We start from the raw sequence: 56,640 nt of genomic DNA, 5'->3' as shown, positions 1-56,640 counted from the left end.
GAAGACTCGCGAGTAGAGATCATCTACCGGCGGAGAAAAGGGCAGGGCGACAAGAGTTTGCGGTGAGGCGAAGCTGTTCATGGCCTGTCTCCGGTTTCAATAGGTTTCAACTGCCGAGGTTGTCGTCCGGGATATTCAATTCGATGCCCATCCGCTTTCCTTCGCGAAGGATATGGCGGCGCATCTCGGCACTGGCCTGGGCGCTGTTCTTGCTGCGAATCGCGCGCACCACGGCTTCGTTCTCTTCCAGGCGCTCAGCCAGATGCTCGGGGGAATTGCGCAGCACCTCGGCGCTTTGCTTGAGGGCATTGCTCGTCTGCTGCACCACGCTCTGGAAAATCGGGTTCGAGGTCAGGGTGAACAGCTCTTCGTGGAAGGCGATGTAGGCGTTCACGCCGGCCTCGCTGTCGTTCGCCTCCAGGGCTTCGCGCATGTCCATGAGGGTCAGGCGCAATTGCCCGACTTCCTTGCTGCTGATGGATTGCGCCACCAGGCCGACGATAAACGGTTCAAGGGTGTAGCGCAGTTGCAGAACGTCTTCCAGGCTCGCGCCGGCCACCGCGCTGTCATGGCTTTGGCTGTCGCTGAGATTGGCGTCCAGCACCACCACGCCTTTGCCCGGCATCGAGCGCACCAGGCCGAGGGTCTCCAGCACGATCACCGCTTCGCGCAGGCTCGGGCGGCTGATGCCCAGTTGCTCGGCCAGTTCACGCTGGCCCGGCAACATTTCGCCGGAGCGCCACTGACCGCGGGCCAAGGCGGCCCGGAGTTTTTCTACCACTGAATTGACGACGGTTGACGAGGTAATCACTGTTCGCTCCAAGTCGCGATAAATGTGCCTGCCCGCAGGCAGGCACACGTTGTTTAAAATTCCTGCTGATGCGCCGGGGCAACCGGTTTTCTCGGCTGGAAGGTATAACCGACCTGGCCCGAAAGCACTTTATTTGCCCGTTGGATATCGATGTCTTTTTCCCAGCGTGCGATGGCCACGGTGGCAACGCAGTTGCCGATCAGGTTGGTCAGCGCGCGGCCGATGCCCATGAACCAGTCCACCGCCAGCACCAGCACCAGACCGACCACCGGAATCGCCGGAATGGCTGTCAGCGTCGCCGCCAGAATCACCAGCGCCGAGCCGGGAATCCCGTGGGCGCCTTTGGACGTGATCAATGACACCAGCAGAATCGTGAGCAGATCGGTCATGGCCAGCGGCGTACCGGTGGCATTGGCGATGAAGACGATGGCGAGGGTCAGGTAGATCGAAAAGCCGTCGAGGTTGAACGAGTACCCGGTTGGAATCACCAGGCCGACCGTCGAACTGCCGATGCCCAGATGCTCAAGCTTGCGCATGATTTGCGGCAGTACGGCGTCGGACGACGCGGTGCCCATGACGATCAGCAATTCTTCGCGCAGGTATTTGAGCAGTGGCCACATCCGCAGGCCGGACAGGCGCATCACCAGACCGAGAATCAATGCCACAAACGCCACACAGGTCAGGTAAAACAGGCCGACCAGACTGCCCAGGTGTTGCAGCGAGTCCAGGCCATATTTGCTGGTAGTGAAGGCAATCGCGCCGAACACACCGATCGGCGCCAGGCGCACGATCATGCCCATGATGCGGAAAATCACGTGGCTGAGCTCGTTGATCAACCGGGAAATGCCCGATGCCGCTTCGCCCACCAGGTTCAGCGCGCTGCCGAACAGCACCGAAAACAGCAGCACTTGCAGAATGTTGTTCTCCGCGAAGGCGCCGATGACCGAGGTCGGGATCAGGTTCATCAGGAACTGGGAGGTGGTTTGCATGTGCTGACCGCGCTGGGCGATGTCGCCCATGTCGGCGGCAGACAACTGCTCCAGATGAATGTTCGCGCCGCTGCCGATGCCGGTGGTGAACGCGAGCACCAAGCCAATCACCAGGGCAATGGTGGTCAGCACTTCGAAGTAAATCACCGATTTCAGGCCGATGCGTCCGACCTTCTTCAGGTCGCCGGCACCGCTGATGCCGCTGACCACCACGCAGAACACAATCAGACCAATGAGCATCTTGATCAGCTTGATGAAGCCGTCACCGAGGGGTTTGAGCTGGGCGGAATATTCGGGAAGGGTCAGCCCGCAGACGATGCCGAGCACCAGTCCGAGAACCACTTGAAGGAAGATTGAACGCGAGCACCATCTGAGCATGGGAGGAATCCTGGTCGGTGTCCTGGCTGCCGTGCGCGAGGCGCATCAGATTCAGGACTTAATTATTGTGGTCTTACCGGTATGTCCAGTGCAGGCGCAGTCTAGGCGCTAATTTTGGGTTGTCGCAAGTAGAAACTGTGAAATTGGCATGACCGGTCTGACCAGTGGTGCGGCTTCTGCAAATCGCAGACGAAAAAAAACCGGCCATCACTGGCCGGTTTTTTCTGACTGCGGTTTAACGGGCTGATTAAGCGCCGTACACCGGCAGCTTCTTGCAGATGGCCTTGACCTTCTCACGAACGGCGTCGATCACCGCTTCGTTGTTCAGGTCAGCCAGGATGTCGCAGATCCAGCCGGCCAGCTCTTTGCACTCTGCTTCCTTGAAGCCGCGAGTGGTCACAGCCGGAGTACCGAAGCGCAGGCCGGAGGTGACGAACGGGGAGCGTGGATCGTTTGGCACGGAGTTCTTGTTAACGGTGATGAACGCTTTGCCCAGAGCGGCGTCAGCGTCTTTACCGGAGATTTCCTGCTTGATCAGCGACAGCAGGAACAGGTGGTTTTCAGTACCGCCGGACACCACATCGAAGCCGCGCTCGATGAATACGCTGGCCATGGCCTGGGCGTTTTTCACCACTTGTTGCTGGTAAACCTTGAACTCAGGTTGCAGCGCTTCTTTGAAGCAGATCGCTTTGGCGGCGATCACGTGCTCCAGCGGGCCACCCTGGGCGCCCGGGAATACCGCGGAGTTCAGCTTCTTCTCGATGTCGGCGTTGGCGCGAGCCAGGATCAGGCCGCCACGTGGACCGCGCAGGGTCTTGTGCGTGGTGGTGGTCACGACGTCAGCGAATGGCACCGGGTTCGGGTAGACGCCAGCGGCGACCAGACCGGCCACGTGGGCCATGTCGACGAACAGGTAAGCGCCAACCTTGTCGGCGATTTCACGGAAGCGCGGGAAGTCGAGGATCTGCGAGTACGCAGAGAAACCGGCCACGATCATCTTCGGCTTGTGCTCAACGGCCAGACGCTCGACTTCGTCGTAGTCGATCAGGCCATTGGCGTCGATGCCGTACTGAACGGCGTTGTACAGCTTGCCGGAGGAGGAAACGCTGGCACCGTGGGTCAGGTGACCACCGTGAGCCAGGCTCATGCCCAGGATGGTGTCGCCCGCTTGCAGCAGGGCCAGGTAAACGGCGCTGTTGGCTTGCGAACCGGCGTGCGGCTGAACGTTGGCGTAATCGGCGCCGAACAGTTCCTTGGCGCGGTCGATGGCCAGTTGCTCAACAACGTCGACGAACTCGCAACCACCGTAGTAGCGCTTGCCCGGGTAGCCTTCGGCGTACTTGTTGGTCAGTACCGAGCCTTGAGCTTCCATCACCGCAGGGCTGGTGTAGTTTTCCGAAGCGATCAGCTCAATGTGCTCTTCCTGGCGCTGAGCTTCTTGCTCCATGGCGGCAAAGAGATCGGCGTCGTACTTGGCAATAGTCAAATCACGGCTGAACATGGCGGTCCTCAAGGATCGGGGCAGAAAAGGGGGGCATTCTAACCCAATGGGTTTTAGATGGCATATGAAAGGACGTCATGTCGCAGACAAGTGGGCTTCATGACGGGATCAGCGGTGATCATGCCGGCCCAATCGCCAGCAGGCTGGCTCCCACAGTAATTGCGATAGCCTGCAAACTCCCTGACCGACCATAAATTCTTGTGGGAGCCAGCCTGCTGGCGATGGCCTCCCTGCAAAATCTCAGTCGAACATGAACAACGCTTCATTACTGAACTGCGCTTCGAATCGGCCCGCCGGCATCGGCCGCCCGAACAGGTACCCCTGAACCTCATCGCAGCCATGCTCACGCAGGAAGTCCAGCTGCTCATGGGTTTCCACGCCTTCGGCGATTACCGCCAGATTGAGGCTGTGGGCCATGGCGATGATTGCCCGGGCGATCTGCGCATCCTGTTCACCCGACGGCAAGCCATCGACGAACGTGCGGTCGATTTTCAGCACGTCGATCGGGAACTGCTTGAGGTAGTTCAGCGATGAATAGCCGGTGCCGAAGTCATCGACCGCAATGCTCAGCCCGAGGTTTTTCAGCCCGGCCAGAATCTGCATCGCCTCGCTGACTTCGCGCATCAGGATACTTTCGGTCAGTTCCAGCTCCAGGCACGCCGGCGGCAGGCCGGTTTCCTTGAGGATGGTGGCGATCCGCGTGCCGAGCTGGCCGTCGGAGAACTGCCGGGCGGAGATGTTCACCGAGACCTTCGGCACCCGCACCTTGGCCTGATGCCACGCCTTGAGTTGACGACAGGCCTCGCTGATCACCCAATCGCCAACGTCCACCACCAGGCCGAGTTCTTCGAGCACCGGAATGAAATCTCCCGGCGGCACCAGGCCACGGCGTGGATGACGCCAGCGAAGCAATGCTTCGGTGCCGGTCAGGCGTTTGCCGTCGCCGCTGAACTGCGGCTGGTAGTACAGAACGAATTCGTTTTGCTCCAGGGCATGGCGCAAGTCGCTTTCCAGTTCCAGGCGCTCGAGGGCGCTGGCGTTCATGTCGGCCTGATAGAACTGGAAGTTGTTTTTGCCGCGCTCCTTGGCGTGGTACATCGCGGTGTCGGCGTTCTTCATCAACTGACTGAGTTCGTTACCATCCTGCGGGCTCAGGGCGATGCCGATACTGGCGGTGACGAAAAACTCGCGGCCTTCGAGCACGAACGGTTTCACCAGGCTGGCGAGGATCTGCTCCGCCACGTGAATCGCCCGGTTCAGAGCGATTTCCCGGTTGATGCGCGGTTGCAGGAGCAAGGTGAATTCGTCGCCGCCCATGCGTGCCACGGTGTCGTCGTCATCGACGCAACCGAGCAGGCGCGTGGCCATTTCCTTGAGCATGCGATCGCCGGCGGCGTGGCCCAGGGAGTCGTTGATCGGCTTGAAACGGTCGAGGTCGAGGAACATCAGCACCACCCAGGACTTCTGCCGTTCCGCCGATTGCAACGCGGTGTGCAGGCGGTCCTGGAACAGTGTGCGGTTGGGCAGGTGCGTCAGGGCGTCGTAATAGGCGAGGCGGTGAATCCGTTGTTCACTGGCCTTGCGCTCGCTGATGTCGCTGAAGAAGCACACGTAACTGGCCAGATCGCCTTCGTCGTCGAGCACCGCCGTGATGCCGACCCACGCCGGGTAATGCTCGCCGTTACGACGCTTGAGCCAGACTTCGCCTTCCCAGGTGCTGTGCTGATTCAATTGCTTGAGCACATAGCGCAGGTGCGCTTCCTGCTGCTCGTCGACGGTCAGCATGTTTGGCAACTGGTCGAGCACTTGCTCCACCGCATAACCGCTTACGCGACTGAACGCTTCGTTGGCCTGGACGATGTAGCCCGCCGGGTCGGTGATCAGGATCGCCGAGGTCGAGTGTTCGAATACCGTGGCCGCCATGCGCAGGTCTTTCTCGGCGCGGCGTTGCTGGCTGATGTCGCGACCGACACCGAGCACGCCTTCGAAGGCGCCGTGTTCGTCCCAGACCAGCACCAGACGCAACTCGATCGGGATCTTGCGCCCGTCGGCGCGCAGGCAGTCGAACAGGAACAGTTGGGTCTGCACCTGACTGCGCAATAGCGCCAGTTGCTCGGGTTTGCCCAGTGCTTTGCTGACGCGGTCCATCAGGTTGTAGATGCCGGTCAATTGTTGCGGGTTGGCAATGGTCGATTGCCAGCCATTCTGGAAAATCCAGTCGGTGTCGTAGCCCAGCACGGCTTGCACCGACGGGCTGACGTAGTTGAGCGAGAGCTTGCTGTCCGTGGAGAAAATCACGTCGCTGATGCTTTCGGCGAGCATCCGGTAGCGCTGCTCGCTGTCGCGCAGGGACTCACTGGCCTCGATCTGCTCGGTGATGTCCTTGGCCACGCCGATGATCCGTGTGACCTGGTCGTGTTTGTCCCGCGCCAACGCCTGTTCACGAATATCGAAACGCCGCCATTTGCCGTTGCGGTGACGGAAGCGCAGTTGGCATTGCAGCAATTGCGTATAGCCCGCGTGGCGCTGGGTCTGGCGCGAGCGGTGGTAGTGGTCGGCATCTTCAGGGTGCAGCAGGATTTCCCAGAAGTACTCGCCCATCTGGTGCAGTTCGGTGCGGTTGTAACCGAGTGTCTGGCCCAGATGATGGTTGCTGAAGATCATGCGCTGGCTGATCACGTCCTGGACGTACAAATGATCCGGCACGGTGCGCACCACGTCGGACCAGAACCCTTCACGCTCGAGCAGCGACAGTTCGACGAGCTTGCGACTGGTGATGTCGCTGATGCTCAGGATCACGGCTTTATAGTCGTCCTGGTTTTCCGGCAAGCGCAGCACCAGCCACAGGTGCTGATCGCGGCCATTGGCGTCTTGCAGTTTTATTTCCAGCTCAAACTGTTTCTGCTGGTTGAGCACCGCGTCGAGCACTTGATTGCCGATGGCGGTGCCATCCAGCGGATTGCCGTCGATCAGCAACTTCCAGGCTTGCTCGCAGGAATTGACGTTGAGCAGTTGCAGGGCAACCTGGTTGACCTCGGTAATGCGCAGTTCCTGCAGCAGTTGCTGGCGCTGTTCCGGAGTTTCCAGCCAGGCTTGCAGTTGTTCGGTGATGTGCAACTGGGCTTTGTCGAAGACGCTCTTGAGGCCAGACACATCGAGTACACACAGGGCGACGCCGGTGCCTTCGAAGATATCCTGATAGCGCCGGCGACCTTCAGTCACCTGGCGTTGACGGCGGCGCATGTTCAGCAGGGCGATCAGCGGCAGCAGAGAGAGCGCCAGCCCCAACAGGCATTTGCCGATAAACGCCGGCAGCAGTTCTTCGATCACACGTTGCCGGTCGAACAACCCGCGCAGTTGCCAGTCGCTGCCGGTCAGGGGAACCGTCAGCACGCTGTTGGCCACATCGTCCGCGGTCAGCTCGCTCGGTTTGGCCAAGGGCAGTGAATCATCGCGGCTGATGACCTGGTGATTGAAGCGGTTTTCCACCAGCCACATTGGGCGGATACCGGCCTCGCTGGGTTTGGTCAGTGACGAGAAAAAGCTTGGCGCCAGGCGCAGGACCCAATAACCCCGGGAGCTGCCGCTGGCCTGATGCAGCAGCAGATGCACCACCGAACCGTTGTCGGCGTTGCTGAAATAGTGCACCTGGGCACGGCTGCGGCGTACCAGCTCGACGAGGTAGTCGGCGTCGTCGCTGTCGGCGGCGCTGTCGCTGATGACTTTTCCCGAGGGGCTCAACAGCGCGAGGCTGCGCAGGTCGGGCAAGGACTTTTGCAGCTTGCGCAGCAGCTCCTGCTGTTCGTCGGCGCTTTGCGGCTGTTCGACGATGGGTAGCAGGTTGAGGGCGATCTGCGCATTCAGCGACATGTTCAGACTGACTTGGGCAGCCAGATCGGCGCTGTAGTCGATAGTGTATTGGCGCTGGTTTTTCTGGGTTTCGCGCAGCTGATCCAGCAGTTGCCAGAACAGCAACGCGAGCAGCAAAAGCACGAGTGTTGCCAGCGCGCCCTTCAATGTTCCGCGCAGGGGGGTACCGGTCACCGCAGTCGGTGCACGGGTGGTCAAGGGCGGAGTGACATTAGACAAACTGTAATCCTGCGGTTTGGCTGGACTGGCGCGACGTGCACTATAAGCCGGACGCCCGGAGGGCGGCTAGCATGCCTTGAGTTGTGGCAAAGTGCCAGTCCTGCTCGGCTGGACTGCCATCGGTCATTAAGGTAGCTTTGCCGGTTACGCGGGAGCGTTCCAGCTCCTAGAATCAGACTTTTTCAGCGCGCACGTATTGATAGCTATCAGTCGGACGACGCGCACGGTCTGGCCGGGCATCGCCTGCGCTCCAATCATTCATCTGTCACTGACCCAAGGTTCTCCATGGCTCAATACGTCTTCACCATGCATCGGCTGGGCAAAGTTGTTCCGCCGAAGCGGGAAATCCTGAAAAACATTTCGCTGTCCTTCTTCCCCGGCGCCAAGATTGGCGTGCTCGGCCTCAACGGTTCGGGTAAATCCACGCTGCTGAAAATCATGGCCGGCGTCGACACCGAGTTCGAGGGCGAAGCCCGTCCGATGCCGGAGCTGAACATCGGCTACCTGCCACAGGAACCGATCCTGGACCCGGCCAAGACCGTGCGTGAAGTGGTCGAGGAAGCGGTCAGCGTGATCAAGAACGCCCAGGCGCGCCTGGACGAGGTCTACGCCGCTTACGCTGATGAAGATGCCGACTTCGACAAGCTGGCCGCTGAACAGGCCAAGCTCGAAGCCATCCTGCAAGCCAGCGACGGTCACAACCTGGACCGCCAACTGGAAGTCGCTGCCGATGCGCTGCGCCTGCCGGCCTGGGACGCCAAGGTCGAATTCCTTTCCGGTGGTGAAAAGCGTCGTGTGGCCCTGTGCCGCCTGCTGCTGTCCGCGCCGGACATGCTGCTGCTCGACGAACCCACCAACCACCTGGACGCCGATTCCGTCGCCTGGCTGGAGCATTTCCTCCACGACTTCCCGGGCACCGTCGTCGCGATCACGCACGACCGTTACTTCCTGGACAACGTCGCTGGCTGGATCCTCGAGCTCGACCGCGGCGCCGGTATCCCGTACGAGGGCAACTATTCGGGTTGGCTCGAAGCCAAATCCGATCGTCTCGCTGCCGAGTCCAAGCAGCAGTCGGCTCACGAAAAAGCCATGAAGGAAGAACTGGAGTGGGTGCGCAAAGGCGCCAAGGCCCGCCAGTCCAAATCCAAGGCTCGTCTGCAACGCTTCGAAGAAATGCAGTCGCAGGAATTCCAGAAGCGTTCGGAAACCAACGAGATCTACATCCCGGCGGGTCCACGCCTGGGTGACAAGGTCATCGAGTTCAAGAACGTCACCAAGGGCTACGGCGATCGCGTGTTGATCGACAACCTGTCGTTCTCGATGCCGAAGGGCGCCATCGTTGGCGTGATCGGCGGTAACGGTGCCGGTAAATCGACCCTGTTCCGCATGCTGATGGGCAAGGAACAACCGGATTCGGGCAGCATCGAAGTCGGCGAAACCGTGCAACTGGCCTGCGTCGATCAGAGCCGCGACGACCTGGACGGCAGCAAGACTGTGTTCCAGCAAATCTCCGACGGTTCGGACCAGATCCGCATCGGCAACTACGAGATCCCGTCGCGGACCTACGTCGGTCGCTTCAACTTCAAGGGCGGCGATCAGCAGAAGTTCGTCAAGGACCTGTCCGGTGGTGAGCGCGGTCGCTTGCACCTGGCCCTGACCCTGAAAGAGGGCGGCAACGTCCTGCTGCTCGACGAACCGTCCAACGACCTCGACGTTGAAACCCTGCGTTCCCTGGAAGAAGCCCTGCTGGACTTCCCGGGCGCCGCCATTGTGATCTCTCACGATCGGTGGTTCCTTGACCGCGTCGCGACGCACATTCTGGCGTACGAAGACGACTCGCAAGCAGTGTTCTTCGAAGGCAACTACACCGAATACGAAGCCGATCGCAAAAAACGCCTCGGTGAAGCGGCTTCCCAGCCGCATCGTGTACGGCACAAAAAACTGGCCTGATATCGGGTTGGTTGCATGAAAAAACGGAGCCTTAGGGCTCCGTTTTTTTTTGCTTTCTGTGACACCGTGGTGCGGCCATCGCTAGCAGGCTAGCTCCCACAGGGGTTATGCGATCGATGCCAAACCACTGTGGGAGCTAGCCTGCTAGCGATGGCGATTTATCTGATGGTGCAAGACTCCAGAAGCAAATCCCTGTTTGGGTGCAAAAAACCCTCAAAAGGCCGATAAATTTATATCCTGCGCACCATTTAATTTCACAAACGCGACATTTTGCTCTGTTCCAGTGCGCATTCCGTTTGCTAAAGTCCGGCCCAATCTCTTTCAACGACAATAAATTTGCCGAGACTTTTCCATGATCGAATCCGTCGAAACCTTCCTTGCCCGACTGAAAAAACGCGACCCGGACCAACCTGAATTCCACCAGGCTGTCGAAGAAGTCCTGCGCAGCCTGTGGCCGTTTCTCGAAGCCAATCCGCATTATCTGACCTCCGGCATCCTGGAACGGATCTGCGAGCCGGAGCGGGCGATTGTATTTCGCGTTTCCTGGGTCGACGATCACGGCAAGGTGCAGGTCAATCGCGGGTTCCGCATCCAGATGAACAGCGCGATCGGCCCGTACAAGGGCGGTTTGCGTTTCCATCCTTCGGTGAACCTCGGCGTGCTGAAATTCCTCGCCTTCGAACAAACCTTCAAAAACTCCCTGACCTCGTTGCCCATGGGCGGCGGCAAGGGGGGCTCGGACTTCGATCCGAAAGGTAAAAGCGACGCGGAAGTCATGCGTTTCTGCCAGGCCTTCATGAGCGAGTTGTACCGTCACATCGGTGCGGACGTTGACGTGCCGGCCGGTGATATCGGCGTTGGTGCCCGCGAGATCGGTTTCCTGTTCGGCCAGTACAAACGCCTCAGCAACCAGTTCACCAGCGTATTGACCGGCAAGGGGCCGAGCTATGGCGGCAGCCTGATTCGCCCGGAAGCCACCGGTTTCGGCTGCGTGTACTTTGCCGAGGAAATGCTCAAGCGCAGCGGTGAAGCCGTCGAAGGCAAGCGCGTAGCGATCTCGGGTTCCGGTAACGTTGCGCAGTACGCGGCGCGCAAGGTCATGGACCTGGGCGGCAAGGTGATTTCGCTCTCGGACTCCGAAGGCACGCTTTACTGCGAGGCCGGTTTGACCGAAGAACAATGGCTGGCGCTGCTGGAGCTGAAAAACGTCACACGTGGGCGGATCAGCGAACTGGCCAGCCGTTTCGGTCTGGAGTTCCGTGCGGGTCAGTGCCCGTGGGATCTGGTGTGCGACATCGCGCTGCCTTGCGCCACTCAAAACGAACTGAATGCCGAGGCCGCGCGTACGTTGCTGCGCAACGGCTGTGTCTGCGTGGCAGAAGGCGCGAACATGCCGACCACCCTGGAAGCCGTGGACCTGTTTATCGATGCGGGGATTCTGTTTGCGCCGGGCAAGGCGTCCAACGCCGGCGGCGTTGCGGTGAGCGGGCTGGAGATGTCGCAGAACGCCATGCGACTGCTGTGGACCGGCGGGGAAGTGGACAGCAAACTCCACGGGATCATGCAGTCGATCCACCATGCGTGCGTGCATTACGGCGAAGAGAACGGCCGCATCAACTACGTCAAAGGCGCGAACATCGCCGGTTTCGTCAAAGTCGCCGACGCCATGCTCGCCCAAGGCGTGGTTTAAGCCGGTTCAATGCGGATGATTTCGATCATCTGATCGCCGGCCGGGCGTTGCCACAGCACCTCGTCGCCGAGTTGCGCCCCAAGCAATGCCCGGCCCAGCGGTGAACCCCAGTTGATCAGGCCCGCAGACGCGTCAGCCTGATCCTCGCCGACCAGTTGCACCGTTTGCTCGGTGCTGTGCTCGTCGGCGAAGGTCACGCGGCTGCCGATCTGCACTTTTTGCGTTGAGCGGGCGGCGGTCACGACCTGAGCGCTTTGCAGGCGCTGATTGAAGTAGCGCAAGTCTCGTTCAAGATCGGCCTGGCGCTGCTTGTCGGCGTGTTCGCCCTTGGACGATTGTTCGCTGTGCAATTGCTGCAGCTCGGCGACTTTCGCCTGCAATTGGGCAAGGCCTGTGGGCGTGACGTAATTAGGCTGCGTGCTGACCTGCCGTTCGACTGGCTGATCGGCTTGCGCGGCGGCGTTATCTTCGTTGACGAAGGCGCGACTCATGGTGTTCTCCCGTTATAGGGTTTGGGCCATGGTCACAGGCTTTTAGTTTCGGTGGATGTCTGGCAGCGACTCATTGCGAGCGAAACGCACGGGCGGCGTCCTGATCTTTCTGTTGTTGCCAGGCCTTTTCACGTTCATCCCAATGATGGCTGCGATAGTCTTCGCGGTCTTCGCTTTCACGCATGGCCTGGCACTGCCGGAAGCCATCACTCCAGCCTTCGGCGTATTGCTTGTCCTTGAGATAACGCGGGACGTTCTTGCGAAATTCACCGGTGATCGCCCCGGCGGCCTGTCGGCCACTGCTGCAGCCGTCATCGAAGCCATCGGCGAACGCGGGGGGATAACCCTTGGCGATCAGATCTTCGTGGGTCGTCTGACAGCCCATGATCAACATCAATACACCCACCACACCCACGCAACGCCACATCTCGGACTCCCGGCCGTTCAACGGCCTATACGTGAAGTCTAGGAGTGGATTCGTGAGGCGTTTGTGAAAGGAGCGTGATGGATCTGTCAGGAAGCGAAAATCCGTTGTAGGAGCCGGCTTGCCGGCTCCTACAGGTCAGTAGTGATACCACTTCACCTCAAGCATCACTTCGTTTTCTGGAGAAGCGAGGTGGCTGAACTCGCGCTGGGCGCTCAGGCGTAAGCCGAGGTTGCGCGACAATTCCCACTGCTGGTTCAGACTCACGCTACGGCGTACTTCGCCATTGGTGAAAAAATCCCCCTTGGCCTCCAGGCTGAAATTGCCCAGCGGATTCTTCCACAGCACACCGCTGTTGAAACCCGCCGCAGGGGCAATAAAACCGGCGAAGTCGTTGTTGTGCTCGACACGCACGGTGCCCAAGGCAAAACCGAGCATGTCGTCGGCCAGTTGCCAGGTGCCGCCGCCACCGCCGTTGACGTGACTGACCAGCGTCTCGTCATCATGTTTGCCCGGCACCCGTTCAAGGCCACCGGTGACCTGCCACGACAGCGGTTGCAGCAGCTCGTTGCGCGGGGTCAGGGAACGGATGGTCGCCAGATCCAGTTGCTGCAACTGCCACTGGTTGCCTTCGTACTGGCGCAGTTTCATTTGCAGGATTTCGATCTGCGCGCCGAGGGGAAAGCTTTCCGAGTTGTCGTTGAGATCGTGATACGCCATGCGCAGGCCATATTCACCGAAGGCCTTGTCGCCCCGGGTGCCAATGCCAGCCTGCCAGGTGCGCGATTCATGACCGTCCTCGGGCAGGCCGGGTTGCGGGATGTCCAGCTCCGGCGCCGGGTTCTGGTTAATCGCCCGCAGCAATTCAAAACTGCGTTGAGCCCGCTGCGGATCGCGTTCCTGGCCGTTGGCGCGGTAGCGTTCGAGCCGGTAAGCCGCGTCGATGATCAGCGCCTGACGCTCGCGCGGTTGCGCTTGGAATGCCGGCTCCTGCAACTGTTTCTGGTCGGCGCTGACTTTCAGCACCCACTGCTGTTCTTCTGGATTCAACGGTTCGGCGCGGCTGAGCAGTTCACGTTCGCGGGACGGCCGATACTGAATGGATTCCACCAGGCCGGCTTCTTTCACCGCTTTGACCGTGTCGGTGGGAATGGCGGTCAGCGGGAATTGTTCAGTCAGGCGCAGGCTCGGACGCGCCACTTGCAGCAATTCCAGCAGGCGATAGGAGCAGTTTTCGTCGAAGAAAAAATAGTCGAACTGGATCTGCTTGAGTTCCCAGATGTGCTCGACCATGCGCTCGGTTTCTTGCTGCGTCAGGTTCAGCCGGTACTCCCACAGGTCGCGGTTTTCCAGGCTGCGGTATTCCGAGAGTTTTTCCTGATACGGCACCAGCGCAAAAAGGCCCGGATAGCCGCCCATCAAACCTTTCCAGGCGTAGAGGATGCTGTTGTCCGAGCCTTCGATGTAGGCGCCGAAGTTGATTGCGTAGCTGAGCAATGACGTCTTGTCGCTCTGCACATCCGCCTGATCGATGCGCAACAACGTGTGGCCGAACATCGATGACGGACTGTTCAAATAGGCGGCCGGAAAAATCATCACCGCGCTATGGGGCGAGACATCCTTGAACCATTGCTTGAACTCGGCGCAGTCCAGTGTCGGCAAATCGGACAGATTAAGTTGTGCCTTCAGCCAGCGAGTCCGCGCCGGGTAGACGCATTGCGCGTGTTGTTCGCCGGCACTGGCCGGGGCGTACAGCGCCTGCACGGTGGCCGCCAGTTCGCGGTCGGGGTGTTCGTTGCCGTCGGGCGCCAGAAAGAACTTCTTGTCGCTGACATAGCTGCGCCAGCCACCCAGCTTGGCAGTTTCGTAATGACCTAGGGAAATCCAGAAGGGATCGTTGGCCAGTTGCTGCAAACGTTGATTGTCGATGGTAGGCGCGGCGGACAGCGGGGCGCAGACACAGAGCGCCAGCCAGGCAAGGCGTTTGAGCATAGTGGGCAACTTAGATATTCGAGAATAAAGACCCAAAAAAGGGGCAGGTCCAAAAAATAAAACCCGCTCCCCGAAAGGAGCGGGCGGGTCGAGCTTAAGCTTGAGTTGCGTACTTGGCCAGACGAGGATCGGCCTTCAAAATGGCCAGGGTGTTGGTATGCACGTCATCAGCGGTCACGTCAGCCTTGCTGAAAATCTGCTGGAAGTGCTCGTGAGTCACAGCAGCGAAGTGCGCACGGTCTTCCGGCGCCACGCCCAGTACCACGGCGTAAGTGGTCAGCGCTTCGCCCTGACCCTTGGCCATATCTTCGGACAGCTCGTTCATCATGCCATTCATGGCAATCCAGGATTTGCCGCCATAGGTCAGCGACGCATTAGTCGAGCAACCGTTGGTACCGGAGGTCATACCGAAGGTTGCGTTGCCGGAAGTGCCGTTGGTGGTGGATGCCAGGAAGTGAGCCGGGGTGCCACGCTGACCTTCGAACAGCATGTTGCCCCAACCGCAATCCGGGCCGCCTGGCGCCTGAGCCATGGCATTGAGGGATACAGCGGTGAAGAGAGTACCGAGAAGAATCCGTTTCATAGCTTTGTTCTCTTTTATGTGCATACCAATGGACAAGGGGTCTGGCCCTATCTGGCGCCAGTGGGCCGGTTATTGTTCCAGCCGCGCAGTTTGGAGTTTAGGCATGTTCCAAGGGTTCCGTGACTTTTTCGGAAACATTCGTTGAAAACACTGATTTCACACCGGCCCGCGTGGCCATGTCGGCTTGGCTATGCTTTGGCGAAAGGCGCGCCTTGCAAGAGAGGTATGGGCAGCGCCAGAATGCCGCTATCTGCCCCGCCTGATGTAAGGAAGCCCGATGCCTGATCCTGTTGCTGCCAGCTTGCGTCTAGCGCCCGAAGCGCTGACTCGTCCGTTTTCCGCTGAACAGTTCAGCTTCTCTACCACCAATGATCTGGAGCCCTTCCGCGGTGTGCTTGGCCAGGAACGTGCGGTCGAAGCCTTGCAGTTCGGTGTGGCCATGCCACGCCCCGGTTACAACGTATTCGTCATGGGCGAGCCCGGCACCGGCCGGTTTTCGTTCGTCAAACGCTACCTGAAGGCCGAAGGCAAGCGCCTGCAAACCCCGGCGGACTGGGTCTACGTCAACAATTTCGATGAGCCCCGCGAGCCTCGCGCCCTGGAGTTGCCCTCGGGCACTGCCGGCGCGTTTATCGGTGATATCAACGCGCTGATCGACAACCTGCTGGCGACTTTTCCGGCTGTGTTCGAACACCCGTCCTACCAGCAGAAGAAAAGCGCCATCGACCGCGCTTTCAACCAGCGCTACGACAAGGCGCTGGACATCATCGAGCGCCTGGCGCTGGAAAAGGAAGTCGCGCTGTACCGCGACGCGAGCAACATTGCGTTTACCCCGATGAGCGACGGCAAGGCGCTGGATGAAGCGGAATTCGCCCAGTTGCCGGAAGCCGATCGCGAGCGTTTCCACGAAGACATTTCCGGTCTGGAAGAGCGTCTGAACGAAGAGCTGGCCAGCCTGCCGCAGTGGAAGCGCGAGTCGAGCAATCAACTCCGTCATCTCAACGAAGAAACCATCACCCTGGCCTTGCAACCGTTGTTGTCGCCGCTGTCGGAAAAATACGCCGAGAACGCGGCGGTGTGCGGTTACCTGCAGGCGATGCAGGTTTACCTGCTGAAAACCGTGGTCGAGCAACTGGTGGACGACAGCAAAGTCGACGCCGTTGCCCGCAAGATGCTGGAAGAGCAATACGCGCCGAGCCTGATGGTCGGCCATTCGTCCAGCGGCGGTGCGCCGGTGGTGTTCGAACCGCACCCGACTTACGAAAACCTGTTTGGCCGCATCGAATACAGCACCGATCAGGGCGCGCTCTACACGACTTATCGTCAACTGCGACCGGGCGCGCTGCACCGCGCCAACGGCGGTTTCCTGATCCTTGAAGCGGAAAAAATGCTCAGCGAGCCGTTCGTGTGGGATGCGCTCAAGCGCGCCCTGCAATCGCGCAAACTGAAAATGGAATCACCACTGGGTGAGCTGGGCCGTCTGGCCACTGTGACGCTGACACCGCAACACATTCCGCTGCAGGTCAAAGTCGTCATCATTGGTGCCCGGCAGTTGTACTACACGCTGCAGGACCTCGATCCGGACTTCCAGGAGATGTTCCGCGTTCTGGTGGACTTCGACGAAGACATCCCGATGGTCGACGAAAGCCTGGAGCAGTTCGCCCAGTTGCTGAAAACCCGTACCTCCGAGGAAGGCATGGCGCCGCTGACCGCCGACGCGGTGGCGCGCCTGGCGACCTACAGCGCGCGTCTGGCTGAGCATCAGGGGCGTTTGTCGGCGCGGATCGGGGACCTCTTCCAACTGGTCAGCGAGGCGGATTTCATTCGTCAGCTGGCGGGCGACGAAATGACCGACGCCGGGCACATCGAGCGTGCGCTCAAGGCTAAGGCCACTCGCACCGGGCGCGTTTCGGCGCGGATTCTCGATGACATGCTGGCCGGGATCATCCTGATCGACACCGATGGCGCGGCAGTCGGCAAGTGCAACGGGCTGACCGTGCTGGAAGTCGGTGATTCGGCATTCGGTGTGCCGGCGCGAATTTCCGCCACGGTCTATCCGGGCGGCAGCGGCATTGTCGACATCGAGCGCGAAGTTAACCTCGGCCAGCCGATTCACTCCAAAGGCGTGATGATCCTCACCGGGTATCTGGGCAGCCGTTACGCTCAGGAATTCCCGTTGGCGATTTCCGCGAGTATCGCCCTGGAGCAGTCCTACGGTTACGTCGATGGTGACAGTGCTTCGCTGGGCGAGGCGTGCACGCTGATCTCGGCGCTGTCGAAAACGCCACTCAAGCAGTGCTTTGCGATCACCGGCTCGATCAACCAATTCGGTGAGGTGCAGGCGGTGGGCGGGGTCAACGAGAAGATCGAAGGCTTCTTCCGTCTCTGCGAAGCCCGCGGGCTGACCGGTGAGCAAGGGGCAATCATTCCTCACGCCAACGTGGCGACGCTGATGCTCGATGAGAAGGTATTGGCAGCCGTGCGCGCAGGTCAATTCCACGTTTACGCCGTGCGCCAGGCTGACGAAGCGCTGAGCCTGTTGGTGGGTGAGCCTGCCGGTGCGCCGGATGAAAATGGCGAATTCCCTGAGGGCAGTGTGAATGCGCGGGTGGTGGAGCGCTTGCGGGTGATCGCGGAAATGATCAGCGAAGAAGACCTGAAAGAGGCCGAGAAGGAAGCTGCGCAGGAAGCCTTGGTCGAAGCCAAACCGGCCTGACGCGCAACAAAACTGTGGGAGCGAGCCTGCTCGCGATGAGGGCTTCACATTCAACGAAGATGTTGAGTGTCAGTCCGCAATCGCGAGCAGGCTCGCTCCCACATTTGTATTCGGGTCGACCTGAAAAAGTGCCATCACTCTGACGTCAATATTCACACAATGACCATTCGGCGCCTTCTGGTCTCAGTTGACGTGCGGGTCTGACTTTTCTTCTATTCTCAGCTCAAGGATATCGACAGTAATCACTGGATCGAGACAGCTCTCCCGTGGGGGCTGAATACCGGATCTAACGAGGGTCGCCGCCATGTCGCGCAACCTCTGCCTCACCCGTCAGTGTTTGGGTCTTGTGACCCGTATCGAATGCGCTATCAAGCCATTGGCTGGCGATACGGGCATGTGGACCTTGCTGTTTGCCGCCGGAATGGCTGGCGAACAACCGTCAGCCATCAAGGCCCAGGGCCCGTTTCATGGTCCGTTCGTGGCTGAGTCGATCCTCGACACCATCGTTGAAAGCCTGACTTTGCACGGCTATGAACTGGCCGATGACCCGCAAATCTGGTGCCTGCATTTGCAAGCCCAGCTGCGGGAAATCAATGGTGGACGCTGCCGCAACCTGGGCGGCTTCGAGTTTCGTCCCGACCACTGAGACGACTACTGGGCAAGGTCGGACGTATCAGCCTTGTCGAGCTTGACCTCGAAACCATATTGCACGGTGGTAAGGTCGGTTCGCTGATAGGTTTCCAGGCGTGTGGGTTGGCCATAAAAGTAATGCACGCCGAATAACGCCGGGCCTTGCGCGCTCGCATCGTGAATGACCGAAAGAATCTCCTTGAGATAGTGACCGCTGTCGTCCCTGGCGAAAAAGCGCCAGTCCTGGGCGGGAAACAGCTTCAGATCAACCACCAGCGCATTGCCTTTCAATTCCAGGCCTTTGGGCAGTTGGGCTGCTTCAAGTGTTTGCTTGTCGACCGTGGCTAGGAACAGCGGCATGGAGCCCACCGCAAACGCCGGCGTTTGCGCGAACAGGTTCAGGTCATAAGTGATGATGCCGCGCAGAGGATCGACCTGGTAAGCCTCGGGCGGCAGTTCAATGGGCTCATCGCGTTGACCGCTGCTGTCCTCGGTAAAGAAACTGACGGGGCTATCGCCAGGGTTGAAGGAGGTGCCCAGCAGTTCATCATTGAAGCTTCGGGTGTGATCGAATTCGATGCGCGCCGCGCTCGGGTCGTCCACCGATTGCCGGATGCTGACGCTTTTCTTCAGTTGCTCCTCGGTGAGCGTCGCGCCTTTGAGCCATATCGGCGCCTGATCGTCGTACACCACCACGGGCAATGTCAGTGGCTGGATGGTTTTTGCCGTGGTGTGTTGATCGAAGCGACGGATCGGCAAGTCCAGGTCTTTGCGCGTCACCGTGGCCGTTGAAAAGTCCAGCAGGCTGACTTCAAGGGTCTCGATCGGGCCGTTGAAATACACCTTTGAATAATGCTTGGTTTGTTGCTTCTCAAACGCGCGTTGTTCATCTTCGAGCTGCTTTTCGAAGGCCTCGCTCCAGCCCTTCTGCTGTTGCATTTTCACCAGTTGTTTCTGATAGAAGGCGATTTGCGCGGCCGTTTCGTTGATCGAGCCCGAACGTGAGAGAAATTGCCCGGTGGAATCCTTGGCCTGGACGATCAGCGGGTTAAGGGGGGGCTCGCTGACCTCGGGCGCCAGCGGTGCGCTGTTGTTGAATTCGATTTCGGCGTAGTTGTTTGTCAGTGACAGCAGGGTGACGCTGAGGTTGTCGTTGGTGCGGGTCTGGCCAATGTCTTTTTTTGTCAGGTCGACGCTATAGAGCCGGCGCGGGGCGACGACTTCGACCTTGCCTTGCAGGCTGACCGGTTGCGGCTGGTTCTTGTTTTCCACGTCCAGACCGTCGATGAAGGGGTAGGTCACGGTGAGATCGTCGGGGTTGGTCAGGTTGGAGCTCGACGGGCTCAGTTGAATACCCGGATCGGTTTCCGACCACTCCGGCTGGAACGGGATTACGCGTTTGTTGCTGAGGGTCACCGACTGCCATTCCAGGCCATGTGGAAAGAGAAACTCGGCCGGAATGTTGAAGTTGTACGGGAACACCGGTTGCAGGTCGGTCAGGTAGTCGGAGCTGGAATCCTTGTGCAGCACAAACAGGCCGTTAATGTACGTGTCGACCAGTGCCTGTGGCGTGGGGTAGTGCTTGAGCACCGCAAGGACGTCCTCACCGTACTCGGTGACCACGGGTTTGCTGTCGAGTTTGAGTTGTGCACGCTCAAGCAACAGCAGCGAGCCACCCAATTCGGCCACGGCATCCTTGAGTTTCGGGTCCTGGATGGCCTCCAGGGACGTCTCGAACTGCGCGGTTTTTTCCTCAAGGCTGACCTGGCGTTTGTCATCGCCGGGTGAGCAGCCGCTCATCAGCAGAGCCAGACAAACCCCGGCGCTCATTAAAGGCAATCGCACATCCATTTCCCGTCTTCCTGTCCGATGTCGCTGAGCTGTCAATGGTTTGGACACTAGCAGAAAAACCTTGTGACACACGTGCAGGTTGCGGATTTTCCGACTGTTTCTGGCTGTAACGGGGGGCTGGTATACTCGCGGCCATTTCCAGCCCAAGTGTGAGATTTATGGAACGCTTTATCGAAAACGCTATGTACGCCTCCCGCTGGCTGCTCGCGCCTATCTACTTCGGTCTGTCCCTCGGGCTGCTGGCCCTGGCGCTGAAATTCTTCCAGGAAGTCTTCCACGTCATCCCCAACGTGTTCTCCATGGCCGAATCGGACCTGATTCTGGTGCTGCTGTCGCTGATCGACATGGCGCTGGTGGGCGGTTTGCTGGTGATGGTGATGATTTCCGGCTACGAGAACTTCGTCTCTCAGCTAGACATCGACGACAGCAAAGAAAAGCTCAACTGGCTGGGTACCATGGATTCGTCTTCGTTGAAGATGAAGGTCGCGGCGTCCATCGTGGCGATTTCGTCGATCCACCTGCTGCGGATTTTCATGGACGCCAAGAACGTCGATCCCGAGCATTTGAAGTGGTACGTGATCATTCACATGACTTTCGTGGTGTCGGCGTTTGCCATGGGGTATCTGGATAAGCTGACCAAGCACTGATTGCTGCGTTTTACCTTTGCACTCCGCCCGTCTGTTGCGAAACAGACGGGCGGCGTCGTTTATGGCTTGTACTTTGATGCGCTGAGGCCTATGCCTGTAAGGATGTTGGCTCGCCACTGTGTGAGGTGCGTTCATGAATCTGCAAGAGCTCAATGCCTATGCCATCGCCGGGAAGGTCGATGAGTTGAACCTGATCTCCATGGAAGGTGGAATCTACCTGCTGGAAGCGCGCATGCATGGCGCGGCGTACCCATTGAGTGACGCCCACGGCAAGGCGTTTCCTGTGCGCTCGGTCGAGCATGCGCGGGACCTGCTTCACGCCTTTCCCACGTTGCCTTTCAATCTTGTGCACACCTCGGTTCATGACGAAATGTGCGGGCTCAGCGCCAGTGCAGCTGAATGCCTGAAGGTGCCGATCGCCTGGCAGCACTGACAGCCCTCATCAGCGCAACGACATCTGTGCTAGTCTGCTGGCCCTTTTGGTTCCGGGCGCTCCGGGACGCGCTGTGCACGCACGGCAAGTTCCAGGGCCGTCCGCACAGCGGAGCAGTGTCATGTCCGAAGTAAATCTGTCCACCGACGAAACCCGCGTCAGCTACGGTATCGGCCGTCAGTTGGGCGACCAACTGCGCGACAACCCGCCACCGGGCGTTAGCCTGGACGCGATCCTGGCTGGTCTGACTGACGCCTTCGCCGGCAAGGAAAGCCGTGTAGGTCAGGAAGAAATGTCCGCGAGCTTCAAGGTTATTCGCGAAATCATGCAAGCCGAAGCTGCTGCCAAAGCTGAAGCGGCTGCTGGCGAAGGCCTGGCGTTCCTGGCTGAAAACGCCAAGCGCGATGGCATCACCACCCTGGCTTCCGGTCTGCAATTCGAAGTGCTGACCGCCGGTGAAGGCGCCAAGCCGACCCGTGAAGACCAAGTGCGTACTCACTACCACGGCACCCTGATCGACGGCACAGTGTTCGATAGCTCCTACGAACGCGGTCAGCCTGCAGAATTCCCGGTAGGCGGCGTGATCGCTGGCTGGACCGAAGCGCTGCAACTGATGAACGCCGGCAGCAAATGGCGTCTGTACGTGCCGAGCGAACTGGCTTACGGCGCTCAAGGCGTTGGCAGCATTCCTCCGCACAGCGTACTGGTCTTCGACGTCGAGCTGCTCGACGTTCTGTAAGCCCTGGCCCGATGTTCCGTCGGGCTAATGTGGGAGCCAGCCTGCTGGCGATAGGAGCGACCGGGTTTCTTCAAGACCGCGTTGATACCATCGCCAGCAGGCTGGCTCCCACAGTTTTTACGGCGCTATTCATACTTCAAACTTGTTATGCAGTTCACTCGACGGGCGCAACGCCCGGGCATAGCAGAACAGAAACAGATTGCGCACCAGTTCCTTGAGCACAACCGGCTCGCTGGAACTCAGGCCGTTGACGTCCAGATCACCCTGATCCTGCAGCTCGTTCAAGGCTTCTTCTTCAAGCACCGCACAGACTTCTCCGGTTTCCCGATGCAGGATCCTGAGGTAAGGGTGTGGGCGGTCCAGCCAGGCATCGATCAAATAAGTCATGGGTCTCATCTCCATTGATGGGTTTCAATGAGAATAATTCTTATTCATCAAATAGCAAGGACCTATTGGCGGTTTGTGGTTTTTTCCGGGTAAAGAGTGCGTAAGGTCAAAACGGCTGGCGTATGGCTATCGCGAGGAAATGCGGGGCGCAGCGGGAGAGGGCAAAGCACCATCCCACGCAGGGCGCGGGATGGATTACAGCAGGCTCAGACTTTTCTGACGAACTCGGATTTGAGCTTCATCGGCCCGATGCCGTCGATCTTGCAGTCGATGTCGTGGTCGCCATCGCACAGGCGGATGTTCTTGACCTTGGTGCCGACCTTGACCACCAGCGATGTGCCTTTGACCTTGAGGTCCTTGATCACGGTGATGGTGTCGCCGTCCTGCAGGACGTTGCCCACCGAATCTTTTTTCACGGTGTCATCGGAGGCCGCTTCAGCTTCGCCGCTAGCGGACCACTCGTGGGCGCACTCCGGGCAGATCAGCTGCGCGCCGTCTTCATAGGTGTATTCGGAATTGCATTTCGGGCAGGGTGGCAACGTGCTCACTAAGGCTCCTCGGATTCAGGATCGCTAAAAAGCGCACATTGTATAGGGTTTTAGGCGGGAGAGGGCCGTACGCCGATAAACCTGTGGGAGCGAGCTTGCTCGCGATGGCGCTGTGTCAGTCAACATCACAGTCGACTATCAGATCGCAATTGCGAGCAAGCTCGCTCCCACAGGGTTTTGCAGTGTTGTCAGTGCGTGCGAGCTACTGCGAATTCACTCAATTCCACCAGTGCATCGCGGTATTCGCTGGCGGGCAGCGCGTCGAGGCATTTGATCGCACGGGCCACGTAGTCGCGGGCCAGTTGTGCGGTGTACTCAAGGGAGCCGGAAGCTTCAACGGCCTCGCGGATGCTCTCGAGGTCTTCGATACCCCCTTTCTGGATCGCCTTGCGCACCAGGGCAGCCTGTTCCGGCGTGCCTTCGCGCATGGTGTAGATCAGCGGCAGGGTCGGCTTGCCTTCGGCCAGATCGTCACCGACGTTCTTGCCCAAGGTCTCTGCGTCACCTTTGTAGTCCAGCAGGTCGTCGACCAGTTGGAAGGCGACGCCCAGGTGGTCGCCAAAGGTGCGCAGGGCTTCGGCCTGTTCCGGCGTGGCTTCGCAGAGGGCGGCGGCACTGTGGGTCGAAGCCTCGAACAGCATCGCTGTTTTACCGCGGATGACTTCCATATAGGTTTCTTCGGTGGTGCTCGCGTCACGAACCTTGGACAGCTGCAGCACTTCGCCTTCGGCGATGATGCGCGTGGCTTGCGAAAGGATTTTCATCACCGGCATGGAGCCCAGTTCGACCATCATTTCGAAGGAGCGCGAGTACAGGAAGTCGCCCACCAGCACGCTTGGCGCATTGCCCCACATGGCGTTGGCAGTCGAGCGGCCACGGCGCATGCCGGACATATCGACCACGTCGTCATGCAGCAGGGTGGCGGTGTGCAGGAACTCGATGGTCGCGGCCAGCAGGCGCAGGTCATCGCCTTCGCGGCCCAGGGCCTTGCCGCACAGCAGCACTAATAAAGGACGCAGGCGTTTGCCACCGGCCGAAGTGATGTAATCGCCGATTTTCGAAACCAGCGGCACTCGGGAAGTCAGCTGCTTCTTGATGATGCCGTCGACGGCGCTAAAATCGTCCGCCACCGCGCGGTAGAAAGCTTGGGGTTGCATCAGCGACAGTTGCTCCAGAAGGGTTGCGCGGCATGCTAGGACCCACGTCGGCGGGTGTCAAGGCGCGATGGATGGCCTCTTGCATCGCCCCGGCAGCTTGCGTACAATCGCGCACCCTGAACTTCCTGGGCAGCACCTGCCTTACGCAATTGCAAACAGGCCTTCCAGCCCTATGCAGCCATGCCAGCCAATACCTCTTCTTATAAAGAGCTGGGTGAGCAGGATTATCGGAGAAATACCATGTCGTACGCAGTAATTGTTACTGGTGGCAAGCAATACAAGGTCGCCCCAGGTGAATACCTGAAGATCGAGAAACTGGAAATCGCTACTGGCGAATCCGTTACTTTTGATCGCGTTCTGTTGGTCGCCAATGGCGATGACGTGAACATCGGCGCTCCAGTTGTTGCCGGCGCTACCGTTGTGGCTGAAGTGATCTCCCAAGGTCGTCACGATAAAGTCCGCATCATCAAGTTCCGTCGTCGTAAGCACCACATGAAGCGTATGGGCCACCGCCAGTGGTACACCGAGATCAAAATCACCGGTATTCAGGCTTAATTTCAGCCTAATTCCTCACTAGGAGAATTGACTCATGGCACACAAAAAAGCTGGTGGTAGTACCCGTAACGGTCGCGACTCAGAAGCCAAACGCCTTGGCGTGAAGATGTATGGCGGCCAGGTTATCATTCCGGGCAACATCATCGTGCGTCAGCGCGGCACCCAATTCCACGCCGGTTACGGTGTTGGCATGGGTAAAGATCACACTCTGTTCGCTAAAATCGACGGCGTGATCAAGTTTGAAGTAAAAGGCGCTTTCAATCGCCGTTACGTGAGCATTGTCCCGAAGACTGAAGTCGTCGCGGCATAATTACGTAGATGCTGGAAAAGCCCTGTCTCGCGACGGGGCTTTTTCGTTTGTGGGGTGAGTCTCTTGCAAAGCTGTTTGTAATGAGCTCCAGCGCTGGATTTGCGGTCGTTGATTGAGGTCGCTGCGCTCATTTTTGCAAGAGTCTTATGTCTGGATTTTTTCGGCTCGTCCGTATGGCGAGAGGCGTTTTGTTATGAAGTTTGTTGATGAAGTATCGATTCGAGTAAAGGCCGGTGACGGCGGCAACGGTTGCATGAGCTTCCGTCGCGAGAAATTCATCGAAAATGGCGGCCCGAACGGCGGCGACGGTGGTGATGGCGGCTCGGTCTACATGATCGCCGATGAAAACCTCAATACCCTGGTGGACTACCGCTACACCCGGCACTTCGATGCCGAGCGCGGCTCCAATGGCGGCAGCACCGATTGCACCGGCAAGAAAGGCGAGGAGCTGGTGCTGCGCGTGCCGGTTGGCACGACCGTCATCGACGCTGCTACTCAAGAAGTGATCGGCGACCTGACCAAGGCTGGGCAAAAGCTGTTGGTTGCTCATGGTGGCTGGCACGGTCTGGGTAACACCCGTTTCAAATCCAGTACCAACCGCGCTCCGCGTCAGACCACTCCGGGTAAGCCGGGTGAGGCTCGTGACCTGAAGCTGGAAATGAAGGTGTTGGCAGACGTTGGTCTGCTGGGTTTGCCGAATGCTGGCAAAAGTACCTTCATTCGCTCGGTATCGGCCGCCAAGCCGAAAGTCGCCGACTACCCGTTCACCACGCTGGTGCCGAACCTGGGTGTGGTCAGCGTCGATCGCTGGAAGAGCTTTGTGGTCGCGGATATCCCTGGCCTGATCGAAGGCGCTTCCGACGGCGCGGGCCTGGGGATTCGCTTCCTCAAGCACTTGTCGCGTACGCGTTTGCTGTTGCACCTCGTGGACATGGCGCCGCTCGATGACGCCAGTGCTCCGGATGCGGCCGAAGTGATCGTCAGCGAACTGACCAAGTTCAGCCCGTCTCTGGCTGAGCGTGATCGTTGGCTGGTGCTGAACAAGTGCGACCAGATCCTTGAAGAAGAGCACGATGCGCGCGTCAAGGAAATCGTTGATCGTCTGGAGTGGACCGGTCCGGTTTACGTGATCTCTGCGATCTCCAAGCTCGGCACTGAGCGTCTGTGCCATGACATCATGCGTTACATGGAAGATCGTGCCGATCGTCTGGCGAACGACCCTGCTTACAGGGAAGAGTTGGCCGATCTCGATCAGCGCATCGAAGATGAGGCTCGTGCTCAGCTGCAGGCCCTGGATGACCAGCGTGCCCTGCGTCGCAGTGGCGTGAAGTCGGTTCATGACATCGGCGACGATGATTGGGACGAAGAAGACGTGGATGATGAAGACGGTCCGGAAATCATTTACGTGCGTGACTGATCCGTTGCGATAAACTTGAACGCCGCTCCCAGGAGCGGCGTTTTAGTATCTGGAAATCGGTAGTCACGAATAACGTTACGGGCAGCGCTGGGTCGTGCTGCCCTCAAGCTAAGGTTGAAGATGATGCGGAGCAAGGTGACAGGTGCGCAGCGTTGGGTCGTGAAAATCGGCAGCGCGTTGCTGACCGCGGACGGCAAAGGCCTGGATCGCGCGGCAATGAGTGTCTGGGTCGAACAGATGGTGGCCTTGCATGAGGCGGGCGTCGAGTTGGTGCTGGTGTCCTCCGGGGCAGTGGCGGCGGGCATGAGCCGTCTGGGCTGGACCGTACGACCCAGTGCAATGCACGAATTGCAGGCGGCTGCCGCCATCGGTCAGATGGGGCTGGTTCAGGCGTGGGAGTCGAGCTTTGCCGAGCATGGCCTGCACACTGCGCAGATTCTGCTGACCCACGACGACCTGTCCGACCGCAAGCGCTACCTGAACGCCCGCAGCACCTTGCGTGCGCTGGTCGAGTTGAAAGTGATCCCGGTGATCAACGAAAACGACACCGTGGTGACGGATGAAATCCGTTTCGGCGACAACGACACGTTGGCGGCGTTGGTGGCCAACCTGGTCGAAGCTGATTTGCTGGTGATCCTTACCGATCGCGACGGCATGTTCGACGCCGATCCGCGCAATAACCCCGATGCTCAGCTGATTTACGAAGCGCGTGCTGATGATCCGGCGCTGGATGCGGTGGCGGGCGGTACTGGTGGTGCGTTGGGTCGCGGCGGGATGCAGACCAAGTTGCGCGCTGCACGTTTGGCGGCGCGTTCCGGTGCGCACACCATCATCGTTGGCGGACGCCTCGAGCGTGTCCTGGATCGCCTGAAGGCGGGCGAGCGTATCGGCACCTTGCTGTCACCTGAGCGCGGCATGCTGGCGGCGCGCAAGCAATGGCTGGCCGGGCATCTGCAAACTCGCGGTACGCTGGTGCTGGACGCTGGTGCGGTGGCGGCGTTGTCCCAGGGTAATAAAAGTTTGCTGCCTGTGGGCGTCAAACTGGTTCAGGGCAGTTTCCGTCGCGGCGAGATGGTCGTGTGCGTGGCGCCGGACGGTCGTGAAATCGCCCGTGGCCTGGCCAATTACAGCGCATTGGAAGCACAAAAAATCATCGGTCAATCGTCTGAGGCGATTGTCGGTCTGTTGGGTTACATGGCGGAACCGGAACTGGTTCATCGCGATAACCTGATCCTGGTCTGAAGGAATATTTGAATGCGCGTGGCAAAAGGATTATTGGGTCTGCTGTTGGCAATGCCACTGCTGGCCTCGGCCGAGGAGATTGGCCAGGTGTCGACGGTGTTCAAGTTCGTCGGCCCGAATGACCGTATCGTGGTCGAAGCATTTGACGATCCGAAGGTCGAGGGTGTGACCTGCTATCTGTCCCGGGCCAAGACCGGTGGTGTGAAGGGTGGTCTGGGTTTGGCTGAGGATCGTGCTGAGGCGTCCATCGCTTGTCGTCAGGTCGGTCCGATCAGCTTCAAGGGTGAGTTGAAGGATGGCGATGAGGTGTTCAAGGAGCGTACATCGCTGGTGTTCAAGACTATGCAGGTCGTGCGATTCCTCGACAAGAAGCGCAATACGCTGGTGTATCTGGTGTACAGCGATCGCTTGATCGAGGGCAGTCCGCAGAATGCGGTGACGGCCATTCCGATTTTGCCGTGGACACACGCCCAATAATCTAGCGAAGATCCAAATTGTGGGAGCGAGCTTGCTCGCGATGACTGACTGACATTCAATATCTCTGTTGACTGAGAGTCCGCTATCGCGAGCAAGCTCGCTCCCACATTTTTTTGCAGTGTTTTCACGAATCGCAGGCAATAAAAAACCGACCCTGGGGTCGGTTTTTCAACAAGCTTATCGCTTATGCGGCAACAGCAAGGTTCAGAGCCTTGACGTGACCGTTCAGGCGGCTCTTATGACGAGCAGCCTTGTTCTTGTGGATGATGCCTTTATCGGCCATACGGTCGATAACTGGCACGGCCAGAACGTAAGCTGCTTGAGCTTTTTCAGCGTCTTTTGCGTCGATGGCCTTAACTACATTCTTGATGTAGGTACGAACCATGGAACGCAGGCTGGCGTTGTGGCTGCGACGCTTCTCAGCCTGTTTTGCACGTTTTTTGGCGGAAGGTGTGTTGGCCACCGTCGAGCTCCTCGAAAGACTTTTTAGGAAATAGCAAACAAAATAGGCCGCGAATCATGCCGATGAGTTGATGTCTTGTCAAGGGCGGTTGAGACGTTCCGCTAAGTGGTAGGTATAAAGAGGCGGGATATTTATTTCCGGCGCTTGACCTGTAAACTCGCGAGCTTTGGCTCTGTGCTGCTGCGGCGCGGAGTATCGCATAAGTAGGCGCGTTGTTCGCCTGCTGTTTATCGACAGGCACAAACTCTTTCAATGAATCTGCTCAAATCGTTGGCCGCCGTCAGCTCTATCACGATGCTTTCCCGGATTCTGGGGTTCGTCCGTGACACCCTCATTGCGCGTACATTTGGCGCGGGGATGGCGACGGACGCCTTCTTTATCGCCTTCAAACTGCCCAATCTGCTACGACGGATCTTCGCAGAAGGGGCGTTTTCCCAGGCATTCGTGCCGATTCTTGCCGAATATAAAAACCAGAAGGGCGAGGAGGCGACGCGCACTTTTGTTGCCTATGTCTCAGGTCTGCTGACGTTGGTGCTGGCGCTGGTCACTGCACTGGGCATGCTTGCGGCGCCGTGGGTGATCTGGGCGACGGCGCCAGGTTTTACCGACACCCCGGAAAAGTTCGAGCTCACGTCCAACCTGTTGCGGGTGACCTTTCCTTATATTTTGCTGATCTCCTTGTCTTCATTGGCCGGAGCGGTCCTCAACACTTATAACCGCTTCTCGGTGCCGGCCTTCGTGCCGACCTTGCTCAACGTCAGCATGATCATCTTTTCGGTGTTCCTGACCCCGTACTTCGATCCGCCAGTCATGGCGCTGGGTTGGGCGGTACTGGCGGGTGGCCTGGCGCAATTGCTTTATCAGCTGCCACACCTGAAAAAGATCGGCATGCTGGTGCTGCCACGTCTGAACCTGCGCGACAGCGGCGTGTGGCGGGTCATGAAGCAGATGCTGCCGGCGATTCTCGGCGTTTCGGTGAGCCAGATTTCGCTGATCATCAACACCATTTTTGCGTCGTTCCTGGTCGCCGGTTCCGTGTCGTGGATGTATTACGCCGACCGCCTGATGGAGTTGCCGTCCGGTGTGCTGGGTGTGGCGTTGGGCACGATCCTGCTGCCGACCCTGGCCAAGACTTACGCCAGCAAGGACCGCGCCGAGTATTCGCGGATTCTCGATTGGGGCCTGCGCTTGTGCTTCATGCTGGTGTTGCCGTGCTCATTGGCGCTGGGGATTCTGGCTGAGCCGCTGACGGTTTCGCTGTTCCAGTATGGCCAGTTCAGCGCCTTCGATGCGGCCATGACTCAGCGAGCGCTGATTGCTTATTCGGTCGGGTTGCTCGGGATTATCGTGATCAAAGTGCTGGCGCCGGGCTTTTATGCGCAACAAAACATCCGTACGCCGGTGAAAATCGCGATTTTCACTCTGGTGGTTACGCAGTTGTTCAACCTGGTGTTGATCGGTCCGCTGGCCCACGCCGGCCTGGCTCTGGCGATCAGCGCCGGCGCCTGCCTCAACGCCGGGCTGCTGTTCTATCAACTGCGCAAGCAGCAGATGTATCAGCCGCAGCCGGGTTGGGCGAAGTTTGGTGCGAAGCTGGTGGTCGCGGTGTTGGTGATGTCTGCAGTATTGCTGGCCGGAATGCACTTCATGCCGGCCTGGGATCAGGGACACATGCTTGAGCGGTTCCTGCGCCTGGGCGCTCTGGTGGGTGCTGGCGTGGTCTCGTATTTCGGCATGTTGCTGTTAATGGGCTTCCGTTTGCGCGACTTCAATCGCAAGGCGCTGAGCTGAGGCTTTTGCCTCGATAAACACGGGCGGGCCGGTGGTTTTGTCGGTTCGATCACTTTGGGTTACGGTGTTGCCTGTCGTCGGCCGCCGGGTGTGGTTATAATCGACCACTTTATGAGCAAGAAGCGCGTTATGCAGCTGGTTCGAGGCCTCCACAACCTGCGCCCCCAGCATCGGGGCTGTGTCGCCACTATTGGCAACTTTGACGGTGTTCACCGTGGTCACCAGGCTATCCTGGCGAGGCTGCGTGAGCGAGCGCTCGAGTTGGGCGTGCCCAGCTGCGTGGTGATTTTCGAGCCGCAGCCACGGGAGTTTTTCGCCCCGGAGACAGCGCCGGCCCGCTTGGCGCGCTTGCGCGACAAACTCCAACTGCTGGCAGATGAAGGCGTCGACCGGGTCCTGTGCCTGGCCTTCAACCAGCGCCTGAGCAAGCTCAGCGCCAGCGAGTTCGTTGATACGATCCTGGTGGACGGCCTCGGCGTGCAGCATCTGGAGGTCGGTGACGACTTCCGCTTCGGCTGTGACCGGGTAGGGGATTTCGATTTCCTGCAACAGGCCGGCGTCATGCAAGGCTTCACCGTCGAAGCGGCGCAAACCGTTGAGCTGGACGGCATTCGCGTCAGCAGCACCCAGGTGCGAAATGCCCTGGCCGCTGCAGATTTTGCCTTGGCCGAACGCCTGCTCGGTCGTCCGTTCCAGATTACCGGGCGTGTGTTGCACGGCCAGAAGCTGGCGCGCCAGTTGGGTACGCCAACCGCCAACATACAACTCAAGCGTCGTCGCGTGCCGCTCACCGGGGTTTACCTGGTCAACGTCGACATCGACGGCAAGACCTGGCCAGGCGTCGCCAACATCGGCGTGCGGCCAACGGTTCAAGGGGATGGCAAGGCCCACCTCGAAGTCCATCTTTTAGATTTTGCCGGCGATCTGTATGACCGGCGTTTGACGGTGGTTTTCCACCACAAGCTGCGTGAAGAGCAGCGTTTCGCCTCTCTGGAGGCGCTTAAGACGGCGATCAATGCGGATGTCGCCGCCGCCCGTGCCCTGTCGCACCTAGCGCCAATCGCTAATGAAGAGCCATAAATGACCGACTATAAAGCCACGCTAAACCTTCCGGACACCGCCTTCCCAATGAAGGCCGGCCTGCCTCAGCGCGAACCGCAGATTCTGCAGCGCTGGGACAGCATTGGCCTGTACGGTAAGTTGCGCGAAATTGGCAAGGATCGTCCGAAGTTCGTACTTCACGACGGTCCTCCGTACGCCAACGGCACGATTCACATCGGTCATGCGCTGAACAAGATCCTCAAGGACATGATCATCCGCTCGAAGACCCTGTCGGGTTTCGACGCGCCTTATGTTCCGGGCTGGGACTGCCACGGTCTGCCGATCGAGCACAAAGTCGAAGTGACCCATGGCAAGAACCTGGGCGCGGACAAGACCCGCGAACTGTGCCGTGCCTACGCCACCGAGCAGATCGAAGGCCAGAAATCCGAATTCATCCGTCTGGGAGTGTTGGGCGACTTCGCCAACCCGTACAAGACCATGGACTTCAAGAACGAGGCCGGTGAAATCCGTGCCTTGGCCGAAATCGTCAAGGGCGGTTTCGTGTTCAAGGGCCTCAAGCCCGTGAACTGGTGCTTCGACTGCGGCTCGGCCCTGGCTGAAGCGGAAGTCGAATACGAGAACAAAAAGTCCTCGACCATCGACGTGGCCTTCCCGATTGCCGACGAAGCCAAACTGGCTGCCGCATTCGGTCTCGCGTCCCTGGCCAAACCGGCTTCGATCGTGATCTGGACCACCACCCCGTGGACCATCCCGGCCAACCAGGCGCTGAACGTTCACCCGGAATTCAACTACGCCCTGGTCGACGTCGGCGACAAACTGCTGGTTCTGGCTGAAGAGTTGGTCGAGTCGTGCCTGGCCCGTTACAGCCTGGAAGGGGCGGTCATCGCGACCACTACCGGTAAAGAGCTGGAACTGATCAACTTCCGTCACCCGTTCTACGATCGTCTGTCGCCGGTTTACCTGGCCGAGTACGTGGAACTGGGCGCCGGCACCGGTGTGGTTCACTCCGCACCGGCCTACGGCGTGGACGACTTCGTGACCTGCAAGAAATACGGCATGGTCAACGACGACATCCTCAATCCGGTGCAAAGCAACGGCGTATACGCGACCTCGCTGGAGTTCTTCGGCGGCCAGTTCATCTGGAAAGCCAACCCGGCCATCGTCGACAAGCTGACCGAAGTCGGTGCGCTGCTGCACACCACAATCATCGAACACAGCTACATGCACTGCTGGCGCCACAAGACCCCGCTGATCTACCGCGCCACCGCGCAGTGGTTCATCGGCATGGACAAAGAGCCCGTCACTGGCGACACCCTGCGCAAGCGTGCAATCAAAGCCATCGAAGAGACCAAATTCGTTCCGGCCTGGGGTCAGGCGCGTCTGCACTCGATGATTGCCAACCGTCCGGACTGGTGCATCTCCCGTCAGCGCAATTGGGGCGTGCCGATCCCGTTCTTCCTGAACAAGGAAAGCGGCGAGCTGCACCCACGTACCGCCGAGCTGATGGAAGAAGTCGCCAAGCGCGTCGAAGTCGAAGGCATCGAAGCCTGGTTCAAGATGGACGCTGCCGAGTTGCTCGGTGACGAAGCGCCGCTGTACGACAAAATCAGCGACACCCTCGACGTCTGGTTCGATTCGGGCACCACGCATTGGCACGTCCTGCGCGGTTCGCACCCGATGGGCCACGAAACCGGTCCACGCGCCGACCTGTACCTGGAAGGTTCGGACCAACACCGTGGCTGGTTCCACTCGTCGCTGCTGACCGGTTGCGCGATCGACAACCATGCGCCGTACCGCGAACTGCTGACCCACGGCTTCACCGTCGACGAGTCCGGTCGCAAGATGTCCAAATCGCTGGGCAACGTGATCGCGCCGCAAAAAGTCAACGACACCCTGGGCGCCGACATCATGCGTCTGTGGGTCGCTTCCACCGACTACTCGGGTGAAATGGCGGTTTCCGAGCAGATCCTGCAACGCAGTGCGGACGCTTACCGGCGGATCCGTAACACCGCGCGCTTCCTGCTCTCCAACCTGACCGGTTTCAACCCGGCTACCGACATCCTGCCGGCCGAAGAAATGCTCGCGCTGGACCGTTGGGCCGTGGACCGCACGCTGCTGCTGCAACGCGAGTTGCAAGAGCACTACGGCGAATACCGCTTCTGGAACGTCTACTCCAAGATCCACAACTTCTGCGTGCAGGAGCTGGGCGGTTTCTACCTCGACATCATCAAGGACCGTCAGTACACCACTGGCGCCAACAGCAAGGCCCGTCGTTCGGCGCAAACCGCGCTGTATCACATCTCCGAAGCGCTGGTGCGCTGGATCGCGCCGATCCTGGCGTTCACCGCCGACGAACTGTGGGAATACCTGCCGGGCGAGCGTAACGAATCGGTAATGCTCAACACCTGGTACGAAGGCCTGACCGAACTGCCGGAAAACGTCGAACTGGGCCGCGCCTACTGGGAGCGGATCATGGCGGTGAAGGTCGCAGTCAACAAGGAAATGGAAATCCAGCGCGCGGCCAAAGCCGTCGGTGGCAACCTCCAGGCCGAAGTGACGCTGTTCGCCGAAGACGCGCTGAGCGCCGACCTGGCCCAGTTGAGCAACGAACTGCGCTTCGTACTGATCACCTCGACCGCCAGCGTTGCGCCTTTTGTTCAGGCACCAGCGGACGCGGTAGTCACCGAAGTCAGCGGCCTGAAGCTGAAAATCGTCAAGTCGGCCTTCGCCAAGTGCGCCCGTTGCTGGCACTGCCGTGAAGACGTCGGCGTGAACCCGGAGCATCCGGAAATCTGCGGTCGTTGCGTCGACAACATCAGCGGCACTGGCGAGGTTCGTCACTATGCCTAACGCCATTGGCCGTTTCGGACGGCTGGGCTGGCTCTGGTTGAGTTTGCTGGTCCTGGTCATTGACCAGGCCAGCAAGTTCTACTTCGAAGGCAAGCTTGCGATGTACCAGCAGATCGTGGTGATCCCCGATTACTTCAGCTGGACCCTGGCCTACAACACTGGCGCGGCGTTCAGCTTCCTGGCTGACAGCTCGGGCTGGCAGCGCTGGTTGTTTGCCCTGATCGCAGTGGTGGTCAGTGCGGTGCTGGTGGTGTGGCTCAAGCGTCTGGGGCGCAACGAAACCTGGCTGGCGGTTGCGCTGGCCCTGGTGCTCGGTGGCGCGCTGGGCAATCTGTACGACCGCATAGCCTTGGGCCATGTGATCGATTTCATTCTGGTGCATTGGCAGAACCGCTGGTACTTCCCGGCGTTCAACTTCGCCGACAGTGCAATTACTGTCGGTGCGGTGATGCTTGCACTGGATATGTTCAAAAGTAAAAAGACCGGAGAAGCCGTTCATGACTGAACAGGTATTGGCTGAGCAACGCATCCGCCAGAACACGGAAGTCACCTTGCACTTTGCACTGCGCCTGGAGAACGGCGACACCGTCGACAGCACCTTCGACAAAGCCCCGGCGACCTTCAAGGTCGGCGACGGTAACCTGTTGCCAGGTTTCGAAGCGGCGCTGTTCGGCTTCAAGGCTGGCGACAAGCGTACGCTGACGATTCAGCCGGAAAACGCTTTCGGTCAGCCGAACCCGCAAAACGTGCAGATCATCCCGCGTTCGCAGTTCAAGGACATGGACCTGTCACCGGGTTTGCTGGTGATCTTCAACGATGCGGCGAATACTGAGCTGCCGGGTGTGGTGAAAGAGTTCGATGACGAGCAAGTGACCATCGACTTCAATCATCCGCTGGCTGGCAAGACATTGACCTTTGACGTCGAGATCATCGAAGTCAAATCGCTGTAACTGACCGAATACGGTCAAAATGTGGGAGTGAGCTGGCTCGCGATGAGTACCTGACATTCAACATTGATGTTGAATGACACTCCGCCATCGCGAGCCAGCTCGCTCCCACAGTGTTTTTTCACGGTTTTCGCTATTTCTTGCGCGCAAGACACGAGGCACAGCATGCAAATCAAACTCGCCAACCCCCGTGGCTTCTGCGCCGGTGTGGACCGGGCGATTGAAATCGTCAACCGCGCCCTGGAAGTCTTCGGGCCGCCGATCTATGTGCGTCACGAAGTGGTCCACAACAAATTCGTCGTTGAAGACCTGCGCGCTCGCGGTGCGATCTTCGTTGAAGAACTGGATCAGGTGCCGGATGACGTCATCGTGATCTTCAGTGCCCACGGCGTTTCCCAGGCTGTGCGTACCGAAGCTGCCGGCCGTGGTCTGAAGGTGTTCGACGCCACGTGCCCGCTGGTGACCAAAGTGCACATCGAAGTCGCGCGTTACAGCCGCGACGGCCGTGAATGCATCCTGATCGGTCACGCCGGCCACCCGGAAGTCGAAGGCACCATGGGCCAGTACGATGGCAGCAATGGTGGCGCGATTTACCTGGTCGAGGACGAGAAAGACGTCGCCGAGCTGCAGGTGAACAACCCCGAAAAACTGGCGTTCGTGACCCAGACCACCCTGTCCATGGACGATACCAGTCGTGTCATTGACGCCCTGCGTACGCGCTTCCCGGCGATTGGTGGACCGCGCAAGGACGACATCTGCTATGCCACGCAAAACCGTCAGGACGCCGTCAAGACGCTGGCCGACGAATGCGACGTGGTGTTGGTGGTCGGCAGCCCGAACAGCTCCAACTCCAACCGCCTGCGTGAGCTGGCCGAACGGATGGCCACTCCAGCCTACCTGATCGATGGCGCCGAGGACCTGCAAAAGAGCTGGTTCGACGGTGTCGAGCGCATCGGCATTACCGCAGGTGCATCTGCACCGGAAGTACTGGTGCGTGGCGTGATCCAGCAGTTGCAGGCCTGGGGTGCTACCGGTGCCGATGAACTGGCCGGTCGCGAGGAGAACATCACGTTCTCGATGCCTAAAGAGTTACGCGTTCGTTCGTTGCTCTGAGTCCTCTCCTCCGACGCACAGCGCCTGCTCGGTCTTTTTACTGCGCAGGCTGACGAGGCCGGTCCGGGCCAGCACTACCTGGTGCTGACTCACCGGCTCTCGAGCTACGCAAATATGTAGTGTTCCTGCTTGAAAGGCGCCGCTGGGCAACAATGGCTCTCCCAGACCGCTAAATCGTACGAATCTCCTGACCGGTCGATTGCCGATCACTGGCACCCGAGTGTCACTCCGGCGCTCAACCAGCAGTGGATTGCTGCTGTCCTCATGCCCTTTGCCATTTAAATCCAGAATCATTCGCCAGCCTTGGCCCCAATCGTCGTTTATTCCGTGAATGACGACGGTCTGGTTTCGCGTAATCGCCTCGCTTCTGGCGCTGCGAATGCCGCTGACGAGCGACTCCGCTGCCACCTCTCGATGGTTCGATTCAGTCAGCGCTGCGAACGCCGGACTGACCAGATGCAGAACAATCCCGACAATCGTCAGTCCCATGAGCAGTTCAATCAGACTGAAACCCTGCTGACGCATGACATCACCCTCCCTGGAATGCGGTAGCCCGCGCAATCCTTGCGCGAGTAATGACAAAACAACCGACATCTGTCGGTCGAATGTTCTAGCGTGTAACAGCAGGTATAGCCGACGGCAACGGAGGGCATCGATGGATCATCGTACAAAAGGTTTCACGCTGATCGAGTTGCTGGTCGCGCTTGCGGTCTTTCTGATTCTGATCACCCTCGCAGTGCCGGCGTTTACCCGTTCGGTGCAGGGCACCAAGGCCGACACCGAGATCGGCGACCTGCAGCGCGCTTTGAATTTCGCCCGGCTTGAAGCCATCGACCGCGGTGTCACCACTCGGGTGCGGCCGACGGCGGGCGGCAGCGTCTGGACCGGGGAACTGGCAGTCTATGACGGTACTGGCAATGCGGCGAATGTATTGCGGGTTGTTCCCGCGATGAGCAGCGGTGCGACTCTGACGCTAACCTCAGGAGTGACCGCCATCGATTTCAACAATCTGGGCGGTCTGTCGGCACCGTCCACGGCGGTGGTGATCAGCTACGTACTGGGGGCGCAAAGCAGGACGCTGAATGTGTGTTTGAACGGACGAATTCTATTGGGTGGAAGTTGCGGATGAGGGGATGGAGCAAGCGTGCACAGGAGGGCATGACGCTGATCGAGGTTCTCGTGGCGTTATTGATTCTGAGTGTGGGTCTTTTGGGGGCCGCGGCGTTTCAGCTTAATGCGTTGAAGTACACCGACAGTTCGCGGATGACCAGCCAGGCGAGCTTTATCGCCTACGACATGATGGACCGCATTCGCGCCAACTCCGGCGCCGATTACACTGTCACGCCGCCGACGTCGGGCAACCTCAACGTTGCCCGGGATCAGGACCTCTACGACTTCACCTCCAATATCGTCAGTATTCTCGGCGCCACCGCTACGGGCAGCGTCACCCTCAATCAGCGGGTTTACACCATCACTATCACCTGGGACGACTCGCGGGCAGCCAACACCGCCAACTCCCGTCGCAGCTTTGTGCTGACCAGTCGCGCCGCTGTCGATCCGGTGGCGACGCCATGAAGCGGCTCAACAAAGGTTTTGGCCTGATCGAAATGTTGATCGCGTTGGCATTGAGCCTGGTCGTGGTGCTCGGCGTGGCGCAGATTTTCATCGCAGCCAAAAACACTTATGTCAGCCAAAACGCCGCGGCCAACATGCAGGAAGACGCGCGTTTCGTGCTGAGCAAGCTGATTCAGGAAATTCGCATGGTGGGAATGTTTGGTTGTCTGGGAACAATAACGGATGCAAGCGCCGGGGCTAGTTTCACCGCCAGCCAGGTAACACCGATCAGCTGGGACAATCCCACCCTCAAGCTGACCCTGGTGACCGCCGATGTCGGAGCGGGTGGCGGTACGCCGACCTGGACGGTGGTTTCGGATTGCCGAAACACGGCGACGGCCTACTCCAATAAGCAGGACCCTGCGACAGGACAAGTGGCGTTTCCGATTCGGCGGCTGATCTACAGCCTCAAGAACGGCCAATTGACGATGGGCAGTGGCATCGGTACGCCGACTCAGGCAGTGCTTGTCGACAACGTCAGCAAATTCGACGTGAGTTTCGGCCTCGCTGCGTCGGCCACCGACACGTCTGCTTCCAGTTACAGCCCCAATCCGTCCGACCCTGCGCGAATCCGTAGCGTGCGCCTGACGCTGACGCTGAGAGATCCAAACAGTCGCGTGCGCGATCAAACCTTCAACGTGGTTGCCGCTTTGCGCAACCGCTTGCCATGAGGGGAGGGCCGATGAATTTTTCTCCCGCCGCCCCTCGCGCCCAGCGCGGCATGGCGCTGCTGGTCAGTCTGGTGTTCCTTCTGTTGCTGACGCTGATTGGCATTTCATCGATGCAGAACGCGACCCTGCAGGAAAAAATGGCCAGCAGCGTGACCCTGCGCAATCAGTCCTTCCAGATCGCCGAAGCCGCGTTGCGTATCGGCGAAAGTGCGGTTCAGCTCGATACCTATACATTGCCGGTTTGCAGCGGCAATCAATGTTTGCCGCCCGCCGAGTCATCGACCATTACGGCTGCCGGTCTCAATGCCTTCTCGGGGGTTACCTGGGTCGCGGCTGCCAACGGTTTCTACGGGGTACAGAACATCGGCACCGCGAAGAATGCCGTGAATGTGCCGAGCAACACCTCTGCGACGCTTTATCGGGTCACGGCAGTGGCCATCGTGGGCAATAACGTGCGCAGTGTGGTGGAGAGCATTTATGCCAAGTTCGAATAGGTGTTCAGGGATCTGGCGGTTGCTGACTGGCGCTGCATTGGGTCTGTACCTGTCCGCCCCCGCGTACGCGTTCACGCCTTCGGACTCACCCCTGTTGAGCGCTGCGGCGGTTCCGCCCAACGTGATGCTGCTGATCGATGATTCGGGGAGCATGAACAACATCATTTGGGCGCCGGGTTTCGATCCGACGGTCAGCCGCCCGCAAATTGCCAATTGCAGTTCGAACAGCTCGTGTGTGTTCGGTGAGAGTCTGGACATGGACGATACCAACATCGCCTTGTCGAGCCTCAATCGTGGCGGTTGCTCCACCAATGGCAACTGGTACGGTTTTTATCGGGGCTTCTTGGGACTGTCATCGATATGCCTGAAGCTGCCCGACCCGGTGGGCAATGAAAACACGCGTTACACGGCTAACTATTTGTCTTATCTGGTAACACTGGCCAACGGTTCGAGCCGGGACTTCACCACGGGTACCGGTGCGATCCCCAATGATTACCGCATGAGTGTTGCGCAGGATGTTTCCACCAATCTGGTTACCAGCAATCGCTCATTGAGAATAGGCCTGGCGACATTCAACCCGCCGATCAGCAGCAACTCCGGCCCCGGTGGTTTTATAGCCCGCGCGATCAGTGATCTGTCTCCCGTCAGTGGCAGCGTTACCCAGGCCCAGGCGAACACCAACTACAACGCCTTGATCTCTTCGATCAACGGTTTGAGTGCCATCGCCAATACTCCGTTGGCGGAAACCTATTACGAGATCACTCGGTACATGCGCGGCATGGCGCCGTTCTACAACTCGACGCCAACCACTTACACCAGCCCGATCCAGTATCGCTGCCAGAAAAATTACGGCGTGGTGATCACCGATGGCCTGCCTACGTTCGACCGGAGCTTTCCGAACGACCCGCTCGGTGGCAGCCGTTTGCCGAACTGGGACGGCAACAGCGCGAACGATGGCGACAACCTCACCGGTGATGGCGAGGGGGATACGTTGTACCTGGATGACATCGCCAAGTTCGCTTTCGACATCGACATGCGCACCACCGGTACCGACATCGCGGGCAAGAACTGGAACGCCGCAGATTTCCCTACGCAAAACATGAACACCTACACCGTAGGCTTCACTGCCGCCAATCAGATGTTGTCGGACGCCGCCAGATACGGTCAGGGCAAGTACTACCAGGCGACGGACAGCGCCGGCCTCAATAGCGCGTTGTCATCAGCGCTGGGCGACATCACATCGAAAGCCGGTTCCGGGGGGGGCGGCACCACCAGCAGCGCAATTGTCGGGGTTGGCTCCTCTTACTACCAGACCAGTTACGACCCCAAGGATTGGCGTGGCACCATCAAATCCTTCGGGTTCACCTCCACCGGCTCGGTCAATACTTCCACGGTGCAGTGGACGACTGACACGGCCATCGTGCCCGGCGCCACAGCGCCTGTTTACCAGTCGTGGAACACCGTGAGCAATGCGCCCGTCACCTTGGCTTACACCAATTTCGCCCCGACACAGCAGACAGTGCTGAATCAGGGCTTGCCCACCGGCATCACGGGCAGCGACCTCGTGGAGTGGAGCAAGGGTACCAACAAGACCGGGTTGAAAGCACGCAGCGTGTTGCTCGGCGACATCATCAATTCGCCTTTGGTGCTGGCCTCGCCGACGGAAAAAACCGCAACCGATCTGGTGAGCGACACCAGCTACAGCACTTATCTGGCCACCAAAACCAGCAACATGGACACCAGCCTGGTGGTCAACGCCAATGACGGTTTTGTCAGCGTCATCAACTCCGGTAACGGCGCCAGGCGTTATGCCTACATGCCTTCCAGTGTTTTGCCATCGTTGCGCTATATCGCCGATGCCGCTTACATCAACGGCGTCAGCCACAAGTTTCTGGTCGACGGTCAAATAGGCGTATTCGATGCACAACTCAACAGTGCCTGGAAAACCCTGGCGCTCGGCGGGACAGGGGCGGGCGGCAAAACGTTCTACGCCCTGCAGCTGTTTGACGCTTCGGCCGGTAACGTGACCAAGGCGTTGTGGGAAATCAGTGCACCCGCCACAGCAAACTCGGCGAACGTTTTCAATGATCTGGGTTATGCCTACGCTCGCCCGGAAGTGGCACGCTTGGCGGATGGTCGTTGGGCGGCCTTCATCTCCAACGGCTACGGCAGCAATTCGGGCGTGGCGGCGTTGTACGTGGTGGATATCCGCGATGGGTCGTTGATCAAGAAAATCGTCATCGACAGCACGGAAACCACCAACGGCCTGTCTTCGGTGGAGCTCAAGGTCAATTCGCAGAATGTGGTGCAGGCGGCCTATGGTGGCGACCTGAAAGGACGGTTATGGAAGTTTGATCTGAGTGGCGCCACCACCGATACCTGGGGCGTGGCGTTTTCCGGAAAACCGTTGTTCACAACGGCGGGCGGCGCCACCCAGCCGATCACAGCGCAGCCATTGCTGGCAGACAATCCACTGGGCGGTAAAGTGGTGTTTTTCGGCACCGGAAAGTTTAACGAGACCGTCGACAAGACCAACAAGGATCTGCAGGCGTTCTATGCGGTTTGGGATGCTGACGGTGGTTCCGGGCAGATCACAACGTCCAGTTTGCAGGTCCAGTCGGTGACGGGCGTGTTCTCGGCAAGCACGGGGCAGTTCATCACCACCAGCCAGAACGAAGTGACGTATCCGGCGGAGAAAGGCTGGTATTTGCCACTGGTCTACAACAGCGTATTGACCGGTGAACGGGTGATCAGCCAGGCGACCCTGGTGCTGGGGCGGATTGTATTTACCACCGCTAACGTGGACACCACCGACCCTTGTGCCAGTTTCGGTACCGGCAAACTGGTCGAACTGGATGCGTTCAGCGGTAAGATGCTCAACTACGCGGTGCTCGATACCAATGGCGATGGGGTGGTCGACAGCGCGGACGCGATATCCAGCGGGGTGATTTTCACTAGCGGGATGCCATTCTTGAGCGCCGTTACCAACGGCGGACTAGGCAAGGTCGTTACCGATACCGGTGCAACGGTGACCAAACTGACCGAAAAAGGCGGCGGTGGCAGCCGTCGCATCATGTGGCGACAAATTCAGTAAGTGAGAGTTGAGGCATGCGCAGATCCAACCGAGGTTTTACCCTGATCGAAATCATGATCGTGATTGCGATCATCGGGATCGTCATCACCATTGGCTACCCTAGCCTCACCGAATACGTGAAAAAGGGCCGCCGGGCTGAAGTGGCCGGGCTGCTCTCCGAACAGGCGCAGATGCTCGAACGGTTTTACTCGAAGAGTAATGTCTACACCGGTGCAGTCGGCCTGAGCACCGGCAATGACTACTACACCATCACCCCGACCCTGACCGACCAGACCTTCCTGCTGACCGCTACCCGCAAGGCCGGCAGCATGGCGACTGACAAGTGTGGCGATTTCACCATCACCAACACCGGTGTCAGAAGCATGGTCAATGCGACGGCCGGACTGACCACCAAAGATTGCTGGGGTCGCTGATTTTTTTCGGGCGCCTTTTGCGCCTCCTGTCTATTTAACGGTTGGATCGGAACATGACCATGCAACAGCAAGTGGTGATAGTCGGCGGCGGTGTGATTGGCCTGCTGACGGCGTTCAATCTCGCGTCCGAGGTACAGAGCGTTGTGCTGCTGGACCGTTCGAATGTCGGTCAGGAGTCGTCATGGGCCGGCGGTGGCATCGTTTCGCCGCTTTACCCATGGCGCTATAGCCCGGCAGTTACCGCGCTGGCCCATTGGTCTCAGGACTTTTATCCACAGCTGGGCGAGCGCCTGTTTGCCGCGACCGGGGTTGATCCCGAGGTGCACACCACCGGCCTGTATTGGCTGGACCTGGATGATGAAGCTGAGGCGCTGGCCTGGGCCGAGCGGGAAAACCGTCCGCTGCGGGCTGTGGATATCTCGGCTGCGCATGATGCGGTGCCGGTCCTGGGTGCCGGTTTCTCCCGGGCGATCTACATGGCCGACGTGGCCAACGTACGCAATCCGCGGCTGGTGAAATCCCTCAAGGCGGCCTTGCTGGCGCTGCCGAATGTGACGATTCATGAACAGTGCGAAGTCAGCGGTTTCGTTCGTGACGGCGAAAAAGTCGTTGGCGTGCAGACTTCGTCGGGCGCGATCCACGGTGATCAGGTGGTGCTGACGGCTGGCGCCTGGAGCGGTGATTTGCTCAAAAGCCTGGGCCTGGCGTTGCCGGTTGAGCCCGTGAAAGGGCAGATGATTCTTTACAAGTGCTCGGCGGACTTCCTGCCGAGCATGGTGCTGGCCAAGGGGCGTTATGCGATTCCCCGTCGGGATGGACACATTCTGATTGGCAGCACGCTGGAACATGAAGGCTTCGACAAGACGCCGACCGGCTCTGCGCTTGAAAGTCTGAAGGCGTCTGCGGTGGAATTGATTCCAGCGCTGGCGGAGGCCGAGGTGGTCGGGCATTGGGCGGGGCTGCGACCGGGCTCGCCGGAGGGCATCCCCTACATCGGCCGGGTGCCGGGTTTCGATGGGTTGTGGCTCAACTGCGGGCATTACCGTAACGGGTTGGTGCTGGCGCCGGCGTCGTGCCAGTTGTTCGCGGATGTGATGCTGGGCAGGGCGCCGATCATTGATCCGGCGCCGTATGCGCCGATCGGGCGAATTTAATCGCGGTGTCTGTTATATCGCCATCGCGGGCAAGCCCGCTCCCACAAGGATTGCGTCGATCACAATATTTTCAATCGACGCAAAACCTGTGGGAGCGGGCTTGCCCGCGATGAGGCCCTCAATCCAGTCCGAATTTTTTCAGCCTGTAACGCATCGACCGAAACGACAAATTCAATCGCTGAGCCGCCGCGGTGCGGTTCCAGCGAGTCTCCTCCAGGGCCTGGAGGAGGAGTTTGCGTTCGACGTTGTCCAGATAGTCTTCCAGGTTGTCGATCTGCGTCAGGTCCGGCACACCGCTGTCGGCGCTGCAATTGCCTTCGGCCAGCCGCAGGTCGCTGGCTTCGATCTGCTTGTTGTCGCACAGGGTGTGAGCGCGTTCGAGCATGTTCTCCAATTCCCGCACATTGCCCGGAAAGCGATAGCTTTTCAGCGCTTCAAGTGCTTGTGGGTGGAGTTTGGTGGCGGGTTGGCCGCTGCCGGCAGCCAGACGTTTGAGCACATGACTGGCCAATGACTCGATGTCGTCGCGGCGTTCGCGCAACGGTGGAACCCGCAGTTCGATCACATTCAGCCGGTAGTACAAATCCTGGCGAAAGCGTTCGGCGGCGACTTCGGCGTCGAGGTCTTTGTGAGTGGCGCAGAGGATCCGCACATCGACCACGGACTCCTGTTGACCACCCACGCTGCGAATGGCTTTCTCCTGAATCGCCCGCAGCAGTTTGACTTGCATCGCCAGCGGTAAATCTGCCACTTCGTCGAGGAACAGCGTGCCACCCTGGGCGGCCTGGAACAGCCCGGGCTTGTCTTCGATAGCGCCGCTGAAGCTGCCTTTTCGATGGCCGAAAAACTCACTCTCCATCAGTTCCGACGGTATCGCCCCGCAATTGACCGGGACAAACGCCTGGTTGGCACGCGGTCCTTGTTCGTGGATCAGTCGGGCGACCAGTTCCTTGCCGCTGCCGGATTCGCCACTGATGTAGACCGGCGCCTGACTGCGGGCCAGTTTGTCGATTTGTTTACGCAGGCTGCGCATGGGCAGCGAGTCGCCCAGTAACCGTCGGTCGATGGCGGCGCCCGGTGCCGGCATGCGCAGGGCGCTGGTGACCAGTTCGCGCAGTCGCGTGAGGTCCACCGGTTTGGTCAGGAAGTCGAAGGCGCCGGCCTTGAGGGCGTTGATCGCCGTTTCGAGGCTGCCGTAAGCGGTGATCATCGCCACCGGCAGGTTTGGGTAGCGTTGCTGAATATGTTGCACCAGTTCAAGACCGGTGCCGTCCGGCAGGCGCATGTCGGTCAGGCACAGATCGAACGTTTCTTGCTTCAACAGCGCTTGGGCTTCGCCGAGATTGCGGGCGCTGAAGGTGTCGAGTTTCATCCGTCCCAGGGTGATTTCCAGGAGTTCGCGAATGTCCGGTTCGTCGTCGACGATCAGGACTTTTTGCCGTGGGCTCATGTTCAACTTTGTTTCCGTCCGTGAGCAAAGGTGATGCGAAAGCAGCCGCCATCGTGGCGTGGCTTGAAGTCTAGGCGGGCCTGGTTGCTTTCGCACAATTCACGCGACAGATATAGCCCCAGGCCGGTGCCTTGGGCGCTGGTGGTAAAGAACGGTTCGAACAAATGCACCTGTTGATCCGGTGCTACGCCGGGGCCATCGTCGCGAACCTCGATGATTGGCAACTGGCTGCCGGGGTCGACAAACAAATCGAGCCAGACCTGAGCCTGATCGTGCGCCTGTGCGCTATGACGCCAGGCGTTACGCAACAAATTGTCGAGAATCTGCGTGAGCTGGTTCGGGTCCATCAGGGTATTGAATTCGCCTGAATCGATGTGCAGGTGAATCTGCTGACTGTCGATCGCTCCTTCGCGACTTTGCGCAACGAACTGTTCCAGCCACGGCTTCAGATCGAGTCGTTGCGGCACGGTTTGCTGGCGGCGGGACAGTTGCAGGACGTTTTCGATAACCCGATTCATTCGCTGAGAGTGGTCTTGAATAATCTGGGTCAGACGTCGATCCGCGCCGTTCAGTTCCTCCGATTCCTGCAATAGCTGAGCGGCATGACTAATGGCGCCCAGAGGATTGCGAATTTCGTGGGCAATACCCGCCGTCAGGCGCCCGAGGGCGGCGAGCTTCAGTTGTTGGGCTTGTTGGGCTATTTGTGCGAGATCCTCAAGGAAGACCAGGGTTTGGTGGTGTGGGCCTTGGGCCAAGGCAATGAAGCTCGGTTGCAGTTCCAGGCCACTGTTGGCGATCTTCAGGCTCTGGGGGCGCAACGTCGGATTGTTCAGCCACAGTTGCAGGCGTTCGACCAGATCGGGCGAGCAGTCGTCGATCCGTTGGCCTTCGAGATTGACTCGGCCCAGTAGGGCCAGCGCGCTGTGGTTGGCCAATTGCACTCGGCGCTGGTCATCGAGCACCAGGATGCCGGTGCGCATGCGCTGCAGGATCAATGCATTGAGGGCTTCGAGACCCACCACTTCGCTGGCCCGTTGTTCGGCGAGGGTTTCGCTGACTTCCAGGCGTTGGATCAAGCCTTGCACGAGCAACGCTGCGGCAAAGCACAGCGCGCCGAGGGTGCCGGCTTGCAGGTAATCGTTGGGGCTGGCGGGATGGCTGAAGCTAAGGAGAAAGCTCAGCCCGACGATGCCGAGCGCACCGACGGCGGCGATCAGCAGGCCGATGCGGCTTCGCAGCAAGGCATTGCTGATAGCCACCGAGACGATCAGCAGGTTGCCGATGGCGCTGGCGACACCGCCAGCGGCGTAGAACAGGCCACATAGCAGCAAGACATCAATCAGCGCGAGCCCGAACAGTTGCGCTGGGCGGCGGGTGTTCTCGAAGAAGACCACCAACAAAATGTTCAGTACCAGGTACAACCAGCTGCCACTGCGCAACAGGTTGTCATTGGCGAACGTCAGCAACTGGTTGTCCAGGTTGCTGGAAATGAGCAGCACCAGAGTGATGCCGACGCTTAGACGGTAAAGGTGATAGAGGCGCAGCAGTCGCTGAGCCTGTTTGCTGCCGGGACTGGAGGTCTCAGCGATCACTGGAGCCCGGGCCTTGCTCAAGATGAGCCTGGCTGCAATACCACTGTTGTTGAAGGCTCAGCGCGCGGTCGCGGGGCAGGTGTACGCCGCAATGGGCGCAGCGAACCATGGGCGCCGCCTCCAGCTCGGCAGAGGACTTGGGCGCAGAGGCCTGGCCCTTGAACTTGCGCCAGAACCATACCGCAGCGGCAATCAGGGCGATCCAGAACAGTAAACGAAGCATGGGGAGCTGCTTTATGACGAGTGATTCTGCAGTTTAGCCAAGGAGATGACGGGCGCACAGCGTAATAAATCGCGGAAATAAAAAGGGAGACTCAAGAGTCTCCCTTTTTGCACAACCCGGTGTATCAGTCGAACACACCGAAGGTCATGTAGCTGAACCACGAGCGATCGCTGTTATTGCCTTCCGCTTCGTGTTCCTCTTCTTCGATCACGTCACCATTTTCATCTTTAGGCTTGAGATCGTTCGGGATCGCGTCCTTGGCGTCCTGGAACTGCTTCTGCACGTCCTGGTTGGCGCGGGTTTCACCCGGCGGCAGTGGTGGACGCGACTCGATCAGGCCCAGGGTGGCCTTGCTCAGCCACGAACGGTTGTCGGCTTCGTCGACCGACGGCACGAACTGACCGTCCACCAGAGTTGGATGGTTCGGGTAGTTGAGCTTCAGTGTTTCGAGGCTGGTGGCCGCCAGGTCGTCCAGGTGCAGACGCTGGTAGGCTTCGGTCATGATCGCCAGGCCGTCACCGACCGATGGGGTTTCCTGGAAGTTTTCCACGACGTAACGACCACGGTTCGCGGCAGCGACGTAGGCCTGACGGGTCAGGTAATAGTCGGCGACGTGAATCTCGTAGGCTGCCAGCAGGTTGCGCAGGTAAATCATGCGCTGCTTGGCGTCCGGCGAGTAGCGGCTGTTCGGGAAGCGGCTGGTCAACTGGGCGAACTCGTTGTAGGAGTCGCGAGCAGCGCCCGGGTCACGCTTGGTCATGTCCAGCGGCAGGAAACGCGACAGCAGGCCGACGTCCTGGTCGAAAGAGGTCAGGCCCTTGAGGTAATAGGCGTAATCCACGTTCGGATGCTGTGGGTGCAAACGAATGAAACGCTCGGCGGCAGACTTCGCAGCCTCAGGCTCAGTGTTCTTGTAGTTGGCGTAGATGAGCTCGAGTTGAGCTTGATCGGCGTAGCGACCGAACGGATAACGCGACTCCAGCGCCTTCAGCTTGGCTGTGGCGGCGGTGTAGCTATTGTTGTCCAGATCGCGCTGTGCCTGCTGGTACAGCTCGACTTCGCTCAGGTTTTCGTCTACGACTTCCTTCGATGAGCAAGCAGCGGTCAATGCGAGGATGGCGATCAGCAGCAGGTGTTTCACTTGCATGGCGGCTTGCGTCCCTATGACGGCCGCTGTCTTGGGCGGGGCCGTCCTGTTATGATGAGCGCCCCGTTGAATAGCCTCGGGGCAAAAGACGCCGTATTTAACCACAAGCGCGCAGCCGAAACCAAAGGCTGTGCCGACGCCTAGTCTGAGCATGTCCGATAAAATTGAACTTCGCGCAGAGGTGCCGTCCGAATTGGGCGGCCAACGCCTCGATCAAGTCGCCGCACAATTATTCGCTGAGCACTCGCGCTCGCGCCTTTCCGCCTGGATCAAAGACGGCCGCCTGACTGTGGATGGGGCGGTTATCCGCCCGCGAGACATCGTTCACGGTGGCGCCATTCTTGAGTTGACTGCCGAGCAGGAAGCTCAGGGCGAATGGATCGCTCAGGACATCGAGCTGGATATCGTCTATGAAGATGACGACATCCTGGTGATCAACAAGCCTGCGGGCCTGGTGGTGCACCCGGCTGCCGGTCACGCTGATGGCACCTTGCTCAACGCCTTGCTGCACCACGTGCCGGACATCGTCAATGTGCCCCGCGCCGGTATCGTGCATCGCCTGGACAAGGACACCACCGGTCTGATGGTGGTGGCCAAGACCATTCAAGCGCAGACGCAACTGGTAACACAGTTGCAGAGCCGCAGCGTCAGCCGTATCTACGAGTGCATCGTGATCGGTGTGGTGACCGCAGGCGGCAAGATCAACGCGCCGATCGGTCGTCACGGCCAGCAACGCCAGCGCATGGCCGTGATGGAAGGTGGCAAGCAAGCCGTCAGCCATTACCGCGTGCTCGAGCGTTTCCGCTCCCACACTCACGTGCGGGTGAAGCTGGAAACCGGTCGTACGCACCAGATTCGCGTGCACATGGCCCACATCAACTACCCGTTGGTCGGAGATCCTGCCTACGGCGGTCGTTTCCGTATTCCGCCGGCAGCCAGCCAGACCATGGTCGATTCCTTGAAGACGTTCCCGCGTCAAGCGCTGCATGCGCGCTTCCTGGAGCTGGATCACCCGACCACCGGTAAGCGCATGAGCTGGGAATCGCCACTGCCTGATGATTTCGTCTGGTTGCTGACCCTGCTCAAGCAAGACCGCGAGGCGTTCATCGGATGAGTGACTGGCTGATTCCCGACTGGCCTGCGCCTGCCGGGGTGAAAGCCTGCGTCACCACCCGAGCGGGCGGCGTCAGTCTGGCGCCGTTCGACAGCCTCAATCTCGGCGATCACGTCGACGACAGCCCTGAGGCTGTTGCCGAAAACCGTCGCCGCCTTACCGATCATTTCTCTATTCAACCGGCTTGGTTAAAGCAGGTCCACGGCATTGTCGTGGCTCATGCGGACCCCGAGCAGGTAGCCACTGCCGATGCCAGCTGGACGGCAACGCCCGGCATTGCCTGCGCGGCGATGACGGCTGATTGCCTACCGGCGCTGTTCTGCGACCGTGCCGGTACTCGCGTCGCAGCGGCCCATGCCGGTTGGCGCGGGTTGGCGGCGGGTGTGCTCGAAGCGACGCTCGACGCGCTGGCGGTGCCACCGGAAGACGTGCTGGTCTGGCTCGGCCCGGCGATTGGCCCGCAAGCCTTTGAAGTCGGCCCGGAAGTGCGCGAAACCTTCGTCGAGCAACTGCCTGAGGCCGCCAAAGCCTTTGTGCCCAGTGCCAATACCGGCAAGTTCATGGCCGATATCTACGAGCTGGCGCGCTTGCGTCTGGCTGTTCGCGGCGTTACCGCTATATATGGCGGCGGTTTCTGCACCGTGACCGATCCGCGCTTCTTTTCTTACCGCCGCAGTCCACGCACTGGTCGGTTTGCCTCCCTTGTCTGGTTAGAACACTAGACTTCTCTGATCTACATCAACTGTACGACGCTTGAAACTCCCAGAATCGACCGCATCTATAACGGTATCTGGCAGGTTTCTTCATTCAGGATGTTTTATAGGTCCGGCCTGCTCAAAAGGAAGGTGACCCATGCGTATCGATCGTTTAACCAGCAAATTACAGTTAGCACTCTCCGACGCCCAATCGCTGGCCGTCGGTCTTGACCATCCCGGCATTGAGCCGGCGCACTTGATGCAAGCCATGCTTGAGCAGCAGGGTGGTTCAATCAAACCCCTGTTGATGCAGGTCGGTTTCGACGTCAACAGCCTGCGCAAAGAGCTGACCAAAGAGCTCGATCAGCTGCCAAAAATCCAGAACCCGACCGGCGACGTCAACATGTCGCAGGATCTGGCGCGCCTGCTCAACCAGGCCGATCGACTGGCCCAGCAGAAAGGTGATCAGTTCATTTCCAGTGAGCTGGTGCTGCTCGCCGCGATGGACGAGAACAGCAAACTCGGCAAATTGTTGCTCGGTCAGGGCGTCAGCAAAAAAGCCCTGGAAAACGCGATCAACAACCTGCGTGGCGGCGAAGCGGTCAACGACGCCAACCACGAGGAATCGCGTCAGGCGCTGGATAAGTACACCGTCGACCTGACCAAGCGCGCCGAAGACGGCAAGCTCGATCCGGTGATCGGTCGTGACGACGAAATTCGCCGGACCATTCAGGTGCTGCAACGCCGCACCAAGAACAACCCGGTACTGATCGGTGAGCCTGGCGTGGGTAAAACCGCCATTGCCGAAGGCCTCGCCCAACGGATCATCAACGGTGAAGTGCCGGATGGCCTGAAAGGCAAGCGCCTGCTTTCCCTCGACATGGGCGCGCTGATTGCCGGCGCCAAATACCGTGGCGAGTTCGAAGAGCGCCTGAAATCCCTGCTCAACGAATTGTCGAAGCAGGAAGGGCAGATCATTCTGTTCATCGACGAACTGCACACCATGGTCGGTGCCGGTAAGGGCGAAGGCTCGATGGATGCGGGCAACATGCTCAAGCCAGCGTTGGCCCGTGGCGAGTTGCATTGCGTCGGCGCGACCACGCTCAACGAGTATCGCCAATATATAGAGAAGGATGCGGCCCTCGAGCGGCGTTTCCAGAAAGTGTTGGTGGACGAGCCGAGCGAAGAAGACACCATCGCCATCCTGCGTGGCCTGAAAGAGCGTTACGAGGTTCACCACAAAGTGGCGATCACCGACGGCGCGATCATCGCCGCCGCCAAGCTCAGTCACCGTTACATTACGGACCGTCAGCTGCCGGACAAGGCCATCGACCTGATCGACGAAGCCGCCAGCCGCATCCGCATGGAGATCGACTCCAAGCCGGAGGTACTGGACCGTCTGGAGCGTCGTCTGATTCAGCTGAAGGTGGAATCCCAGGCGCTGAAGAAAGAGAGCGACGAAGCGGCGATCAAGCGTCTGGAAAAACTCCAGGAAGAAATCGTTCGTCTCGAGCGTGAGTATTCGGACCTCGAAGAAATCTGGAACTCGGAAAAAGCCGAAGTCCAGGGTTCTGCACAGATCCAGCAGAAAATCGAACAGTCCCGTCAGGAACTGGAAGCCGCACGCCGTAAAGGCGACCTGAACCGCATGGCCGAGTTGCAATACGGGGTGATCCCGGACCTGGAGCGCAGCCTGCAAATGGTCGACCAGCATGGCAAAAGCGAAAACCAGTTGCTACGCAGCAAGGTGACCGAGGAAGAAATCGCTGAAGTCGTCTCGAAGTGGACCGGCATTCCCGTGTCGAAAATGCTCGAAGGCGAGCGCGACAAGCTGATGAAGATGGAAAGTCTGTTGCACCAGCGTGTGATTGGTCAGGACGAAGCGGTGATCGCGGTTTCCAACGCGGTGCGGCGTTCGCGGGCCGGGTTGTCCGACCCGAATCGCCCAAGCGGTTCGTTCATGTTCCTCGGCCCGACCGGTGTCGGTAAAACCGAGCTGTGCAAGGCGTTGGCCGAGTTCCTCTTTGATACCGAAGAGGCGATGGTGCGGATCGACATGTCCGAGTTCATGGAGAAACATTCCGTGGCCCGGTTGATCGGTGCGCCACCAGGCTACGTAGGTTACGAGGAGGGCGGTTACCTGACCGAGGCGGTGCGTCGCAAGCCTTATTCGGTGATCCTCCTGGATGAGGTCGAGAAGGCCCACCCGGACGTGTTCAACATCTTGCTGCAAGTGCTGGAAGATGGTCGCCTGACTGACAGCCATGGCCGCACGGTGGATTTCAAGAACACTGTGATTGTCATGACGTCCAACCTGGGCTCGGTACAGATCCAGGAGCTGGTCGGTGATCGTGAGGCTCAGCGCGCGGCGGTTATGGATGCGATTTCCACGCACTTCCGGCCGGAGTTCATCAACCGGGTCGACGAAGTGGTGATCTTCGAGCCACTGGCGCGGGATCAGATCGCGGGCATTACCGAGATCCAGTTGAGTCGTCTGCGCAGTCGATTGACTGAGCGCGAACTGAAGCTGGAACTCAGCCCTGAGGCCATGGACAAGCTGATCGCGGTCGGCTACGACCCGGTGTACGGCGCACGGCCGCTGAAACGGGCGATTCAGCGCTGGATCGAAAACCCGCTGGCACAGCTGATTCTGTCGGGTCGTTTCATGCCCGGCGATACCGCCAAAGGGGTCGTGGAGAACGACGAAATCGTTTTCGCCTGATCCACATCCACGGCAAAAATGAAGAGGCCTCGCATTGCGAGGCCTTTTTTTCGTCAGGTTGTTGAACTTAAAGGAAAAGGCTTGTAAAGTGCGCCCCGCAGTAAGTCACCCGGAAGGGTTTCTGCTCCCCAAGCAGAAATCTGAAATAAGTTGCAAATCATTAACTTGAATGCAATTTAGGGGGTTGACAGAGGTGCTTAAAATTGTAGAATAGCGCGCCTCAGACACACGAACGCAGCGATGCGAACGGGTCGAAGAGGTGAAGCAAGCTTCACAGTTGTAAATTGAAATATGTAGTTCCGTGATAGCTCAGTCGGTAGAGCAAATGACTGTTAATCATTGGGTCCCAGGTTCGAGTCCTGGTCACGGAGCCAATTTCAAACCGGGGTATAGCGCAGTCCGGTAGCGCGCCTGCTTTGGGAGCAGGATGTCAGGAGTTCGAATCCCCTTACCCCGACCATTTTTGGGTCGTTAGCTCAGTTGGTAGAGCAGTTGGCTTTTAACCAATTGGTCGTAGGTTCGAATCCCACACGACCCACCATTTTTGAAACCAGTTAGCGCTGGAATCGAATCTTAAGATCAGAGGCCAAAAGCGCTGATCGAAGAAGGCGCCTTTAACGGGTGCCTTTTTTTTACCGGGGTATAGCGCAGTCCGGTAGCGCGCCTGCTTTGGGAGCAGGATGTCAGGAGTTCGAATCCCCTTACCCCGACCATATTAAAAATCCTCGTATCGAAAGATACGGGGATTTTTTTTGCCTTCGAAAAAACCAAATCCTTTCAAGTCATCATACAACTAGCCGATAACGAGCTGTCGGGCGCTCTCGCGAGCTCCCATTCAAGCCAACAACAGTAAAGGCGCTCGTTATGTTTCTTCGTCAGCTGAATATTGCCCCTCGTGCTGCGCTGGGTTTTGCCTTGATCGCCGTGCTGGTGGCGTTGCTCGGAATCTTTGCCCTGGGGCAAATGTCGAGCATTCGCGAGAGCGAGGTGGCGGTGGAGAAGCAATGGCTGCCGAGCATTCGCGGAGGTGACGAGATCCGCGAGCTGATGTTGCGCATCCGCACCATTTCCTTGCGCATGGCGCTGGATCAAGACGCGAAGAACATTCCGACCTACCGCAGTCAGATGGACACTCGTGACAAGGAATTGAGCGAGAAAATTGCGGCTTACGACAAACTGGTCGATACCGCTGAAGGTCAGGCCTTGTATGACCAGTTCAAAACCACCTTTGCCGCCTATCGCACCGGCATTGCTCAGTCTTTCACCCTGGCCGAGCAGGGGCGTCGTGAGGAGCTGACCAAACTTCTGCTGGTCGATATGAAAACCGTGGTCGATGGTTCCGGTAAACAGCTCAATGACCTGGCGGACCTGTTCGCCAAACAGGTCGCCATTGAAAGCCAGAAGTCCGCAGCGCATTACGAAACCTCCCGGTCCATCGTCAGTCTGTTCATCGCGCTCGCGGCGTTGGCGACTGTCGGCCTGGCGATGTTGCTGACTCGCAGTATCGTCCGTCCGCTGAACGAGGCCCTGTCGGCAGCGGAAAGCGTGGCGCAGGGCGATTTGGCCCGGCCAATTGCGACCCATGGCAATGACGAAGTGAGTCGCTTGCTCAGGGCGCTGGCGACCATGCAGCAGAACCTGCGTGAAACCTTGCAAGCCATCAGCGGTTCAGCCACTCAGTTGGCCACGGCGGCTGACGAGTTGAATGCTGTCACGCTCGACAGCACCCAAGGGCTGCAACAACAGAACAACGAAATTGAGCAGGCCGCCACGGCCGTCAACGAAATGACCTCTGCCGTCGAAGAAGTTGCACGCAACGCAGTGTCGACCTCCGATGCCACTCGTCAGTCGAGCGAGTCGGCGCACCTGGGGCAGGAGCGGGTCAGCGAGACTGCGAGCGCCATCAGCGCCCTGGCCAGTGATGTGCAGCACACCGGTGAGTTGGTGCAGTCGCTGGCTAATCAATCCCAGGACATCGGCAAGGTGCTGGATGTGATTCGGGCCATCGCCGAGCAAACCAATCTGTTGGCGCTCAACGCTGCGATTGAAGCGGCGCGCGCGGGTGAAAGCGGGCGTGGTTTTGCGGTGGTGGCCGATGAAGTGCGTGCGCTGGCGCATCGCACGCAGCAATCGACCCAGGAAATCGAACAAATGGTTCAGGGTATGCGCAACGGTTCGAGCCTGGCGCTGGACTCGATGAACGCCAGCGCTTCCCGTGCCGCCAGCACGCTGGTGTTGGCCGAACGGGCTGGCGATGCATTGCAGACCATCACGGCTTCGGTCCATGAGATTCATGAGCGCAATCTGGTGATTGCCAGTGCAGCCGAAGAGCAGGCCCAAGTGGCTCGGGAAGTGGATCGCAATCTGGTGAATATCCGCGACTTGTCGGTTCGCTCCGCTGCCGGCGCCGACCAGACCAGTGCTTCCAGTCATGAGCTGTCAAAACTGGCCAATGCCTTGCAAGGCCTGGTGCAGCGCTTTCGCGTGTAAGACCGCCAGACGAAAAAATACCGCGCCTCTCGATGGAGAAGCGCGGTCTGATGCCCGGATACTTAGGCGCCGTCCTGGTCTTTCAGGTGCTCGAACAGGCCTTTTGGCATTTTCTTGCCATTGGCTTCGTAGTTGGCTTTCACGTTGTCGAACGCTTCTTGTTCGTCGATGAAGCCGTCATGGTTGGTGTCGATCTTGTCGAAATTGGACTTGGGCGCGACTTTCAGGAATTCGGCGCGGGACACTTTTCCGTCGCCGTCGGTGTCGGTTTTTGCCATCGATGCATCACCACACTTGCCTTCGCCACACTTGCCTTCAGGGGTTTTCACCACCTGTTCGGCCGAGGCCAGCAGGTAGCCCTGGGTCAGTGGCTGCGAGGCGAAAACGGAGCCGGTCAACATCATGCCGCCAGCGAGGACAGCGCCGAGCAAACCGATAGTGTTCTTGGTGGTACGGGACATTTCAAATCTCCTGGGTTGCACGACGCAACCACTCGATAAAGGTTGCCACGTAAGTGCGGCGATAACCGTAGTTGGCGGGGTGCCTTGCTCGGATGTGGCCATTTAACGGGCGGGGTGTACCGCTACTGTGTCGCGCAGGGGGGGATTTGTAAGCGAAGGGGCGAAACCGCGGGGGAGATACAGTGAGACACACATGTGTTTGCAGGATAGACCGAGGCGCCTGTATCGCGGGCAAGCCACGCTCCCACAGGGTTAGATGCTGACCATGGAGCCTGGGTCCGACACATCACCTGTGGGAGCGGGCTTGCCCGCGATGGGGTCCTGACGAGCGCCGAATATTTAATGCAGCTTCAGGCGCGGCTCGGTTCCGCGCCCAATCTTGCTCCCCAACATCAACATCGCCGTACGAAACGCGCCATACAGCGCCATCTGGTGCATGCGGTACAGCGACACATAAAACATCCGCGCCAACCACCCCTCAAGCATCACGCTGCCGGTCAGGTTGCCCATCAAGTTACCCACAGCCGAAAAACGCGACAGCGAAATCAACGAACCGTAATCGGTGTACTTGTACACAGGCAACGGCTTGCCTTCGATCCGCAGCTTCAGCGATTTGGCCAGCAACGACGCCTGTTGATGCGCAGCCTGGGCACGCGGCGGTACATTTCGATCGGTGCCTGGTTGCGGGCAGGCCGCGCAGTCACCGAAGGCGAAGATGTTCTCGTCACGGGTGGTTTGCAGGGTCGGCAGCACTTGCAGCTGGTTGATGCGATTGGTTTCCAGACCGTCGATGTCCTTGAGGAAACCCGGCGCACGGATGCCGGCGGCCCAGACCTTGAGGCTGGCGTTGATCACATTGCCGTCGGCGGTGATCAGGCTGTCGGCGGTCACTTCACTGACGGCCGCATTGGTCATGACGTTGACCCCGAGTTTCTCCAGGGTTTTATGCACAGGGCCGCCAATCCGTTCCGGCAGCGCTGGCAGTACCCGTGGACCGGCCTCGATCAGGGTGATGTGCATGTTCTCCGGTTTGATCCGGTCCAGACCATAAGCCGCCAGTTCATGCGCGGCAT

General features: G+C 59.1%; 51 protein-coding genes and 4 tRNA genes (2 of these 55 running past the window's edge). 33 read left to right on the top strand and 22 right to left on the bottom strand.

Annotated features, from left to right (window positions below):
* From F8N43_RS24155 to F8N43_RS24135, 5 genes are all read right to left on the bottom strand, one after another.
* On the bottom strand, window positions 1-81 hold the start of the coding sequence (locus tag F8N43_RS24155; RefSeq protein WP_150654477.1) for a GntR family transcriptional regulator. It extends 609 nt beyond the left edge of the window; only the first 81 of its 690 coding nucleotides appear in the window; the start codon lies at window positions 79-81; the stop codon falls past the left edge of the window.
* A gap of 25 nt (window positions 82-106) precedes the next feature.
* Complete coding sequence (locus F8N43_RS24150; RefSeq protein ID WP_084319536.1) at window positions 107-811, bottom strand: FadR/GntR family transcriptional regulator; 705 nt, start codon at window positions 809-811, stop codon at window positions 107-109.
* Window positions 812-864: 53 nt separating this feature from the next.
* The gene (locus F8N43_RS24145) at window positions 865-2,178 is read right to left on the bottom strand and encodes a C4-dicarboxylate transporter DctA (RefSeq protein WP_150638334.1); all 1,314 of its coding nucleotides are present in this window, start codon (window positions 2,176-2,178) and stop codon (window positions 865-867) included.
* 247 nt (window positions 2,179-2,425) lie between these two features.
* On the bottom strand, window positions 2,426-3,679 hold the full coding sequence (gene glyA, locus F8N43_RS24140; RefSeq protein WP_150633515.1) for a serine hydroxymethyltransferase: 1,254 nt from the start codon (window positions 3,677-3,679) through the stop codon (window positions 2,426-2,428).
* A 240-nt stretch (window positions 3,680-3,919) separates the two neighbouring features.
* Entirely contained in the window at window positions 3,920-7,768 is a 3,849-nt protein-coding gene (locus F8N43_RS24135) for a bifunctional diguanylate cyclase/phosphodiesterase (RefSeq protein ID WP_150654476.1), read from the bottom strand.
* 285 nt (window positions 7,769-8,053) lie between these two features.
* On the opposite strand from F8N43_RS24135, the gene ettA reads away from it, so the two are divergent.
* Entirely contained in the window at window positions 8,054-9,718 is a 1,665-nt protein-coding gene (gene ettA / locus F8N43_RS24130) for an energy-dependent translational throttle protein EttA (protein ID WP_150633513.1), read from the top strand.
* A gap of 352 nt (window positions 9,719-10,070) precedes the next feature.
* Window positions 10,071-11,408: an NADP-specific glutamate dehydrogenase gene (gdhA, locus tag F8N43_RS24125; protein ID WP_150638330.1), complete on the top strand. Its 1,338-nt coding sequence runs from the start codon at window positions 10,071-10,073 to the stop codon at window positions 11,406-11,408.
* On the opposite strand, the gene F8N43_RS24120 is transcribed toward gdhA, so the two are convergent.
* The 4 genes from F8N43_RS24120 to F8N43_RS24105 form a co-directional block, all read right to left on the bottom strand.
* On the bottom strand, window positions 11,405-11,899 hold the full coding sequence (locus tag F8N43_RS24120) for a GreA/GreB family elongation factor (protein ID WP_150638328.1): 495 nt from the start codon (window positions 11,897-11,899) through the stop codon (window positions 11,405-11,407). The two genes, gdhA and F8N43_RS24120, sit on opposite strands and share 4 nt — an antisense overlap.
* Before the next feature lie 70 nt (window positions 11,900-11,969).
* Window positions 11,970-12,326 (bottom strand): hypothetical protein, encoded by a 357-nt coding sequence (locus F8N43_RS24115; RefSeq protein WP_150633510.1) that lies wholly within the window; start codon window positions 12,324-12,326, stop codon window positions 11,970-11,972.
* Window positions 12,327-12,461: 135 nt separating this feature from the next.
* Window positions 12,462-14,315, bottom strand: a complete 1,854-nt coding sequence (locus tag F8N43_RS24110; protein ID WP_150654475.1) for a DUF4105 domain-containing protein — start codon at window positions 14,313-14,315, stop codon at window positions 12,462-12,464.
* A 94-nt stretch (window positions 14,316-14,409) separates the two neighbouring features.
* Window positions 14,410-14,898, bottom strand: coding sequence for a DUF3015 domain-containing protein (locus tag F8N43_RS24105; protein ID WP_150633508.1), 489 nt, complete (start codon window positions 14,896-14,898; stop codon window positions 14,410-14,412).
* Between the two features lie 277 nt (window positions 14,899-15,175).
* Between F8N43_RS24105 and F8N43_RS24100 the strand changes: the two genes are divergently transcribed.
* Together F8N43_RS24100 and F8N43_RS24095 are read left to right on the top strand one after the other, a co-directional pair.
* Window positions 15,176-17,614 carry a Lon protease family protein gene (locus F8N43_RS24100; RefSeq protein ID WP_150633507.1) on the top strand — a complete coding sequence of 813 codons (2,439 nt, stop codon included), beginning with the start codon at window positions 15,176-15,178 and terminating at the stop codon, window positions 17,612-17,614.
* A gap of 304 nt (window positions 17,615-17,918) precedes the next feature.
* A complete protein-coding gene (locus F8N43_RS24095; protein ID WP_017340866.1) occupies window positions 17,919-18,260 on the top strand; it encodes a hypothetical protein in 342 nt (113 codons plus the stop codon).
* A gap of 5 nt (window positions 18,261-18,265) precedes the next feature.
* On the opposite strand, the gene F8N43_RS24090 is transcribed toward F8N43_RS24095, so the two are convergent.
* Complete coding sequence (locus F8N43_RS24090; protein ID WP_150654474.1) at window positions 18,266-20,095, bottom strand: hypothetical protein; 1,830 nt, start codon at window positions 20,093-20,095, stop codon at window positions 18,266-18,268.
* Between the two features lie 158 nt (window positions 20,096-20,253).
* Here F8N43_RS24090 and F8N43_RS24085 point away from each other — a divergent pair, with 158 nt between their 5' ends.
* The 3 genes from F8N43_RS24085 (at window position 20,254) to F8N43_RS24075 (ending at window position 21,914) form a co-directional block, all read left to right on the top strand.
* Window positions 20,254-20,742 carry a TIGR00645 family protein gene (locus F8N43_RS24085; RefSeq protein ID WP_007943976.1) on the top strand — a complete coding sequence of 163 codons (489 nt, stop codon included), beginning with the start codon at window positions 20,254-20,256 and terminating at the stop codon, window positions 20,740-20,742.
* 133 nt (window positions 20,743-20,875) lie between these two features.
* Window positions 20,876-21,175, top strand: a complete 300-nt coding sequence (locus F8N43_RS24080; RefSeq protein WP_150633505.1) for a DUF6482 family protein — start codon at window positions 20,876-20,878, stop codon at window positions 21,173-21,175.
* A gap of 121 nt (window positions 21,176-21,296) precedes the next feature.
* Entirely contained in the window at window positions 21,297-21,914 is a 618-nt protein-coding gene (locus F8N43_RS24075; protein WP_008028844.1) for an FKBP-type peptidyl-prolyl cis-trans isomerase, read from the top strand.
* A 129-nt stretch (window positions 21,915-22,043) separates the two neighbouring features.
* On the opposite strand, the gene F8N43_RS24070 is transcribed toward F8N43_RS24075, so the two are convergent.
* From F8N43_RS24070 to F8N43_RS24060, 3 genes are all read right to left on the bottom strand, one after another.
* Window positions 22,044-22,301 (bottom strand): hypothetical protein, encoded by a 258-nt coding sequence (locus F8N43_RS24070; RefSeq protein WP_150633504.1) that lies wholly within the window; start codon window positions 22,299-22,301, stop codon window positions 22,044-22,046.
* Between the two features lie 206 nt (window positions 22,302-22,507).
* Window positions 22,508-22,849: a zinc ribbon domain-containing protein YjdM gene (locus F8N43_RS24065; protein ID WP_010467527.1), complete on the bottom strand. Its 342-nt coding sequence runs from the start codon at window positions 22,847-22,849 to the stop codon at window positions 22,508-22,510.
* A 188-nt stretch (window positions 22,850-23,037) separates the two neighbouring features.
* Window positions 23,038-24,006 carry a polyprenyl synthetase family protein gene (locus F8N43_RS24060; protein ID WP_017340860.1) on the bottom strand — a complete coding sequence of 323 codons (969 nt, stop codon included), beginning with the start codon at window positions 24,004-24,006 and terminating at the stop codon, window positions 23,038-23,040.
* Between the two features lie 240 nt (window positions 24,007-24,246).
* Between F8N43_RS24060 and rplU the strand changes: the two genes are divergently transcribed.
* The 5 genes from rplU to F8N43_RS24035 all read left to right on the top strand — a co-directional run bounded on the left by rplU (window position 24,247) and on the right by F8N43_RS24035 (window position 28,007).
* Complete coding sequence (rplU, locus tag F8N43_RS24055; protein ID WP_003176051.1) at window positions 24,247-24,561, top strand: 50S ribosomal protein L21; 315 nt, start codon at window positions 24,247-24,249, stop codon at window positions 24,559-24,561.
* Between the two features lie 34 nt (window positions 24,562-24,595).
* Complete coding sequence (rpmA, locus tag F8N43_RS24050) at window positions 24,596-24,871, top strand: 50S ribosomal protein L27 (protein WP_003215862.1); 276 nt, start codon at window positions 24,596-24,598, stop codon at window positions 24,869-24,871.
* Window positions 24,872-25,064: 193 nt separating this feature from the next.
* Complete coding sequence (gene cgtA / locus F8N43_RS24045) at window positions 25,065-26,288, top strand: Obg family GTPase CgtA (RefSeq protein WP_150633503.1); 1,224 nt, start codon at window positions 25,065-25,067, stop codon at window positions 26,286-26,288.
* Between the two features lie 123 nt (window positions 26,289-26,411).
* On the top strand, window positions 26,412-27,530 hold the full coding sequence (gene proB / locus F8N43_RS24040) for a glutamate 5-kinase (RefSeq protein ID WP_150654473.1): 1,119 nt from the start codon (window positions 26,412-26,414) through the stop codon (window positions 27,528-27,530).
* A gap of 12 nt (window positions 27,531-27,542) precedes the next feature.
* Entirely contained in the window at window positions 27,543-28,007 is a 465-nt protein-coding gene (locus F8N43_RS24035; RefSeq protein ID WP_010467533.1) for a CreA family protein, read from the top strand.
* A 184-nt stretch (window positions 28,008-28,191) separates the two neighbouring features.
* Here the strand turns inward: F8N43_RS24035 and rpsT are convergent, their stop codons facing one another.
* Complete coding sequence (rpsT, locus tag F8N43_RS24030) at window positions 28,192-28,470, bottom strand: 30S ribosomal protein S20 (protein ID WP_008154937.1); 279 nt, start codon at window positions 28,468-28,470, stop codon at window positions 28,192-28,194.
* 252 nt (window positions 28,471-28,722) lie between these two features.
* On the opposite strand from rpsT, the gene murJ reads away from it, so the two are divergent.
* Window positions 28,723-30,261 carry a murein biosynthesis integral membrane protein MurJ gene (murJ, locus tag F8N43_RS24020; protein ID WP_150633502.1) on the top strand — a complete coding sequence of 513 codons (1,539 nt, stop codon included), beginning with the start codon at window positions 28,723-28,725 and terminating at the stop codon, window positions 30,259-30,261.
* Here murJ and F8N43_RS29365 read toward each other — a convergent pair.
* The gene (locus tag F8N43_RS29365) at window positions 30,214-30,483 is read right to left on the bottom strand and encodes a hypothetical protein (protein WP_191623741.1); all 270 of its coding nucleotides are present in this window, start codon (window positions 30,481-30,483) and stop codon (window positions 30,214-30,216) included. The two genes, murJ and F8N43_RS29365, sit on opposite strands and share 48 nt — an antisense overlap.
* Here F8N43_RS29365 and ribF point away from each other — a divergent pair.
* The 5 genes from ribF (at window position 30,391) to ispH (ending at window position 36,233) form a co-directional block, all read left to right on the top strand.
* Window positions 30,391-31,341 (top strand): bifunctional riboflavin kinase/FAD synthetase, encoded by a 951-nt coding sequence (gene ribF, locus F8N43_RS24015; RefSeq protein ID WP_150633501.1) that lies wholly within the window; start codon window positions 30,391-30,393, stop codon window positions 31,339-31,341. The genes F8N43_RS29365 and ribF overlap by 93 nt on opposite strands.
* Window positions 31,342-34,173 (top strand): isoleucine--tRNA ligase, encoded by a 2,832-nt coding sequence (gene ileS / locus F8N43_RS24010; protein WP_150654472.1) that lies wholly within the window; start codon window positions 31,342-31,344, stop codon window positions 34,171-34,173.
* Window positions 34,166-34,678 carry a signal peptidase II gene (gene lspA, locus F8N43_RS24005; protein WP_150633499.1) on the top strand — a complete coding sequence of 171 codons (513 nt, stop codon included), beginning with the start codon at window positions 34,166-34,168 and terminating at the stop codon, window positions 34,676-34,678. The genes ileS and lspA overlap by 8 nt, the downstream gene beginning before the upstream one ends.
* A gap of 7 nt (window positions 34,679-34,685) precedes the next feature.
* Window positions 34,686-35,123: an FKBP-type peptidyl-prolyl cis-trans isomerase gene (gene fkpB, locus F8N43_RS24000; RefSeq protein WP_191623740.1), complete on the top strand. Its 438-nt coding sequence runs from the start codon at window positions 34,686-34,688 to the stop codon at window positions 35,121-35,123.
* A gap of 162 nt (window positions 35,124-35,285) precedes the next feature.
* Window positions 35,286-36,233: a 4-hydroxy-3-methylbut-2-enyl diphosphate reductase gene (gene ispH, locus F8N43_RS23995; protein ID WP_150633497.1), complete on the top strand. Its 948-nt coding sequence runs from the start codon at window positions 35,286-35,288 to the stop codon at window positions 36,231-36,233.
* Here the strand turns inward: ispH and F8N43_RS23990 are convergent.
* The gene (locus F8N43_RS23990; protein WP_150633496.1) at window positions 36,210-36,758 is read right to left on the bottom strand and encodes a GspH/FimT family pseudopilin; all 549 of its coding nucleotides are present in this window, start codon (window positions 36,756-36,758) and stop codon (window positions 36,210-36,212) included. The two genes, ispH and F8N43_RS23990, sit on opposite strands and share 24 nt — an antisense overlap.
* A gap of 130 nt (window positions 36,759-36,888) precedes the next feature.
* On the opposite strand from F8N43_RS23990, the gene F8N43_RS23985 reads away from it, so the two are divergent.
* Genes F8N43_RS23985 through thiO form a run of 7 tightly spaced genes read left to right on the top strand, consistent with a single transcriptional unit; the run spans window position 36,889 to window position 43,673 of the window.
* Window positions 36,889-37,362 (top strand): GspH/FimT family pseudopilin, encoded by a 474-nt coding sequence (locus F8N43_RS23985; protein WP_150633495.1) that lies wholly within the window; start codon window positions 36,889-36,891, stop codon window positions 37,360-37,362.
* Window positions 37,359-37,808, top strand: a complete 450-nt coding sequence (gene pilV, locus F8N43_RS23980) for a type IV pilus modification protein PilV (RefSeq protein ID WP_150633494.1) — start codon at window positions 37,359-37,361, stop codon at window positions 37,806-37,808. Before F8N43_RS23985 ends, pilV begins: the two co-directional genes overlap by 4 nt.
* Window positions 37,805-38,518 carry a PilW family protein gene (locus F8N43_RS23975; RefSeq protein WP_150638318.1) on the top strand — a complete coding sequence of 238 codons (714 nt, stop codon included), beginning with the start codon at window positions 37,805-37,807 and terminating at the stop codon, window positions 38,516-38,518. Before pilV ends, F8N43_RS23975 begins: the two co-directional genes overlap by 4 nt.
* Before the next feature lie 11 nt (window positions 38,519-38,529).
* Complete coding sequence (locus F8N43_RS23970) at window positions 38,530-39,012, top strand: PilX N-terminal domain-containing pilus assembly protein (RefSeq protein ID WP_150633492.1); 483 nt, start codon at window positions 38,530-38,532, stop codon at window positions 39,010-39,012.
* Window positions 38,996-42,106 carry a pilus assembly protein gene (locus F8N43_RS23965; RefSeq protein WP_150633491.1) on the top strand — a complete coding sequence of 1,037 codons (3,111 nt, stop codon included), beginning with the start codon at window positions 38,996-38,998 and terminating at the stop codon, window positions 42,104-42,106. The genes F8N43_RS23970 and F8N43_RS23965 overlap by 17 nt, the downstream gene beginning before the upstream one ends.
* A 14-nt stretch (window positions 42,107-42,120) precedes the next feature.
* Window positions 42,121-42,519: a type IV pilin protein gene (locus F8N43_RS23960; protein WP_150633490.1), complete on the top strand. Its 399-nt coding sequence runs from the start codon at window positions 42,121-42,123 to the stop codon at window positions 42,517-42,519.
* 53 nt (window positions 42,520-42,572) lie between these two features.
* Window positions 42,573-43,673 carry a glycine oxidase ThiO gene (gene thiO / locus F8N43_RS23955; protein ID WP_150654471.1) on the top strand — a complete coding sequence of 367 codons (1,101 nt, stop codon included), beginning with the start codon at window positions 42,573-42,575 and terminating at the stop codon, window positions 43,671-43,673.
* Window positions 43,674-43,791: 118 nt separating this feature from the next.
* Here thiO and F8N43_RS23950 read toward each other — a convergent pair whose 3' ends face one another.
* From F8N43_RS23950 to F8N43_RS23935, 4 genes are all read right to left on the bottom strand, one after another.
* Entirely contained in the window at window positions 43,792-45,123 is a 1,332-nt protein-coding gene (locus tag F8N43_RS23950; RefSeq protein ID WP_150633488.1) for a sigma-54-dependent transcriptional regulator, read from the bottom strand.
* Between the two features lie 2 nt (window positions 45,124-45,125).
* Window positions 45,126-46,715 (bottom strand): sensor histidine kinase, encoded by a 1,590-nt coding sequence (locus tag F8N43_RS23945; RefSeq protein ID WP_150654470.1) that lies wholly within the window; start codon window positions 46,713-46,715, stop codon window positions 45,126-45,128.
* Window positions 46,705-46,938: a PP0621 family protein gene (locus F8N43_RS23940; RefSeq protein ID WP_150633486.1), complete on the bottom strand. Its 234-nt coding sequence runs from the start codon at window positions 46,936-46,938 to the stop codon at window positions 46,705-46,707. The genes F8N43_RS23945 and F8N43_RS23940 overlap by 11 nt, the downstream gene beginning before the upstream one ends.
* A gap of 124 nt (window positions 46,939-47,062) precedes the next feature.
* Window positions 47,063-48,085: an outer membrane protein assembly factor BamD gene (locus F8N43_RS23935; RefSeq protein WP_150633482.1), complete on the bottom strand. Its 1,023-nt coding sequence runs from the start codon at window positions 48,083-48,085 to the stop codon at window positions 47,063-47,065.
* A 151-nt stretch (window positions 48,086-48,236) separates the two neighbouring features.
* Here F8N43_RS23935 and rluD point away from each other — a divergent pair, with 151 nt between their 5' ends.
* From rluD to F8N43_RS23895, 8 genes are all read left to right on the top strand, one after another.
* Window positions 48,237-49,199, top strand: coding sequence for a 23S rRNA pseudouridine(1911/1915/1917) synthase RluD (gene rluD / locus F8N43_RS23930; RefSeq protein ID WP_150633481.1), 963 nt, complete (start codon window positions 48,237-48,239; stop codon window positions 49,197-49,199).
* Window positions 49,196-49,921: a peptidoglycan editing factor PgeF gene (pgeF, locus tag F8N43_RS23925; protein ID WP_150633480.1), complete on the top strand. Its 726-nt coding sequence runs from the start codon at window positions 49,196-49,198 to the stop codon at window positions 49,919-49,921. The genes rluD and pgeF overlap by 4 nt, the downstream gene beginning before the upstream one ends.
* A 130-nt stretch (window positions 49,922-50,051) precedes the next feature.
* Window positions 50,052-52,616 carry an ATP-dependent chaperone ClpB gene (clpB, locus tag F8N43_RS23920; RefSeq protein WP_150633479.1) on the top strand — a complete coding sequence of 855 codons (2,565 nt, stop codon included), beginning with the start codon at window positions 50,052-50,054 and terminating at the stop codon, window positions 52,614-52,616.
* A 298-nt stretch (window positions 52,617-52,914) separates the two neighbouring features.
* Window positions 52,915-52,990, top strand: a tRNA-Asn gene (locus tag F8N43_RS23915).
* A 9-nt stretch (window positions 52,991-52,999) separates the two neighbouring features.
* Window positions 53,000-53,076, top strand: a tRNA-Pro gene (locus F8N43_RS23910).
* Window positions 53,077-53,081: 5 nt separating this feature from the next.
* Window positions 53,082-53,157 (top strand) — tRNA-Lys (locus F8N43_RS23905).
* Window positions 53,158-53,252: 95 nt separating this feature from the next.
* Window positions 53,253-53,329 (top strand) — tRNA-Pro (locus F8N43_RS23900).
* Between the two features lie 151 nt (window positions 53,330-53,480).
* On the top strand, window positions 53,481-55,106 hold the full coding sequence (locus tag F8N43_RS23895; RefSeq protein ID WP_150654469.1) for a methyl-accepting chemotaxis protein: 1,626 nt from the start codon (window positions 53,481-53,483) through the stop codon (window positions 55,104-55,106).
* 62 nt (window positions 55,107-55,168) lie between these two features.
* Here F8N43_RS23895 and F8N43_RS23890 read toward each other — a convergent pair whose 3' ends face one another.
* Entirely contained in the window at window positions 55,169-55,567 is a 399-nt protein-coding gene (locus tag F8N43_RS23890) for an EF-hand domain-containing protein (RefSeq protein WP_150654468.1), read from the bottom strand.
* A gap of 339 nt (window positions 55,568-55,906) precedes the next feature.
* Window positions 55,907-56,640 carry the 3' portion of an NAD(P)/FAD-dependent oxidoreductase gene (locus F8N43_RS23885; RefSeq protein ID WP_150633606.1) on the bottom strand. It continues 565 nt past the right edge of the window, so only the last 734 of its 1,299 coding nucleotides appear in the window; its start codon lies off the right edge, out of view — the gene reads right to left on this strand; the stop codon is at window positions 55,907-55,909.

It is taken from the genome of Pseudomonas fluorescens (assembly GCF_902498065.1).
In the GTDB taxonomy this organism is placed as follows: domain Bacteria; phylum Pseudomonadota; class Gammaproteobacteria; order Pseudomonadales; family Pseudomonadaceae; genus Aquipseudomonas; species Aquipseudomonas fluorescens_BJ.
This window is presented reverse-complemented; position numbering and strand designations above follow the sequence as displayed.

What these genes read in the sequence shown, in the direction of transcription:
- rpmA (WP_003215862.1), top strand. Translation starts at nt 24,596, where the DNA reads ATGGCACACAAAAAAGCTGGTGGTAGTACCCGTAACGGTCGCGACTCA.
- F8N43_RS23935 (WP_150633482.1), bottom strand. Translation starts at nt 48,085, where the DNA reads ATGCAAGTGAAACACCTGCTGCTGATCGCCATCCTCGCATTGACCGCT.
- F8N43_RS24115 (WP_150633510.1), bottom strand. Translation starts at nt 12,326, where the DNA reads ATGTGGCGTTGCGTGGGTGTGGTGGGTGTATTGATGTTGATCATGGGC.
- F8N43_RS23965 (WP_150633491.1), top strand. Translation starts at nt 38,996, where the DNA reads ATGCCAAGTTCGAATAGGTGTTCAGGGATCTGGCGGTTGCTGACTGGC.
- gdhA (WP_150638330.1), top strand. Translation starts at nt 10,071, where the DNA reads ATGATCGAATCCGTCGAAACCTTCCTTGCCCGACTGAAAAAACGCGAC.
- ileS (WP_150654472.1), top strand. Translation starts at nt 31,342, where the DNA reads ATGACCGACTATAAAGCCACGCTAAACCTTCCGGACACCGCCTTCCCA.
- rplU (WP_003176051.1), top strand. Translation starts at nt 24,247, where the DNA reads ATGTCGTACGCAGTAATTGTTACTGGTGGCAAGCAATACAAGGTCGCC.
- F8N43_RS23940 (WP_150633486.1), bottom strand. Translation starts at nt 46,938, where the DNA reads ATGCTTCGTTTACTGTTCTGGATCGCCCTGATTGCCGCTGCGGTATGG.
- F8N43_RS23890 (WP_150654468.1), bottom strand. Translation starts at nt 55,567, where the DNA reads ATGTCCCGTACCACCAAGAACACTATCGGTTTGCTCGGCGCTGTCCTC.
- F8N43_RS24100 (WP_150633507.1), top strand. Translation starts at nt 15,176, where the DNA reads ATGCCTGATCCTGTTGCTGCCAGCTTGCGTCTAGCGCCCGAAGCGCTG.
- F8N43_RS23895 (WP_150654469.1), top strand. Translation starts at nt 53,481, where the DNA reads ATGTTTCTTCGTCAGCTGAATATTGCCCCTCGTGCTGCGCTGGGTTTT.
- ribF (WP_150633501.1), top strand. Translation starts at nt 30,391, where the DNA reads ATGCAGCTGGTTCGAGGCCTCCACAACCTGCGCCCCCAGCATCGGGGC.
- F8N43_RS24110 (WP_150654475.1), bottom strand. Translation starts at nt 14,315, where the DNA reads ATGCTCAAACGCCTTGCCTGGCTGGCGCTCTGTGTCTGCGCCCCGCTG.
- pgeF (WP_150633480.1), top strand. Translation starts at nt 49,196, where the DNA reads ATGAGTGACTGGCTGATTCCCGACTGGCCTGCGCCTGCCGGGGTGAAA.
- F8N43_RS24095 (WP_017340866.1), top strand. Translation starts at nt 17,919, where the DNA reads ATGTCGCGCAACCTCTGCCTCACCCGTCAGTGTTTGGGTCTTGTGACC.
- murJ (WP_150633502.1), top strand. Translation starts at nt 28,723, where the DNA reads ATGAATCTGCTCAAATCGTTGGCCGCCGTCAGCTCTATCACGATGCTT.
- F8N43_RS23970 (WP_150633492.1), top strand. Translation starts at nt 38,530, where the DNA reads ATGAATTTTTCTCCCGCCGCCCCTCGCGCCCAGCGCGGCATGGCGCTG.
- pilV (WP_150633494.1), top strand. Translation starts at nt 37,359, where the DNA reads ATGAGGGGATGGAGCAAGCGTGCACAGGAGGGCATGACGCTGATCGAG.
- F8N43_RS23950 (WP_150633488.1), bottom strand. Translation starts at nt 45,123, where the DNA reads ATGAGCCCACGGCAAAAAGTCCTGATCGTCGACGACGAACCGGACATT.
- F8N43_RS24075 (WP_008028844.1), top strand. Translation starts at nt 21,297, where the DNA reads ATGTCCGAAGTAAATCTGTCCACCGACGAAACCCGCGTCAGCTACGGT.
- F8N43_RS24145 (WP_150638334.1), bottom strand. Translation starts at nt 2,178, where the DNA reads ATGCTCAGATGGTGCTCGCGTTCAATCTTCCTTCAAGTGGTTCTCGGA.
- F8N43_RS24080 (WP_150633505.1), top strand. Translation starts at nt 20,876, where the DNA reads ATGAATCTGCAAGAGCTCAATGCCTATGCCATCGCCGGGAAGGTCGAT.
- rluD (WP_150633481.1), top strand. Translation starts at nt 48,237, where the DNA reads ATGTCCGATAAAATTGAACTTCGCGCAGAGGTGCCGTCCGAATTGGGC.
- F8N43_RS24105 (WP_150633508.1), bottom strand. Translation starts at nt 14,898, where the DNA reads ATGAAACGGATTCTTCTCGGTACTCTCTTCACCGCTGTATCCCTCAAT.
- F8N43_RS23960 (WP_150633490.1), top strand. Translation starts at nt 42,121, where the DNA reads ATGCGCAGATCCAACCGAGGTTTTACCCTGATCGAAATCATGATCGTG.
- F8N43_RS24090 (WP_150654474.1), bottom strand. Translation starts at nt 20,095, where the DNA reads ATGGATGTGCGATTGCCTTTAATGAGCGCCGGGGTTTGTCTGGCTCTG.
- ispH (WP_150633497.1), top strand. Translation starts at nt 35,286, where the DNA reads ATGCAAATCAAACTCGCCAACCCCCGTGGCTTCTGCGCCGGTGTGGAC.
- thiO (WP_150654471.1), top strand. Translation starts at nt 42,573, where the DNA reads ATGACCATGCAACAGCAAGTGGTGATAGTCGGCGGCGGTGTGATTGGC.
- F8N43_RS24070 (WP_150633504.1), bottom strand. Translation starts at nt 22,301, where the DNA reads ATGACTTATTTGATCGATGCCTGGCTGGACCGCCCACACCCTTACCTC.
- F8N43_RS23985 (WP_150633495.1), top strand. Translation starts at nt 36,889, where the DNA reads ATGGATCATCGTACAAAAGGTTTCACGCTGATCGAGTTGCTGGTCGCG.
- F8N43_RS24120 (WP_150638328.1), bottom strand. Translation starts at nt 11,899, where the DNA reads ATGAGTCGCGCCTTCGTCAACGAAGATAACGCCGCCGCGCAAGCCGAT.
- glyA (WP_150633515.1), bottom strand. Translation starts at nt 3,679, where the DNA reads ATGTTCAGCCGTGATTTGACTATTGCCAAGTACGACGCCGATCTCTTT.
- F8N43_RS24035 (WP_010467533.1), top strand. Translation starts at nt 27,543, where the DNA reads ATGCGCGTGGCAAAAGGATTATTGGGTCTGCTGTTGGCAATGCCACTG.
- proB (WP_150654473.1), top strand. Translation starts at nt 26,412, where the DNA reads ATGCGGAGCAAGGTGACAGGTGCGCAGCGTTGGGTCGTGAAAATCGGC.
- lspA (WP_150633499.1), top strand. Translation starts at nt 34,166, where the DNA reads ATGCCTAACGCCATTGGCCGTTTCGGACGGCTGGGCTGGCTCTGGTTG.
- F8N43_RS24085 (WP_007943976.1), top strand. Translation starts at nt 20,254, where the DNA reads ATGGAACGCTTTATCGAAAACGCTATGTACGCCTCCCGCTGGCTGCTC.
- clpB (WP_150633479.1), top strand. Translation starts at nt 50,052, where the DNA reads ATGCGTATCGATCGTTTAACCAGCAAATTACAGTTAGCACTCTCCGAC.
- ettA (WP_150633513.1), top strand. Translation starts at nt 8,054, where the DNA reads ATGGCTCAATACGTCTTCACCATGCATCGGCTGGGCAAAGTTGTTCCG.
- F8N43_RS23990 (WP_150633496.1), bottom strand. Translation starts at nt 36,758, where the DNA reads ATGCGTCAGCAGGGTTTCAGTCTGATTGAACTGCTCATGGGACTGACG.
- cgtA (WP_150633503.1), top strand. Translation starts at nt 25,065, where the DNA reads ATGAAGTTTGTTGATGAAGTATCGATTCGAGTAAAGGCCGGTGACGGC.
- F8N43_RS24060 (WP_017340860.1), bottom strand. Translation starts at nt 24,006, where the DNA reads ATGCAACCCCAAGCTTTCTACCGCGCGGTGGCGGACGATTTTAGCGCC.
- F8N43_RS23975 (WP_150638318.1), top strand. Translation starts at nt 37,805, where the DNA reads ATGAAGCGGCTCAACAAAGGTTTTGGCCTGATCGAAATGTTGATCGCG.